The 44,900-nt window shown below is 65.4% G+C and carries 44 protein-coding genes and 1 pseudogene; 20 read left to right on the top strand and 25 right to left on the bottom strand.

The window, feature by feature from the left end:
- The 3 genes from IV113_RS19355 to IV113_RS19345 form a co-directional block, all read left to right on the top strand.
- Positions 1–302 (top strand): 6-carboxytetrahydropterin synthase (locus IV113_RS19355; RefSeq protein WP_291088380.1); only part of this gene is annotated, 302 nt, incomplete at its 5' end.
- Positions 299–1,360: a glycosyltransferase family 4 protein gene (locus tag IV113_RS19350; RefSeq protein ID WP_291088378.1), complete on the top strand. Its 1,062-nt coding sequence runs from the start codon at positions 299–301 to the stop codon at positions 1,358–1,360. The genes IV113_RS19355 and IV113_RS19350, both read left to right, overlap by 4 nt.
- Positions 1,357–2,253 carry a class I SAM-dependent methyltransferase gene (locus IV113_RS19345; protein ID WP_291088376.1) on the top strand — a complete coding sequence of 299 codons (897 nt, stop codon included), beginning with the start codon at positions 1,357–1,359 and terminating at the stop codon, positions 2,251–2,253. The genes IV113_RS19350 and IV113_RS19345 overlap by 4 nt, the downstream gene beginning before the upstream one ends.
- Here IV113_RS19345 and IV113_RS19340 read toward each other — a convergent pair.
- Both IV113_RS19340 and IV113_RS19335 read right to left on the bottom strand, forming a co-directional pair.
- Entirely contained in the window at positions 2,250–3,164 is a 915-nt protein-coding gene (locus IV113_RS19340; RefSeq protein WP_291088374.1) for a RibD family protein, read from the bottom strand. The genes IV113_RS19345 and IV113_RS19340 overlap by 4 nt on opposite strands.
- 93 nt (positions 3,165–3,257) lie before the next feature.
- A complete protein-coding gene (locus tag IV113_RS19335; protein WP_291088373.1) occupies positions 3,258–3,824 on the bottom strand; it encodes a hypothetical protein in 567 nt (188 codons plus the stop codon).
- 107 nt (positions 3,825–3,931) lie between these two features.
- On the opposite strand from IV113_RS19335, the gene IV113_RS19330 reads away from it, so the two are divergent.
- Together IV113_RS19330 and IV113_RS19325 are read left to right on the top strand one after the other, a co-directional pair.
- Positions 3,932–4,558 (top strand): FMN-binding negative transcriptional regulator, encoded by a 627-nt coding sequence (locus IV113_RS19330; protein WP_291088371.1) that lies wholly within the window; start codon positions 3,932–3,934, stop codon positions 4,556–4,558.
- Positions 4,555–5,226, top strand: a complete 672-nt coding sequence (locus IV113_RS19325; RefSeq protein WP_291088369.1) for a GDSL-type esterase/lipase family protein — start codon at positions 4,555–4,557, stop codon at positions 5,224–5,226. Before IV113_RS19330 ends, IV113_RS19325 begins: the two co-directional genes overlap by 4 nt.
- Here IV113_RS19325 and opgC read toward each other — a convergent pair.
- Positions 5,206–6,336: an OpgC domain-containing protein gene (gene opgC / locus IV113_RS19320; protein ID WP_291088367.1), complete on the bottom strand. Its 1,131-nt coding sequence runs from the start codon at positions 6,334–6,336 to the stop codon at positions 5,206–5,208. The two genes, IV113_RS19325 and opgC, sit on opposite strands and share 21 nt — an antisense overlap.
- Positions 6,337–6,361: 25 nt before the next feature.
- Positions 6,362–7,717: a Na+/H+ antiporter NhaA gene (gene nhaA, locus IV113_RS19315; RefSeq protein WP_291088365.1), complete on the bottom strand. Its 1,356-nt coding sequence runs from the start codon at positions 7,715–7,717 to the stop codon at positions 6,362–6,364.
- Between the two features lie 122 nt (positions 7,718–7,839).
- On the opposite strand from nhaA, the gene tadA reads away from it, so the two are divergent.
- Both tadA and IV113_RS19305 read left to right on the top strand, forming a co-directional pair.
- Positions 7,840–9,237, top strand: a complete 1,398-nt coding sequence (gene tadA, locus IV113_RS19310; protein WP_291088363.1) for a tRNA adenosine(34) deaminase TadA — start codon at positions 7,840–7,842, stop codon at positions 9,235–9,237.
- 40 nt (positions 9,238–9,277) lie between these two features.
- Positions 9,278–10,210 (top strand): LD-carboxypeptidase, encoded by a 933-nt coding sequence (locus IV113_RS19305; protein WP_291088361.1) that lies wholly within the window; start codon positions 9,278–9,280, stop codon positions 10,208–10,210.
- 34 nt (positions 10,211–10,244) lie between these two features.
- On the opposite strand, the gene IV113_RS19300 is transcribed toward IV113_RS19305, so the two are convergent.
- Positions 10,245–10,580, bottom strand: a complete 336-nt coding sequence (locus IV113_RS19300; protein ID WP_056274499.1) for a hypothetical protein — start codon at positions 10,578–10,580, stop codon at positions 10,245–10,247.
- Positions 10,581–10,904: 324 nt separating this feature from the next.
- On the opposite strand from IV113_RS19300, the gene IV113_RS19295 reads away from it, so the two are divergent.
- Both IV113_RS19295 and IV113_RS19290 read left to right on the top strand, forming a co-directional pair.
- Positions 10,905–11,849 (top strand): adenylate/guanylate cyclase domain-containing protein, encoded by a 945-nt coding sequence (locus tag IV113_RS19295; protein WP_291088357.1) that lies wholly within the window; start codon positions 10,905–10,907, stop codon positions 11,847–11,849.
- Between the two features lie 74 nt (positions 11,850–11,923).
- Positions 11,924–14,413 (top strand): penicillin acylase family protein, encoded by a 2,490-nt coding sequence (locus tag IV113_RS19290; protein ID WP_291088355.1) that lies wholly within the window; start codon positions 11,924–11,926, stop codon positions 14,411–14,413.
- Positions 14,414–14,424: 11 nt separating this feature from the next.
- Here IV113_RS19290 and IV113_RS19285 read toward each other — a convergent pair whose 3' ends face one another.
- The 5 genes from IV113_RS19285 to IV113_RS19265 are packed head-to-tail and all read right to left on the bottom strand — an operon-like array spanning position 14,425 to position 18,683.
- Positions 14,425–15,225, bottom strand: coding sequence for an ATP-binding cassette domain-containing protein (locus IV113_RS19285; RefSeq protein ID WP_291088353.1), 801 nt, complete (start codon positions 15,223–15,225; stop codon positions 14,425–14,427).
- Positions 15,226–15,251: 26 nt separating this feature from the next.
- Complete coding sequence (locus tag IV113_RS19280; protein WP_291088351.1) at positions 15,252–16,391, bottom strand: succinylglutamate desuccinylase/aspartoacylase family protein; 1,140 nt, start codon at positions 16,389–16,391, stop codon at positions 15,252–15,254.
- A gap of 22 nt (positions 16,392–16,413) precedes the next feature.
- Positions 16,414–17,127, bottom strand: coding sequence for an ABC transporter permease subunit (locus IV113_RS19275; protein WP_291088334.1), 714 nt, complete (start codon positions 17,125–17,127; stop codon positions 16,414–16,416).
- A gap of 9 nt (positions 17,128–17,136) precedes the next feature.
- Positions 17,137–17,826, bottom strand: a complete 690-nt coding sequence (locus tag IV113_RS19270) for an ABC transporter permease (RefSeq protein WP_291088332.1) — start codon at positions 17,824–17,826, stop codon at positions 17,137–17,139.
- An 8-nt stretch (positions 17,827–17,834) separates the two neighbouring features.
- Positions 17,835–18,683, bottom strand: a complete 849-nt coding sequence (locus tag IV113_RS19265; protein ID WP_291088330.1) for an ABC transporter substrate-binding protein — start codon at positions 18,681–18,683, stop codon at positions 17,835–17,837.
- Between the two features lie 268 nt (positions 18,684–18,951).
- Between IV113_RS19265 and IV113_RS19260 the strand changes: the two genes are divergently transcribed.
- Complete coding sequence (locus tag IV113_RS19260) at positions 18,952–19,125, top strand: hypothetical protein (protein ID WP_291088328.1); 174 nt, start codon at positions 18,952–18,954, stop codon at positions 19,123–19,125.
- On the opposite strand, the gene IV113_RS19255 is transcribed toward IV113_RS19260, so the two are convergent.
- From IV113_RS19255 to mltG, 8 genes are all read right to left on the bottom strand, one after another.
- Positions 19,088–20,599, bottom strand: a complete 1,512-nt coding sequence (locus IV113_RS19255) for a tripartite tricarboxylate transporter permease (RefSeq protein ID WP_291088326.1) — start codon at positions 20,597–20,599, stop codon at positions 19,088–19,090. The genes IV113_RS19260 and IV113_RS19255 overlap by 38 nt on opposite strands.
- A gap of 15 nt (positions 20,600–20,614) precedes the next feature.
- Complete coding sequence (locus tag IV113_RS19250; protein ID WP_291088324.1) at positions 20,615–21,103, bottom strand: tripartite tricarboxylate transporter TctB family protein; 489 nt, start codon at positions 21,101–21,103, stop codon at positions 20,615–20,617.
- Between the two features lie 127 nt (positions 21,104–21,230).
- Positions 21,231–21,902 carry an ankyrin repeat domain-containing protein gene (locus IV113_RS19245; protein WP_291088322.1) on the bottom strand — a complete coding sequence of 224 codons (672 nt, stop codon included), beginning with the start codon at positions 21,900–21,902 and terminating at the stop codon, positions 21,231–21,233.
- A gap of 22 nt (positions 21,903–21,924) precedes the next feature.
- A complete protein-coding gene (locus IV113_RS19240; RefSeq protein WP_291088320.1) occupies positions 21,925–22,746 on the bottom strand; it encodes a TatD family hydrolase in 822 nt (273 codons plus the stop codon).
- 76 nt (positions 22,747–22,822) lie between these two features.
- Positions 22,823–23,194 carry a PilZ domain-containing protein gene (locus tag IV113_RS19235; RefSeq protein WP_291088318.1) on the bottom strand — a complete coding sequence of 124 codons (372 nt, stop codon included), beginning with the start codon at positions 23,192–23,194 and terminating at the stop codon, positions 22,823–22,825.
- Positions 23,195–23,279: 85 nt separating this feature from the next.
- Positions 23,280–24,323, bottom strand: a complete 1,044-nt coding sequence (locus IV113_RS19230) for a DNA polymerase III subunit delta' (RefSeq protein ID WP_291088316.1) — start codon at positions 24,321–24,323, stop codon at positions 23,280–23,282.
- On the bottom strand, positions 24,320–24,979 hold the full coding sequence (gene tmk / locus IV113_RS19225) for a dTMP kinase (RefSeq protein ID WP_291088314.1): 660 nt from the start codon (positions 24,977–24,979) through the stop codon (positions 24,320–24,322). Before tmk ends, IV113_RS19230 begins: the two co-directional genes overlap by 4 nt.
- 26 nt (positions 24,980–25,005) lie before the next feature.
- Positions 25,006–26,016 carry an endolytic transglycosylase MltG gene (mltG, locus tag IV113_RS19220; RefSeq protein WP_363318644.1) on the bottom strand — a complete coding sequence of 337 codons (1,011 nt, stop codon included), beginning with the start codon at positions 26,014–26,016 and terminating at the stop codon, positions 25,006–25,008.
- A gap of 111 nt (positions 26,017–26,127) precedes the next feature.
- On the opposite strand from mltG, the gene IV113_RS19215 reads away from it, so the two are divergent.
- Entirely contained in the window at positions 26,128–27,063 is a 936-nt protein-coding gene (locus IV113_RS19215) for a folate-binding protein (RefSeq protein WP_291088312.1), read from the top strand.
- A 12-nt stretch (positions 27,064–27,075) separates the two neighbouring features.
- Positions 27,076–27,903: an NRDE family protein gene (locus IV113_RS19210; RefSeq protein WP_291088310.1), complete on the top strand. Its 828-nt coding sequence runs from the start codon at positions 27,076–27,078 to the stop codon at positions 27,901–27,903.
- A 3-nt stretch (positions 27,904–27,906) separates the two neighbouring features.
- On the opposite strand, the gene IV113_RS19205 is transcribed toward IV113_RS19210, so the two are convergent.
- The gene (locus IV113_RS19205; RefSeq protein ID WP_291088308.1) at positions 27,907–28,770 is read right to left on the bottom strand and encodes a YbgC/FadM family acyl-CoA thioesterase; all 864 of its coding nucleotides are present in this window, start codon (positions 28,768–28,770) and stop codon (positions 27,907–27,909) included.
- A 1-nt stretch (position 28,771) separates the two neighbouring features.
- Positions 28,772–29,755: an alpha/beta hydrolase gene (locus IV113_RS19200; RefSeq protein ID WP_291088306.1), complete on the bottom strand. Its 984-nt coding sequence runs from the start codon at positions 29,753–29,755 to the stop codon at positions 28,772–28,774.
- Positions 29,756–29,896: 141 nt separating this feature from the next.
- On the opposite strand from IV113_RS19200, the gene IV113_RS19195 reads away from it, so the two are divergent.
- From IV113_RS19195 to IV113_RS19160, 8 genes and pseudogenes are all read left to right on the top strand, one after another.
- A complete protein-coding gene (locus tag IV113_RS19195) occupies positions 29,897–31,033 on the top strand; it encodes an iron-containing alcohol dehydrogenase (RefSeq protein ID WP_291088304.1) in 1,137 nt (378 codons plus the stop codon).
- 385 nt (positions 31,034–31,418) lie between these two features.
- Positions 31,419–31,637 (top strand): annotated as a pseudogene (locus tag IV113_RS19190) (helix-turn-helix transcriptional regulator); the annotation flags it as partial.
- 40 nt (positions 31,638–31,677) lie between these two features.
- Positions 31,678–33,156 carry a hypothetical protein gene (locus IV113_RS19185; RefSeq protein WP_291088302.1) on the top strand — a complete coding sequence of 493 codons (1,479 nt, stop codon included), beginning with the start codon at positions 31,678–31,680 and terminating at the stop codon, positions 33,154–33,156.
- Positions 33,157–33,218: 62 nt separating this feature from the next.
- Entirely contained in the window at positions 33,219–34,688 is a 1,470-nt protein-coding gene (locus IV113_RS19180; RefSeq protein ID WP_291088300.1) for a hypothetical protein, read from the top strand.
- An 11-nt stretch (positions 34,689–34,699) separates the two neighbouring features.
- Positions 34,700–35,347 (top strand): glycoside hydrolase family 19 protein, encoded by a 648-nt coding sequence (locus IV113_RS19175; protein WP_291088298.1) that lies wholly within the window; start codon positions 34,700–34,702, stop codon positions 35,345–35,347.
- Positions 35,348–35,370: 23 nt separating this feature from the next.
- Positions 35,371–36,501 (top strand): hypothetical protein, encoded by a 1,131-nt coding sequence (locus IV113_RS19170; protein WP_291088296.1) that lies wholly within the window; start codon positions 35,371–35,373, stop codon positions 36,499–36,501.
- Positions 36,502–38,997, top strand: a complete 2,496-nt coding sequence (locus IV113_RS19165; protein ID WP_291088294.1) for a winged helix-turn-helix domain-containing protein — start codon at positions 36,502–36,504, stop codon at positions 38,995–38,997. It begins immediately after the preceding gene.
- Entirely contained in the window at positions 38,997–39,563 is a 567-nt protein-coding gene (locus IV113_RS19160; RefSeq protein ID WP_291088382.1) for a GNAT family protein, read from the top strand. Before IV113_RS19165 ends, IV113_RS19160 begins: the two co-directional genes overlap by 1 nt.
- Here the strand turns inward: IV113_RS19160 and IV113_RS19155 are convergent.
- The 5 genes from IV113_RS19155 to IV113_RS19135 form a co-directional block, all read right to left on the bottom strand.
- Positions 39,495–40,466 (bottom strand): rhodanese-related sulfurtransferase, encoded by a 972-nt coding sequence (locus IV113_RS19155; protein WP_291088292.1) that lies wholly within the window; start codon positions 40,464–40,466, stop codon positions 39,495–39,497. The two genes, IV113_RS19160 and IV113_RS19155, sit on opposite strands and share 69 nt — an antisense overlap.
- A 29-nt stretch (positions 40,467–40,495) precedes the next feature.
- Complete coding sequence (locus IV113_RS19150) at positions 40,496–41,569, bottom strand: patatin-like phospholipase family protein (RefSeq protein WP_291088290.1); 1,074 nt, start codon at positions 41,567–41,569, stop codon at positions 40,496–40,498.
- A gap of 27 nt (positions 41,570–41,596) precedes the next feature.
- The gene (locus tag IV113_RS19145) at positions 41,597–42,448 is read right to left on the bottom strand and encodes an HDOD domain-containing protein (RefSeq protein WP_291088288.1); all 852 of its coding nucleotides are present in this window, start codon (positions 42,446–42,448) and stop codon (positions 41,597–41,599) included.
- An 84-nt stretch (positions 42,449–42,532) separates the two neighbouring features.
- Complete coding sequence (locus IV113_RS19140) at positions 42,533–43,360, bottom strand: HDOD domain-containing protein (protein ID WP_291088287.1); 828 nt, start codon at positions 43,358–43,360, stop codon at positions 42,533–42,535.
- 152 nt (positions 43,361–43,512) lie between these two features.
- Positions 43,513–44,900: helix-hairpin-helix domain-containing protein (locus tag IV113_RS19135; protein WP_291088285.1), on the bottom strand; the 1,388-nt coding region annotated here is incomplete at its 5' end.

Genomic DNA, 44,900 nt, shown 5'->3' with positions numbered 1-44,900 from the left:
CCGACGGCATCGTGGTCGACATCGGCCTGGCCACGCAGGTGCTGCGCGAGGAACTGGCCGCACTCAATTTCCGCAACCTGGACGAAGTGCCCGAGTTCAAGGGCCGCAACACCACCACCGAATTTCTCGCGCGCCTGATTTTCGACCGCGTGGCCGCGCGCATCGCCGCCGGGGCATTGGGTGTACACGCCTTGCCGTCCGCGCAATCGGCCGGCGTGCAGCAGATGCGGGTGACGCTCAACGAATCTCATGTGGCCTGGGCTTCCTACGAGGGCGCTCTGCCGGTGCGCGCACCCGCGTGAGTGCCGCGCCCGTCCCGCGCGCCTGCTGCTTCCTGATCCCGGGCGACTGGACCATTCCCACCGGGGGCTACACCTACGACCGCCGGATCGTGCTGGCGCTGCGCGAGGCCGGCTGGACGGTGGACGTGCGCTCTGTGGAGGGCGCTTGGCCCCACCCCGGCGCTGCGGATCTCGCCGCCGCTGAAGAGGTCATCGCCTCGCTGGCCGATGGCACCCTGGTGGTGGCCGACGGCCTGGCCTTCGGCGCATTGGACGATGCGGTGGCGCTGCACGCCGCGCGCCTGCGCTGGGTGGCCCTCGTGCACCACCCGCTGCATCTGGAAACCGGCTTGTCCGATGCCGCGCGCCAACAACTCCTGACCAGCGAAACGCGCGCGCTGCGGCATGCACACCGGGTGATGGTGCCCAGTCCGAGCACCGCGGCCGACGTGGCGGCGATGGGCGCTCCGGCTGCGCACATCGCCGTGGTCGAGCCCGGCACCGACCCGGTGCCGATGTCTGTCAGGCCACCGCGCAAGGGCCCGCTGCGCCTGCTCTGCGTGGCCACGCTCACGGCACGCAAGGGACACAGCCTGCTGCTGGAGGCGCTGGCTGGTTTGATGCACCTGGACTGGGAGCTGCACAACGTGGGCAGCGCCACGCGCGACCCCGGCACCGCCGCTCGGCTGCAAACCCTGGCCGCGCCCATGGCTGATCGCGTGTTCTGGCACGGCGAGGTGAACGCTCAGGCCCTTCACATGCACTACGCGGCGGCCGACGTGTTTGTGCTGGCCTCGCTGCACGAAGGCTATGGCATGGTGATCACCGAAGCCCTGGCGCGTGGCCTGCCGGTGGTTGCCAGCGACGCCGGTGCCCTGGCGCAAACGCTGCCGGCCGATGCCGGGCTCCAGGTGCCCGCCGGCGACGTGGCGCCATTGCAGGCCGCGCTGGCGCGGGTGCTGTCCGATGCTGGCCTGCGAGAGCGCCTTTGTGAGGGAGCACGTGCAGCGGCCGGGCGACTACCCACCTGGCCTGTGCAGGCCGCTCGCTTCGCGGCGGAGCTGGATGGTGTTGAATGAGCACGGCCACCTTCAGCGCCGACTGGCTGCAACAGCGCGAACCTTTCGACGCGGCAGCGCGCGGCGCGGCGGCGGAACACCTCCAGCTGCAGTCCCGGCTTGCAGCGTTGCACCCCTCCGAAACGACACCCTGGCGGGTGATCGACCTGGCCTGCGGCACCGGCGCCAACCTGCGCTGGCTCGCGCCCCGGCTGGGCGGGGCGCAGCAGTGGCTGGTGGTGGACCACGATGCCGCCTTGCTGCATTGCTGGCCCGAACGCCTGGCCGCGGCGGGCGGTGCTCCGGTCGGTTCCCACTCGGCTCTCGAACAGCCCCTGTGCTTCACTGGCCCGGGGTTTGACGCGAGCATCGCGCGACAACAACTGGACCTGATGACCGGGCTCGAAACACTGCCCTGGCACGCGGCAGACCTCGTCACCGCCTCGGCGCTGCTCGACCTCGTGGGCACCGAGTGGCTGCACCGCCTGGTGGCAGCGTGCGCGGCGTCTCGCGTGGCCCTGCTCATGAGCTTGAACGTCGATGGTCGCCACGTCTGGACGCCCGAAGACCCGATGGATGCCACCGTGGGCCGGCTGTTCGGCGAGCACCAGAGGCGCGACAAAGGTCTTGGTCCCGCTCTCGGATCGGGTGCGGTGGCTGCGCTGCAGGGTGCGCTCGAATCAGCGGGCTACCGCGTGTTCAGCGCTGCCAGCGACTGGTGGGTGGACGGCGCCGAAAGCCCGCAGGCGAGGTCGCTGCAACGCACCTTGATCGATGGCATGGCAGTGGCCGCGAGCGAACAGTCGCGTGCGTCAGCGCCGTCGGTGCGAGCGTGGCGTCGGCGGCGGCGCGCCATGGCGTCAGAAGCTCATCTGCGCGTGGGCCACCTGGACCTGCTGGCGCTGCCTTCCTAGCGCGAGGACGAACGCAGGTCCAGATCCCAGAGCATGTCCGGCCCCAGCGCCAGCGTGCGCGCTTTGGGGCGCGGGCAGTCGGCCATCACCGCGTGGGCGGGCGCCTGCAGGCCTCGGCGGCCGTTGCCAATGAGCACCGGCGCCACCACCAGGTGCAGGCGGTCCAACGCGCCTGCGGTGAAAAAACGTGAAACGGTGATGCCACCACCCTCGACGAACAGGAATTTCAAGCCGCGCTCGGCCAGCGCATCCACGGCTCGCTGCGGGTGGTAACACGCCTGCGCGTCCTTGGTGAGCAGGTCGTCGACCGGCAGCACCTCGGTGGGCACTGCCTGCCGACCCAGGCGCGAGCGAGCTTGCGCCGCATGGCGGGTGTCGCACACCCAGAGCGTGGGCGCCTGCCCGTCGCGAAACACGCGAGACTGGCCATCGAGGCGCGCGGCCGGGTCCATCACCACGCGCACCGGCTGCGGCCCAGGCACGCGGCGGGTGGTGAGCTGCGGGTTGTCGATGGACACCGTGCCCGCGCCCACCACCACCGCGTCGCACAGCGCGCGCAGTCGATGCAGGTGCAACAGGCAGTGAGCACCGTTGACGTAGTAAGAGTCGCCGGTGGCGGTGGCGACAAAGCCGTCCAGACTCTGGCCGAGTTGTGCCATCACCCACGGTGACTGACCGCGTGGCCTTCGCTGGCGCGCCCGCGCGTCAAGCAGGGGTTTGTACAGACCGAACAGGGCAGCGGAGCGCGCGCTGACCTGACCATCCAGCGCCCAGCCGGTCTCGGGGTTGTGGCGCAGTTGGGGCGAGGGCTCGCCGTCACGTGCGCGCAGCATTTCCAGCCAGAATCCGGGCCAGTCGTGCGGAACGTCCGTCACCGCTTCGGCGGCCGCGGGCGGGGAGGTGAGCTGCACGGTCGAGGGCATCTGGTCATCATCGCATCGCCACCCCGCCATCGCGTCAAAACCCGGAATAGCCCTCGACTTGACGACCGGGCTGGACATCGCCTATTTCCACTGAGGGGCGTAGTAAGGGTCATCGCCCTTGTTCTCACCCGTGCCTTCGGAGCCACCGGGTGGCAGCCAGGCCACGCACAGCGCGATGCCGATGCCGGTGACCAGCAACGGAAGCAGCGAAGCCGGCGAGACCGAAGCGGCACGCCAGGCCCACAGCACCGCCACGCCGGTGACCGCACCCAGCATCAAGGCGAGCTGGGCCAGCAACATCGAGCCACCCAAAGCCGGCCAGGCAACGAGCGCCAGGGCGGCGAGCGTGAGCAACACGGTGGCGACCAGGCCATTGCGCCGCCCCATGGCCTTCGTGCCCGGCGCCTTCAGCGCGATCGCCAGTGCGGCCAAGAGCGTGCTGCCGAGTGCGGCCCAAGGCAGCGTCTGCGTGCGTGAACTGGCCGGCCAATCGAAGCCTGGCCACACGGCCATGGCCAGCACCAGCCCGAGCGACGCACCCAGCGCTGCCCAGCGCAGGCCCGCCATCCGCAGCAACAAGCAGGCCGCCAACGCGAGCACGAACGGCAGCACGAGGCTCTGGAAAGCGGGGTGGTGGAGGAAGGTCATGGCGGTGGCAGAGTGACGTGGCGCCATCATCCCACTCGCGCCTGACTTTGTGCTGCGGGAATACACTGCGGCTCGCTCGCTTGAACCAACGCTCGAAAGAGGTCTCCATGTATTTGCCGCCACAGTTTGTTGCCAAAGACCCCGCCATCGCCCGCGAACTCATCCGGGCGCACCCGTTCGCCAGCCTCATCTCCACCGACGACGAGGGCCTGCCGTTCGTCACGCACCTGCCGCTGCACCTGCTGGAAGAAGAATCGGGGCTCGTGCTGCTGGGTCACGTGGCAAGACCCAACCCGCACGCGAAACTCCTGCGCGAGCGCCCAAAGGCCGTGGTCACGTTCATGGGACCCCATGCCTACATGACACCGCGCGTCTACCCGGATCTGGCGCGCGTGCCCACCTGGAACTACCTCGCCGTGCACTGCACCGTGCAGGTCTCGACACTGGACGGTTTTGACGACAAGGACCGTCTGCTCAAACACCTGATCCACGACCACGACCCGGCCTACGCCGACCAGTGGCGCGGCCTGGGCGAGGACTACCAGCACAAGATGATGCAGGGCATCGTGGCGTTCGAGCTGCGCGTCACCGACCTGCAGTGCAAGGTCAAGCTCAACCAGCACCGCCCCGAGTCGCACGCGGCCATGCTGAGTGCCTACGCGCAGGGCAACGGCGACGAGCAGGCCCTGGCTGGCTGGATGCGCCGTCTGGGGCTGACAGGGCAGGGGGCATGAACCGACGCGCCTGGTTGCTGGTCGCGTTGGCCTGGCTGACACCGGCGGTCTGGGCGCAGGCCGGTGCCACGGCAGAGCAGCGATGGAAGAGCGAGCTGGACGCCTTCGCCGCGGCCGATCGCAAGCAGATGCCGCCCGCCGGCGGCGTGTTGTTCGTGGGCAGTTCGTCGATCCGCATGTGGAGCGGCCTGGAAACGGCTTTTGCCGATCAGCCTCTGGTGATCCGGCGCGGATTTGGCGGCTCACGCCTGTCCGACAGCGCTGACCTGGTGCACCGTCTCGTGATGCCTTATCAGCCGCGCCTGGTGGTCCTCTATGCGGGTGAAAACGATCTCGTTGAAGGTGCCAGCCCGCAGGATCTGCTGGGCCATTTCGCGCGGTTCGTGCAGCAGGTGCAAAGCGCACTGCCGGCCACGCGGGTGGCCTACATGTCGATCAAGCCCAGCCCCTCGCGGCTGGCACACATGGCCGCCATGCGCGAAGCCAACCTCTTGATCCAGACCTTTGTGCTCAACGACGACCGTCTCGACTACATCGACGTGCACACCGCCATGCTGGACAACGACGGTCGGGCGCGACCGGAGCTGTTCGTGCGCGACCAGCTGCACCTGAGCGCCGAAGGCTATGGCCTGTGGCGCCAGATTGTCTCAGCGCACCTGAGGCCCTGAGCGCCACACCGGGGCGGGACGCCAGCTGCTGCGTTCGCGCGCCTGCGCCGTCAGGGCCACCGCAAACAGGCCTGCGAATGCTCCTGCCAGCAAGGCCACATCGGTGCTCCAGGGGCGCACGACCTGGGTCGAGCCGAAGAAGGCCAGGGTGAACAAGGCGATCACGATGTGGGCGCAGAACACCGACAGCGAATGGCGACCCAGCAACTCCAGTGGAAGCGGGCGCGGGAGCACCTGCTTCAACCAGGGGCCGAAGGACACGAGCAGCACGAACACGCTGGCGAAGTTCAGCACACGCAAGGGCCCCAGGGACCATTTGTCCAGCAGCATGCCCACAGCCGGCACGCCGGGCATCGGGTCCTGGCCCACCATGTGGCGCCACAAGAACATGCCCGCGGCGTACACCGCAGCCGGAACGACACACCAGAGTGGAATGCGGGGCAGCGGCAGCTGACGCGCACCCAGGCACAGGCCAACCACCCACAGCGCCTGCCAGGCGAACCAGTGGAAAGCGCCCATGTCCTTGTAGGGAATGGCCAGGCCGGCCAGTTCGTGCAACGCCAGGCCCAGGCCCCACTGCGCGGCCAGCCAGAGCAGGGCGCTCACCGAGAGCACGCCAGCCCACCCGTGGCGCAAGGCATGACGCAGCAGCCAGGGGCTCGCCAGCATCAGCACGATGTACAGCGGCAGGATGTCCAGCAGGGGCGGGTTGTGCAGCAACAGGGCGGCCCCCACCACGGCGGCCTGCGGGTCGATGAAGAAGAACTCGAGCAGGCCGGTGGCGCCACCTTGCCGGTTGTGCACGCCCAGCCAGGCGATCACCGTGAACGCCAGCAGCAACAAGCCGAGCTGGCACAAGTAGAGCTTGAATGCGCGCTGGTGAAAGGCGTTCTGCATGACCGCCACGCCGTCGCGCCGGGCTCGGTTGCCGTAGACGCGGCCCGCCATGAACGCCGAGAGGAACACGAAGCCTTCAGCGGCAGACACAAAGCCGAACGGCTGACCGGTGGGCAACGAGTACATCGTCGGCATGTGGGTCAGCGTCATCAGGACGAGCATGAGGCCCCGCAGGGCATCCAGCTCCCAGCGGCGTTGCGGGGCGTGTGGCATCAGGGTACACCAGAAGAATGCGCGATCATGCCAGAGGGGCGCTGCGGCGCGCGCGCCTGGTCTGCCAAAACCCCCAGGCCAGACCGAGCACCGCCGCCACCAGAGAGGCCAGCAGCACCCCCACTTTGGCGGCGTTGAGCAGATTGGCATCCACGAAGGCGAGCGTGGCGATGAAGATCGACATGGTGAAACCAATGCCGGCGAGCAGCCCTACGAGCAAGACGCCCGACCAGCTCACGCCCGGTGGAAGGCGGCACCAGCCCAGGCGCACGGCCAGCCAGCTGGCCGCGAACACGCCCAGGGGTTTGCCGAGCACCAGGGCCAGCAACACGCCCACGGTGACGGCCTGCGCACTGGCCAGGCTCAGGTCAACGCCGTCGAGCGTGACGCCCGCGTTGGCCAGTGCGAACAGCGGCATCACACCGTAAGCGACCCAGGGGTGCAGCGCCATCTGCACCCGGATCACTGGCGGCAGAACCTCGCGCTGCGCCTGCCGCAGTTCTTTCAGCGGTCCCGCGAGTTCGTGCGGGGTGAGGTCGGTACCTGCGTTCAGGTCATGAAGCGCGCGGCTGGCCAGGTCCAGCGGCTGCTCGCGCATGCGCCCCGACACCACCGGCGTCATCAGTCCCAGCGCGACACCAGCCAGGGTGGGGTGCACACCGGTCAACAACAGGCCCACCCAGAGCACCGCACCCGGCACCACGTAGGCCCAGGCCGATCCCACGCCGATCTTCTGCAGGCCCAACACCATCAACACGCCAGTGCCCGCCACCAGCAGGCCGCTGTAGTCCAGCCCGCCGGAGTAGAAGGCCGCGATGATCAACACCGCGACGATGTCGTCGATGATGGCCAGGGCCAGCAACAACACCCGCACGTTGCCGGGAATGGACCGGCCGAGCAGCGCCAGAATGCCCACGGCGAACGCGATGTCGGTGGCGGTCGGAACAGCCCAGCCGCGCAGCTGTGTGGGTTCGGTGTTCAGCGCAACGTAGATCAACGCTGGCACCAGCACGCCGCCCAGGGCGGCGGCCAGGGGCAGGGCCGCGAGCTGCAGGCTGGCCAGCGCACCTTCGTGGATCTCGCGCCGGATTTCCATGCCCACGACCAGGAAGAACACCGCCATCAAGGCGTCGTTGATCCAGAAGTGCAGGGACTGGGAAAACACATGGCTGCCCAGGCCGATCGACACCGGTGCATGCCACAGCGCGTGGTAGCTCGCGGCGGCGGGCGAATTGGCCCAGATCAACGCGATGGCGGCAGCCAGCAGCAACACGATGCCGCTGACGGCTTCAATGTGGAGGAAACGATCGAGGGTGGAGAAGGCGCGCTCGGCCAGAACTTGGGCGCGAGGCAGGGTCTGCGGAGGGGTATGTCGGTTCATGGACGTGTTGATCCCGCGTGGCGGCCCGACCAGCGCAAGAACCTGTTTCACTGCGACATGCAGCGCCAACACCCACGTGCAGTTTACAGGCTGGGGTATCGGGGCTCGCCTACACTCGCCGAATGCCCTCTGTGCCCGACCACGACGACGCCCGTTTCATGCGCCTGGCACTGGCCGAAGCCAGCGCCGCCGCCGAGATCGGTGAGGTGCCGGTGGGCGCGGTGGTGGTGAAGGACGGGCGTGTGATCGCCACCGGGCGCAACGCACCCATCGACGGCCACGACCCCACTGCCCATGCCGAGATCGTGGCGCTGCGCGCGGCGGCGCAGGCGTTGGGCAATTACCGGCTTGAGGGCTGCACCCTGTATGTGACGCTGGAGCCGTGTGCGATGTGCAGCGGCGCCATGCTGCATGCGCGCCTGGCGCGCGTGGTGTTCGGTGCGGCCGATCCCAAGACCGGCGCCGCGGGTTCGGTGCTCAACCTGTTCGATCACGCGCAACTCAACCACCAGACGGAGGTGCAACGCGGTGTGCTGGCCGAGGAGGGCGCGCAACTGCTGCGTGGCTTTTTCAAGGAGCGGCGCGTGAACCTGCACCCCCTGCGTGAAGACGCGCTGCGCACACCCGACGAGCGCTTTGAAGGCCTGCCCGGCTACCCCTGGGCGCCGCACTACCTGAGCGACCTGCCCGCGCTCGGTGGCTTGCGCATGCACTGCGTGGACGAAGGCCCCCCCCTTCGACAGGCTCAGGGCGATCGGCATTTGACCTGGCTCTGCCTGCACGGCAACCCCGCCTGGAGCTACCTCTACCGCAAGATGATCCCGGTGTTTCTCGCCAGCGGCGCGCGCGTGGTCGCGCCCGACCTGATCGGCTTCGGCCGCAGCGACAAACCCAAGAAGGACGGCGCGCACACGTTCACCTGGCACCGCCAGGTGCTGCTCGAATTCATTGAGCGGCTCGACCTGCACAACGTGGTGCTCGTGGTGCAGGACTGGGGCGGCCTGCTGGGCCTCACGCTGCCGATGGAGGCGCCCGACCGCTACCGCGGCCTGCTGGTGATGAACACCACACTGGCCAGCGGCGACGTGCCGCTCTCGCCCGGCTTCCTCGCCTGGCGCAACATGTGCGCGCAAAACCCCGAGTTCGATGTCGCGCGCCTGTTCTCGCGCGGCAATCCGCAGATGAGCGCCGACGAATGCGCCGCCTACAACGCGCCGTTTCCCGACCGTGGGCACCGCGCCGCGCTGCGCGCGTTTCCAGCCCTGGTCCCCGAGCAGTTGGACGATGACGGCGCGGCCCTCAGCCGACGGGCAAAGGCCTTCTGGTCCACCCGATGGAAAGGGCAGAGCCTCATGGCCATTGGTCAACAAGACCCTGTGCTGGGCGAACCGGTGATGCGTGCGCTTCACGCTTCGATTCACGGATGTCCCGACCCGATGCTGATCCCGCAGGCCGGTCATTTCGTGCAGGAACATGGCGAAGCCATTGCGCGGGCCGCGGTGCGCCATTTCAGCGTTTGAGCACCTCGATAATGGGGGCCCTTTGCAGCGCCCCGAACCCATGAGCCACATCTACATCTACTCCCCCTCCAGCGCCGTGCGCGACAAAGCCGCGTATCGCCGAGGGGTGGCACGGCTCAAGGCCCTGGGGCATGAAGTGGAGATCGACGAGGCGGCCCTCTCCACCCACATGCGTTTTGCGGGCGACGACGCCACGCGTCTGGCCGCGATTGGCCGTGCGGCGGCCAGTGGTGCCGATGTGGCGCTCATTTCCCGGGGAGGTTACGGCCTCACGCGCATCCTGGGTGAGCTTCCTTTCAAGAAGATCACCAAGGCCATTGAAGGCGGCACCCGGTTTGTAGGCCTGAGCGACTTCACCGCCCTGCAGATGGCCTTGCTCGCCAAGACCGGCGCGGGCACCTGGGCCGGCCCGGCACTGGGCGAAGACTTTGGCGCCGAGGCGCCCGACGACATCATGGAAGCGTGTTTTGACGATCTGCTGATCGGGCAGGGTGAAGGCGCTGGCTGGCGCCTGCCCGCCTCCGACCTGCCATCCATGAAACCCGGCAAGGCCGATGCAGAGCCCGCCCTGCGGATTCGCTCGGCGACCTTGTGGGGCGGCAACCTCAATGTGATCTGCTCTCTGGTGGGTACGCCCTATTTGCCTGCCATCACCGGGGGCATCCTGTTTCTGGAAGACACCAACGAACACCCCTACCGCGTCGAGCGCCAGCTCACGCAGTTGCTCAATGCGGGCATCCTGGGCCGGCAGAAAGCGGTGTTGATGGGATCGTTCAACCGGTTCAAGCTGGTGCCGGGTTACGACCGAGGCTTCAAGCTGCAGACCGTGGTCGACTGGTTGCGGACCCAGACCAGGACCCCTGTGTTCACCGGCCTGCCGTTTGGTCATGTGCCGACCAAGGTGCTGCTGCCCGTGGGGCAGAAAGTTGACCTGATGGTGGAAGGGCGTGATGCCCTGATCTACTGGGGTTGAGGCAGCTGTGGCGGTGTTCGCCGGGGGGTGAATTTCAACGGCTGCGCAAGCGGGAGGAATTGATCAGGCTTTTGGGCACAAGGCCTTGAAACACCGGCGACAGGCTTTGAACCCGGTGCACCGCCAGCGCCTCGCCATACAGCTGGCTCAGGACGGCGACCATTTCAGCCCGAGCAAACCACAAAGCGTGTGGGTCGTGGAGGTACTTGAGGCGTCGGACCAATTGGGGATTGATTTGCGCACCATCTTCGCCCAGCACATCCAGCATCGCTTTTCGCACCGGCTCGAGCGCCTCGCCCGGATCCCGATGGACCTCCGGCCCCAGAAGGGCAGAAATGCTGTTGCGAATACCGGGTTTGAACCAGCGCATGGGGTGTCCTCAACGACTTTTATATGAATCCGTCGCTAGGATACGTTCACTCACACTGATCTTGCAATCCCGTACGTCATTTACTTTTATAAAAACAACATTCAAATCAAGGGTTTACAGCGATATTTTTATCTCCTGCTTTAGGTTTGTAGTACCTTTTGTATCAAATCTGACCAAACTTGTGATTTCGGATTAATACCCTGCCGTTCCAGTGTTTGCCAAGAACGCAACAACGCCCGCGCAAACCCCCGCGCCAGTGTGTTTGTTCGTGACAAGGCGTTGCCTGGAGCCTGTGCTTTAATCCAGCCGATATTCTTTTGCTCTATGGCTGAACTGACAATTGCGTTCGTGGATTTGACGGGGAGCGTCTCGGTGTTTGAAACACTGGGAAACGACCGCGCCACGATGGTGGTGACCAAGCTCACCCAGTGGATCGGCGCCACGGGCATGGAACACGGCGGCGTCGTCGTGAAAATGTTGGGCGACGGTGTCTTGATGTCTTTTTCAAGCAACCGTCTGGCGGTGGAGGCCATGGTTCAGATCCAGCAGGAACACGCCAAACGCGTGGTTCAGTGGCCGAACCGTCTCAAACTCATGATGCAGATCGGCATGGCGCGAGGCCAGGTCGTGGTGGTCGATGGCGATTGCTTCGGGGACGCCGTCAACCTTGCTTCGCGCCTTAGCGATCTGGCTGGTGGAGAACAGATTCTGGCGACGGACAACGTGGTGCGCGAACTGGGCGCCCGCACCCCGGTGCGCAGTCGCAGCCTGGGCCCCATCCGTATCAAGGGCCGCACCGAACCCTGTGAGGTGTTTCGCATCGAATGGCAGCAAGAAATGCTCTCCGAGTTCCTGACCTTGCCCGCCGACCTGCATGCCCTCATACCGCCCAAGGACGTGGGCATGGGCGGGATCGAGCTGGCCTGGCTGGACACCAACCGCAGCTTCGGCGTGACCGAGTTGCCCTTGAAGATCGGGCGTGTGCCCGAGGCCGACTTCGTGGTCAGTGATCCACGCGTTTCCCGCATGCACACCAGCATCGACATCCGCTCCGGCAACTACGTGCTCGAGGACATCAGCAGCTACGGCACCTGGGTGCGCTTTGCGGGTGGTGACAACGTGATTGCGCTGCGCCGGCAAGAATGCATGCTGCACAGCGACGGCGAGATCGCGCTGGGTGCACCGTTCACCGATTTCAGTGCACCCATGGTGAGCTTCAAGCTGGTCAACGGCAACATGGTGCTTGGGCGCACGCCCCTTCGAAACTGACTGCCTCCCGGGCCGGGTCGCGGCAACCTCGCCGCTCGCGGTGGACAGCCTTCCAAAAACACGCAGGAGACACCATGCGCTGGATCAAACGTTTCTTCAAGCTCCTGGTGGTGCTGCTGGCCGCAGGCGCAACCCTGGCCGCCATCTATGCGCAGCGCAGCCTGCCGCAGATGAATGGACAACTGCAGTTGAGCGGCCTGAGCGCGCCGGTGAAGGTGCACCGCGATGCCAGCGATGTGACACACATCCTGGCCACCCGGCCAACGGATGCCTGGAAAGCCATGGGCTATGTGCACGCCCAGGAGCGTGGCTGGCAGTTGGAGTTCAACCGGCGCGTGATGCGCGGTGCGCTTTCTGAAGTGCTCGGCCCCGCCACCCTGGAAACCGACAAGCTCATGCGCACACTGGGCATTCGTGAGGCTGCGAAGCGCCAATGGGATGGCTTGCCCCCTGATGCACGCCTGGCCCTGGAGGCCTACAGCGAAGGGGTCAATGCGTTCTTCGCCAACAGTTCGCAGGCACGGTCGCCCGAATTCATTCTGCTGGGTGTGGATCCGGGTCCCGAAGCCCGGGCCGGGCGCTATTGGGACCCGCTGGACAGCGTGGGCTGGTCGCTCATGATGGCGCTGGACCTCGGCGGCAACTGGGGCAACGAATTCGCGCGACTCACCGCCCTGCAAAGCATCGACACGCCGGCGTTGTGGCAACTGTTTCCCCCTTATCCGGGTGAGCAGCCGGCGGCCACGGCCGACCTGGCCACCCTGTACCGTGGTCTCGGGCTGTACCGAAGCGCGCCGACCACCACCTCGACGGCCGGGCCCGAGCAGTCGCAGAGCATGGCCGCACTCATTGGCCGCGACATGCAGCGCTGGGCGAACGAGCTGGGCAACATCGAAGGCAAGGGCTCCAACAACTGGGTGGTGTCGGGCGCGCGCAGCAAGACCGGCATGCCCTTGCTGGCCAACGATCCGCACCTGGGGTTGAGCGCGCCAGCCATCTGGTATTTCGCGCGTTTGCAGGCGCCCGATGCGGACGGCATCAAGGGCATGGACGTGATCGGCGCCACTTTGCCCGGCACGCCGTTCGTGGTGCTGGGGCGGACCGAGCAGGTGGCCTGGGGGTTCACCAACACCGGTCCCGACGTGCAAGACCTCTACATCGAGCAGATCAATCCGGCCAACCCGGCGCAATACCGGGTGCCGGGCAGCACCGCCGAGCCGGTCTGGGCCGACTTCATCCTGCGCATGGAAACCATCCGTGTGAAGGGTCAACCCGACGTGAGCCACATGGTGCGCAGCACACGCCACGGCCCGGTGCTCAGCGACGCACAGGCGCGCCACGGCGAAGTGATCGACACCAGCCGCTTCGTGCTCGCCCTGCGCTGGAGCGCACTCGATGCCGACAACCGCAACGTGGTGGCCACGATCGAGTCGAACCGCGCACAGTCGGTGGCCGAGCTGACGAAAGCGTTCGCCGATTTCCATTCGCCGATGCAGAACGCGTTGATGGCCGATCGAACCGGCGTGATCGCCTACAAGGCGGTGGGCAAGATCCCCGTCAGGGCGGCGGACAACGACATTCGCGGCGTGGCCCCGGCGCCGGGCTGGGAGGCTCGGTACGACTGGGTCGGCTGGCTGCCCTTTGAAGACACGCCGCAGGACGCGGGTGAGCGCGGCTGGATCGCCACCGCCAACCAGCGCATCCACGCCGCCGATTACCCTCACTTCCTCACGCAGGACTGGGCGCCGTCGTACCGGCAGGAACGCATCGAAGCGTTGTTGCAGGCCACGCCGCAGCACACGGTGGCGTCTTTCCAGACCATGCACGGCGATCTTCAATCGGCCGCCACGGTGCGCCTGCTGCCGTTCCTGCAGAAGACCCCATCAAGCCACCCGCTGGCCGCTGCAGCACAGGCGCAACTCAAGGAATTCAACGGAGAGATGCGAGCGGACCTGGCGGCACCCTTGATCTACACGGCGTGGGTGGATGCCTTCACGCGCCAGGTGGTGGGAGAGCGGCTCGGACAGGCACGCTTTGAGACCATGTATGGCAAGCGCCTGTTTCGCCATGCGGTCGAGGGCATCCTGGAGCGCAACGACACCGCGTGGTGCGGCGCGGCAGGTTGCGAGGCGGCCAGCACACGGGCGCTGGATCGCGCGCTCGATCAGTTGCGCGTGAAGCAGGGCGACAACGTGGCCAACTGGCGTTGGGCCGACGCCCACCCGGCCATCTCCATGCACCGGCCGATGAGCAACGTCAAGCCGCTGGCACCGTTCTTCGAGGTGCGCTCCCCCACGGGCGGCGACCCGTTCACGATCAATGTGGGGCAGTACCACCTGGACAAGGCCGATGCACCGTTTGCCAACCGGCACGCGGCCAGCCTGCGCGCCATCTACGACCTGGCCGACATGGACAACTCGCGATTCATCTACCAGACCGGGCAGAGCGGCAACGTGTTTTCAGGCCGCTACCGCGACATGAGCAAGACCTGGTCGGCGGTGGAGTACCGGACGCTCACCATGAAACCCGGCGAGTGGACTTCCACGCTCGAGCTCACACCCTGAAGAAGGGTGCCTTACTTCAAGTTGCCTGAGAGGAACTGAGCGAGGCGCTCGCTCTTGGGTCGGGCCAGCACCTCGGCGGGCACGCCCTGTTCTTCAATGCAGCCCTTGTGCAGGAAGATGAGGTGCGAGGACACCTCGCGCGCGAAGCCCATCTCGTGCGTCACCACCACCATGGTGCGGCCTTCTTCGGCCAGCAGCTTCATCACGCGCAGCACCTCGCCCACCAGTTCGGGGTCGAGCGCACTGGTGGGCTCGTCGAAGAGCATCACGTCAGGCTCCACGGCCAGCGCGCGCGCAATCGCCACGCGCTGCTGCTGGCCGCCACTCATGTGCGAGGGATAGCGATCTTCCACACCGCGCAGGCCCACACGCTCCAGATACCGGCGCGCCGTCTCCACCGCCTTGTCTTTGGGGATGCCCAACACGTTCACTGGCGCCTCGATGATGTTCTGCAGCACCGTCATGTGCGCCCAGAGGTTGAAATGCTGGAACACCATGGCCAGCTTGGTGCGCAAGCGCTGCAACTGCGCCGCATTGACCGCGCGCAACTCGCCGCGTTTGTCCGCCTTGAGCTGCAGCTCTTCGCCGGCGAGGATGATGCGACCGGTGTTGGGGTTCTCCAGCAGGTTGATGCAACGCAGCAGCGTGCTCTTGCCCGAACCGGAACTGCCGATCAGGCTGATCACATCGCCAGCGCGGGCCTGCAGCGACACGCCTTTGAGCACTTCGTTGGCACCAAAACGCTTGTGGATGTCGTGGACCTCCAGCAAGGGGCGGCCGGGCGTTCGGGTGGCGGTGGATTCTGCAGTCATGTTCGATGCCCGATGGAGATGGAAACTCAGGCGCCCAGCAGATCGCCTGAGCGGAACGGGGTGGCGCCGGCGATCTTGCCGACTTCACCGCCTGAAACGATGTAGCGTTCGCGCACGCTGGCATACAGCACACCCGAGACCTCGGAGCGCACTTCATGCACCCGTGCAAGTCCGGGGGCCGTGGGATCGATCACTTCGGCCACCACGTCGCCCACGTCCAGGTGCGTACCGGGTTTGGCCAGAAACACCAGCACACCCGGAACCGGTGAACGCAGTGTCTGCGAGCCCGCCAGCGGGGTCGGCTTGCAAACCATGGGAGGCAGCGTGCGCGGCGCGACGGCAGCCAGGGCGCCTGTGTGCTCCAGGAAAGCAAAGATCGCCTGCGCGTCTTGCCGTGCGAGGTCGTGCGACACGTCACCCTCGCCACGCAACTCCACCGTGGTGCTGGCACATGCCTGGGGCAGGGGGGCCTTCACGCCTTGGGCGCGCAGTGCAGCGGCCAACTGCCACCACAGTCCCGACAGGCGCTCGTCGAACGGTCCACCGCCAGACTCGCGCGCCAGCAGCACGGCCTGACAACCGAGCAGGCGCGCAAGCGGTTCGAACGGTGGCCAGCAGGCCTCCTCGCTGTAGAGGTGCATCACCGCGTCGTTGTCACAGTGGAGGTCAAGCACCAGATCGGCGTCGTGGGAGAGCAGCAGCAACCGTCGGCGCATGCTGTCGAGTTCGCTGGCGGGCTGCCACTGGATGAGCCACTCGCTCACCAGTTTGCGCACCGTGGCCACATTGGCATGTGCGTCGGGGCCCATGCGGGAACTGGCGTCGGTCAGCACGGCGGCAGCCATGTCCGGGTAGTGACGGTTGAAGTTCTGTGCCGTGTCGAACTCGAAACGGCCCATGGCGCGGTGGTCCAGGCGCTGGCTGAGGCCAATCGGGTTGGCCGCCGGCACCACGATGACCTCGCCCAGCAGGAGCCCCGCCTTTTCGGCCTCTTCCAGCCGCTCGCGCAAATGGTGCGCGACCAGCATGCCGGGCAGTTCTTCCGCGTGCAGGCTGGCCTGTATGTAGACCTTGGGGCGGGCGCCGGGCGTGCCAAAGTGAAAACCCACCAAGGTCTTCTGGCTGCCCAGGCTTGGGCTCAACAGGGGATATTCGGTGCGTTGCATGGTTCGACTGAGGCCGCGAACCTCAATGTCCGCGGGGTGCCAGGTGGGCCAGGAAGCGACGCTCGGCGAGCTTGAAAGCCCCCACCAGGCTGAACGTGATGGTGAGGTAGATCGCGGCCGCAAAAATATAGGCCTCGAAGGGCAGGTAGAAATCGGAATATATGCGGCTGGCGGCGGCGGTCACATCCAGCATGGCGGGCACGGTGCTGGCCAGGCTGGTGGCGTGCAGCATCATCACCACCTCGTTGCTGTAAGCCGGCAGGGTGCGGCGAATGGCGCTGGGCAGCACGATGCGACGCATCGCGGTGGCGGAGCTCATGCCCATGGCCTGCGCGGCCTCGATTTCACCGGCGGCGGTTTCCCGGATCGCCCCTGCCAGCATCTCGGCGGTGTAGCCAGCGGTGTTCAGGCTGAAGGCGAGCAACGCGCAGAAAAAAGGCTCCTTGAAGTGCGTCCAGGGCCAGACGTCGTTCCAGCGCTCCTGGATCCAGTCCAGTTGCGCCAGACCGTAGTAAATCATGTAGAGCTGAATCAGCAGCGGCGTGCCACGGATGACGTAGGTGTAGGCACCGACGAGCCATCGCAGCGGCGCCACCGAACTCGTCAATGCCAGAGCGAACAACACGGCGAGCACCGTGCCCACGCCCAGGGACGAGAGCAGCAACCACAAAGTGGTGATGAGGCCCTCGCCATACATGGCCAGGGTGCTGGGCTGAAAGATGATTTCCCATTTCATGGCTGTTGCTCAGGTGTTGGCGCGCTTCACGCCCAAGCTGAAGCGTCGATCCAGCCAACGCAGAGCCCACAACGACACGGAGGTGTAGACCAGGAACAGCGCAGCGGCAAACAGGAAGAAGGTGAAGGGTTCGCGGGTGGCCGCGCTGGCCTGTTTGGCCAGGTAGGTCATCTCCTGCAAACCGATCAGGCTGATGAGGGCTGTGGCCTTGATCAGCACCAACCAGTTGTTGGTGAAGCCGGGCAAGGCGTAGCGCACCATTTGGGGGGCAGTGATGCGCAAGAAAGTGCGGACAGGTCCCATGCCGAACGCCCACGCAGCTTCCATCTGCCCCTTCGGGATCGAGAGGATGGCGCCGCGGAAAGTCTCCGTCATGTAGGCGCCATAAATGAAGCCGATGGTGAGCATGCCCGCCAGGAACGGGTTGATGTCCACCGAGGACTTGTTGCCCATTGCTTCGAGCAGGTGATTGAGGCCGATGGTGCCGCCATAGAAGATGAGCAACATGAGCACCAGCTCGGGAATGCCACGCACCAGCGTGGTGTAGACGGTGGCCAGCCCCACAAGAATGGGGCGGCCCGAGAGTTTGGCCACGGCACCGAGCAGACCCAGCAGGATGGCCACCACCAGGGCGGCCAGTGAAACGCCCACCGTGAGGAGGGCGCCCTGCAGGATCGAGGCGAAGTAGCCGGAGAGCACGCTACAGCTTAGTTGCCGTACACGTCGAAGTCGAAGTACTTCTTGCTGACCGTCTCGTAGACGCCGTTGGAGCGAATGGCCTTGATGCCGGCGTTCAACTCATCCTTGAGAGCGGTCTCGCCTTTGCGCAGGGCCACGCCCACGCCGGTGCCGAAGTACTTCGCATCTGCGAGCACAGGGCCCACAAAGCCGTAGCCGGCGCCTTCAGGCTTGCTCAGGAAGCCGCCATTGACTTCAACCTGGTCAGCCACGGTGCCGTCGAGGCGGCCGGATTTGATGTCCAGGTAGACCTGATCCTGGGCTTCATAGGGAACGACGCTTACACCTGCTGCCTTGAGTTCACCCATGGCGTACTTCTCTTGGGTGCTGCCCTTGAGAACGCCGATTTTTTTGCCCTTGAGGGAAGCGACGTCGGTGAAGGCCGTGCCGGTCTTGACGACGATGCGGCTGGGCGTGAAGTAGTACTTGTCGGTGAAGTCGACGACCTGTTGGCGCTCTTCGGTGATCGACATCGAACTGATGATGGCGTCGTATTTTTTGGCTTGCAGGCCGGGGATCATGCTGTCCCAGACTTGCTCGACGTACACGCATTTGCGCTTGATTTCTTTGCACAGCGCTTCGGCGATGTCCACGTCAAAGCCGGTGGGTTTGCCGTCCGCGGTTTTGAAGGTGAAGGGCTCGTAGGTCGGGTCGATCGCCACCTTGAGTTCCGGCAGCTCGGCGGGTGCAGGTGCCGCAGCCGGGGCGGCAACGGGTGCAGCGGCCGGCGCGGCTTCAGGTGCTGGCGTTTCGGTTTTGCCGCAACCCACCAGGGCGGCGGCGCTAATCAGGCTCAGGGACAAAAGGAGGTTTTTCATGAACATCTTTCAATGGCGTCGAAGTTGATCGCCAAATGGGTTGAGACAAGCGTTGCGATTGTAGGTTGACGCTTCAGGGTGCACCGCCATCGGGCTGCTGGTGTTTCCCCGCATAGTAGGGATGTACGGGCTGGATAAGGCACGGGAATACTAAGCAAGCTTCAAGCCCGAAAACAGAAAACGCTCTCGCATCGTTAACTATACATAATATACATCGTGGAAGATAAAGCCACCGCCGAGGAAACGGTCCTGCAGCCCTGAAACCCGCATGGAACAAGCCCGCCGCTTCAAAGCCATGTATGCCCGCCTGGGCTTTTCTGTGGCCGACGGCGTGAAAAAGAAAACCCGACTCAAGGTCGGGCTCTTCTTCACATTGATCTGCTTGCTTCAGCAGATGCGCGCGGTCATTCTTCGACGAATGCTTCTTCGCGCTTCTTCTTGATGGAAGGCAGCAACACGATCACCAGCAACAAGGTGGCCGCCGCCAACAAGGACGCTGAGATGGGTCGTGTGACGAACACCGACCAGTCGCCCCGTGAGATCAGCAAGGCGCGGCGCAGGTATTCCTCCATCATCGGACCCAGGATGAGGCCCAGCAGCAGTGGTGCCGGCTCACAGCCCAGCTTGATGAAGCTGTACCCGATGAGACCGAAAACGGCCACCATCCAGATATCGAAGCTGTTGTTGTTGGTCGAGTAGACGCCGATCGCGCAGAACATCAGGATGGCTGGAAACAGCCAGCGGTAAGGCACGGACAACAGTTTGACCCACACGCCGATGAGTGGCAGGTTCAGCACCACCAACATCAGGTTGCCGATCCACATCGATGCGATCAGTCCCCAGAAGAGCTCGGGGTTCGAGGTCATCACCTGAGGTCCGGGCTGGATGTTGTGAATGGTCATCGCGCCCACCATCAACGCCATCACGGCGTTGGGCGGAATGCCCAGGGTCAGCAGCGGGATGAAGGAGGTTTGCGAGCCGGCATTGTTGGCTGCCTCGGGAGCGGCCACGCCGCGAATGTTGCCCTGTCCAAAAGGCACTTCGCCCGGTTTGAGCTTGGTTTTCTTCTCGATGGTGTACGCCGCAAAGGACGACAGAAGCGCGCCACCACCGGGCAGGATGCCCAGCACCGAACCCAGCGCCGTGCCGCGCATGACGGCGGGCGCCATGCGCTTGAAATCTTCCTTCGTGGGCATGAGGCCATGGACCTTGCCGGTGAACACTTGGCGCGTGCTCTCGTCGTGCGACAAGTTGCTGATGATTTCGCCGTAGCCAAAGATGCCCATGGCGATCACGACGAAGCTGATGCCGTCGGTCAACTCGGGAATGTCGAAGCTGAATCGGGCCACGCCGGAGTTGACGTCGGTACCGATAAGGCCAACCAGCAGGCCCAGCACGATCATGGACAGAGCCTTGAGCAGCGAGCCGGAGGCGAGCACCACGGCACCGATGAGACCCAGCACCATGAGCGCGAAGTACTCGGAGGGGCCAAAGCTCAGCGCCACCTCGGTCAACGGAGGGGCAAACGCCGCCAACACCAGGGTGCCGACACAACCGGCGAAGAAAGAACCAAGACCTGCAGCGGCGAGTGCGGGCCCCGCCCTGCCCTTGCGCGCCATCTGGTAGCCGTCGATGACAGTGACCACCGAGGAAGATTCTCCCGGGAGGTTCACCAGAATCGCGGTGGTGGATCCGCCGTACTGCGCGCCGTAGTAGATGCCGGCCAGCATGATGAGCGCTGCCACGGGCTCCAGGCCGTAGGTCACGGGCAGCAACATCGCGATGGTGGCGAGGGGGCCGATGCCGGGCAGCACACCGATGAGCGTACCCAGCAGGCAGCCTACAAAAGCGTAAAGCAGGTTCTGCAGGGTGAAAGCAACACTGAAGCCCAGTGCGAGGTTGTCAAAGAGTTCCATGGGGGGTGTCTCCGGTCAGGCGGTCAGGAAAGCAGGCCACACCGGGAACTGCAGGTTGAGCATGTAGACGAAGGCGCCGTAGCTGCCGATCGCCAGGAGCGTTGCGAGAATCAGGGACTCCTTGATGCTGGAGTTCGGACGCGCAAAGCCAGCGATGATCACCAGCCCGTAGATGGCCACGATCAGACCCATGGCGGGGATCCCGATGGAGGGAAGCCCCACCAGCAACACACCAAAGGCCAGATTGGCACCGAGCACGAAGCACAGGGGACGCCAGGCGATGCGCCCGATGGGGTCTCCGTCGGGGGCCTTGCTGCGAAAGGACTGGGCTGTGATGACCAGCCCCAGGACCGTCAGCAAGATGCCCAACAGCAGGGGGAAGTAGCCGGGCCCCATGCGGGCCGCGTTGCCTACGTCGAAGTTCGTTGCACCCACGGCGAACGAGGCGCCGACGATGGTGAACATCAATCCAGAGAAAAAGTCTTTTTGACTTGCCAGCTTCACGGTGTCTCCTCCAATTTATGGGTGTCGCGATTTTGATATGGTCAAGGCAATTGCCCCATGTGGGTTACACCTACATACGCCGTGGTGTGAAGTCCCTCGTCTTCACTTTGCAAACTGCCGCGGGGGACTACCAGCGGCCTTTGGGCTGTTTCGCCCGGACGAATGCTGCAATGAGATTGGCCGATTCGGCTCTCTGGGCGCGGTTGGCGAAGTCGATGGCCGTGAGTCCCTGCTGATTCTTCAGCAGGGGATCGGCGCCCTCTTCCAGCAGCAGCTTCACCACTGCAGGGTGGCCGTAGTGCGCCGCCATCATCAACGGCGTCGTGCCGTTGGGGGACTCAGCATCGATATAGGCGTGGTGCTCCAGCAAGAGACGCGCCACGGGCAGACTCGTTTCGTCTGCGTTGGTGGCGGCGTAGTGCAAGGGGGTCCAGCCGGGCTTGTTCACTTCCGCGTTGCGCGCGATCAGGCGCCGGGCCGCCTCCAGCTTTCCTTTCAGCGCCGCCATCATCAGCGGGCTCTCGTCCTTGGGGCTGCGACTTTCCACCTGCACCTTGGCCTGTCCCAGAAGGAAGGCCGTGACCTCTGGCGCGTTTTCGCGCAAGGCCATGAACAGCGCATGTTCGCCCTCCTCACTTCGCGTGTTCAAGTCGAACCCGCGCTGAGCCAGCTGCCGCACCGCGCCAACATCATCACGCTTGACCGCCGAAAAAAAGTCGCTGAACGAGTCGGCCCACAGCGTGCTGGAAATCAAGAGCAATGGCACGCACAACCATTTAAAAACTTGGATCTTTTTCATAGTCTTCATGTGAAATATCAACTCAAAATGCCGCTTGAGGTGACGTTACCCGGTCAAAGAGGCGATCGAAATTCACACTGGTGGCCTGTGCCACGTCGGTCACGGTCAGGCCCCTGATCTGGGCAATCTGCTCCGCGACCCTCGGCACGAAGGCCGGCGAGTTGGTCTTTCCCCGATGGGGCACCGGTGCCAGGTAGGGGCTGTCGGTCTCGATCAACATGCGATCCAGCGGCACGAAGGCGGCGACTTCGCGCAGGTCGCCCGCACTGCGAAACGTGAGGATGCCGGAGAACGAGATGTAGAAACCGAGGTCCAGGGCGGCGCGCGCCACCTCGGCGGTTTCGGTGAAGCAGTGAAACACGCCCCGGGCCGCGTCCATCGATCCTGCATCGCCCTGAAACCCGCCCTCCTCGCGCAGGATGGTCAGGGTGTCTTCAGAAGCACTGCGGGTATGGATCACGAGTGGGAGGCTGGTGCGCCGCGCCGCACGGATGTGGGTGCGAAAACGTTCGCGCTGCCAGGCCATGTCGGCCGTGGTGCGCTCGCCCAGACGGTAGTAGTCCAGCCCGGTTTCGCCGATCCCCACCACGCGCGGACGTGCAGCCCGTTCAATCAGATCGTCCAGCGTGGGCTCCTGCACCCCCTCGTTGTCGGGGTGCACGCCCACCGTGGACCAGAGGTTGTCGTGCTCGCGCGCGAGCGTGTGGACATCCTCGAACTCTTCCAGCGTGGTGCAGATGCACAGCGCCCGGTCCACCTGCGCTTGTGCCATGGCGCTCAATATCTCGGGTAGCTGGCTTTTGAGCTCCGGGAAATTCAAATGGCAGTGGGAATCGGTGAACATGCGGGCCTTGGGAATTCGGCAACGGGAAGCGGGCCTTTCAAGGCCCGATCAGCGTCACAACGGGAGAAGAGCCGCCTCAGAGCGTCTGGGTGGCGCGGTCGGAGCCGAGGCTGGAGCCGAGGATCTCCTCGATCTTCAGCTTCAACATGCGCGACTTTTCGTCGGACGGGAAGCGGATGCCAACACCTTGCGTGCGCCCCCCCGAAGCCTTGGCCGGGGTGACCCAGGCCACCTTGCCTGCTACCGGATAGCGCTGTGGATCGTCAGGCAGACTGAGCAACACATACACGTCGTCGCCCAGTCGGTATTCGCGGGAAGACGGGATGAAGATGCCGCCGTCTGTGAACAAGGGAATGTAGGCTGCATAGAGCGCTGCCTTCTCCTTGATGGAGAGCTGGATCACGCTCGGGCGTGCCGCTGCTGCCGAGGGAGAAGGGTTTGTGCTCATCGCTGCGAGTTTAGCGGCAATCCCGCGCGGGGTGCGCCCTGTTGCAGCGCTGCAAAACCATGCCCGGGTGGGTCATTTTGTGGAGTCAGTGCGCCTTGGCCGCCAGCACCTGACGCGTGCGTGCAGCCCAGGCTTCTTGCATGAGGCCCGGGTTGTAGGGGTGCTCCACGGAGCGTGCGGCCTGCATCAGTTCGCGCGACCAGGCGGCCAATGCCGTCATGCGCGGGGCCGCAGGCAGTCCCGCGGTCGGAAAAAACCGGGCCGGGGCACCCGAGCCATGGGCCATCAGGTCGTGACACAGCTTCTGCAACACGGCGAGCTGCTGGGCTGCGGGCCAGTCGGCCAGCACCGACCAGTCGCCTCGTGCCAGTGCTTGAGGCAAACCGGCCCAGGCTTTGGCATCCAGCCCGCTGGAAGCCCAGGCCAGCGCGTCATCGGGTCGGCCACCCGCCGCCTGCAGCCACGCCGCAGCCTGTTCGGGCGTGGGCGGTGAAGCGGGGGATTTGCCACCCGCTTGCGCAGCGCTCACCTGCCCGATCAACCAGCCGAGCGCCTCGGGCTGCGTTGGCCAGACCATCGCATGGGTCTGACAGCGGCTGCGGATGGTGGGCAACAGTTGGTGAGCAGACTCTGTGGCCAGGATGAAGCGCACCTCGCCGACCGGCTCTTCCAGCGTCTTGAGCAAGGTGTTGGCCGACTCCATGTTCATGCGCTCGGCCGGGTAGACCAGGATCACCTTGGTGTTGCCGCGCGAGCGGGTGGTCTGGGTGAAGGCAACCGCCTCGCGCGCGGCTTCCACCCGAATCAGCTTGCTGGGTTTGCGCTTCTTGTCGTCGATCTCTTTTTGCGCGCTTTCGTCCAGGGGCCAGCCCAATTCGAGGCTGAGCACCTCGGGCATGAGCGCGCACAGGTCGGCATGGGTGCGCACGTCGATGGCGTGGCAGCTGCCACATTCGCCGCAAGCGCCCTGCGGTGTGGGCTGTTCGCATAGCCAGGCGCGCGCCAGCGCCAGGGCCAGGTCGTATTGTCCGAGACCCGAGGGGCCCGAGAGCAGCAAGGCATGGCCCCGTTGGGCCATCAGGCTGACGAGTTGGGCCTGCAACCAGGGCGCAAGATTTGAACCGCTCATGGGTGTACCTCGGCCCGCAGCCAGCCGCGTTGCTCGAAGGCCTGCCGCACCTGGCGCCACACCGCATCTTTGGGTTGGTCCGAGGCCACGCGGGCGAAACGCGCGGGATCCTGGCGCAGCCGATCACCGTAACCTGCGGCCACCCGTTCGAAGAACGCCAGGGGTTGGGATTCGAAGCGGTCGGGCAGGCGCGCGCCGGCCAGACGCTCGGCGGCCACGGCAGGTGGCAGATCGAACCACACCGTCAGGTCGGGTTGGCGCAAGCGCTCGTCCTGGGCCGGCAGCGCCTGTACCCAGCGCTCCAGCTGGCGCAGCACGTCCAGGTCGAAGCCGCGACCAGCGCCCTGGTAGGCAAACGTCGCATCGGTGAAGCGGTCACAGAGCACCACATCGCCGCGGGCCAGCGCGGGCTCGATCACCTGTTGCAGGTGGTCGCGCCGCGCGGCAAACATCAGCAGGGCTTCGCTCAGTGGATCCATCGGGTCGTTCAGCACCAGCTCGCGCAGCTTTTCGGCCAGCGGTGTGCCACCGGGTTCGCGGGTGAGCGTGACGGCCCGCCCCTGGGCCCGAAAAGCCTGGGCCAGGCCGGCAATGTGGGTGGATTTGCCCGCACCGTCGATGCCCTCAAACGTGATGAAAAGTCCAGCGGTCTGCATTGAAATGGGTGAGGTTCGGGCGGGAATCAGCGGCGCAGGATGTAGCGCTGCACCGCGGCATTGTGCTCTTCGAGCGTGGCGCTGAACTGGCTTGAACCGTCGCCCCGCGCCACGAAATAGATGGCGTTGGTGTCTCCTGGCTGCACGGCCGCCCGCAGCGACGCGGCACCCGGCATGGCGATCGGCGTGGGTGGCAGCCCGGCGCGGGTGTAGGTGTTGTAGGGCGAGTCGGTCAGCAGGTCGTCGCGGCGCAGATTGCCGTCGAAACGCTCACCCAGGCCGTAAATGACGGCAGGGTCGGTTTGCAGACGCATGCCGATGCGCAGCCGGTTGGAAAACACACCGCCGATGCGGCGGCGGTCGCTTTCCAGACCGGTTTCCTTTTCGATGATGCTGGCCAGGATGAGCGCCTCTTCCGGGGTGCGCAGCGGCACGGTGCTGTCTCGCTGGGCCCACGCGTCGGCCAGGCGCTTGTCCATGGCCTGAGCGGCCTGGCGCAACACGCTGGAGGCGTTGGCGCGTTTGGCCACGCGATAGGTGTCGGGGAAAAACCGCCCTTCGGGGTGGCGACCGGGGTACCCGATGAGGGCCATGATGTCGGCCGAACTCAGGTTGTTGAGGTCCTGGGTGAGGTCGGGCGAGGCGCGCACCAGATCGAACACCTGGCGGTAGTTCCAGCCCTCCAGCAGGGTGATGGTGCGAAAGGCCTGCTCGCCCCGCACCAGCTTGGAGAGCAGGCCGCGCGGCGTGGTGCCCGGGGCAATTTCGTAGCTGCCGGCTTTGATGTCACGCGACTGGCCCGACACCCGGAACCAGCCGTACAACAGCACCCAGGGTGTCTGAACACCCGACGAAGCGAGTTTTTCAGCAACGCCACGGGCCGACTGACCGGGCTCGATCTCCACGTCCAGGGGCTTCTGCTCGGTCACGCCGGAGGCCAGCCGCAACGGTTCATCGATCCACCACACACCGAAGGCACCCGCGATCAGCAGGGCCACCAGGGGCAGCACGAACATGAGTTTGAGTAGGCGTAACAAGGGTGTGAGCTCAGCAGGGGGATGGGTCTGGCGCGAAGCGCCTGAAGCGGGCACACGATGATAATCGGGCACTTCCACAGCGAGGCGTTCCTCTTGCGCCGCCCCTCCCCCATGACGCCACCCTTGAATCTCGATAGCACCCAAGCTCTTCACGGCGTCGCCAGGTTGACCGGGCTGGGGGTGATCCAGGTCGATGGAGAAGACGCCGCGACATTTCTCCATGGCCAGCTCACCCACGATTTCGCACTGCTGGGCCTGTCCGAAGCGCGCCTTGCGGCCTTCTGCTCGGCCAAGGGCCGCATGCAGGCCAGCTTCGTGGGTTTCAAGCGCAGCCACGACCAGATTCTGCTGATCTGCAGCCGGGACCTGCTGCCCGCCACGCTCAAGCGGCTGTCGATGTTTGTCTTGCGCGCCAAAGCCAAGCTGAGTGATGCCAGCGAGGCCTTCACCATCTGGGGCCTGGCCGGCAGCACCGTGCCCACCACCCTGCCGGATGCGCCGTGGACGCAGTGGCGCAACGAAGACGCCAGCGTGGTGCGCCTGTACGCCGCCGACGGAACCGCGCGCGCCCTGTGGGTGGCTCCCGCCTCCGCCGCAGCGCCCGCCGGTGACACCTTGAGTGAAGACCTGTGGAACTGGCTGGACGTGAAAAGCGCGGTGGCCACACTCAGCCAGCCGGTGTTTGAGGCCTTCGTGCCGCAGATGCTCAACTACGAGTCGGTCGGCGGCGTGAACTTCAAGAAAGGCTGCTACCCCGGCCAGGAGGTGGTGGCGCGCAGCCAGTTTCGCGGCACGCTCAAGCGCCGGGCTTATCTGGTGCACGGCCCTGAGGCCCTGGCCGCCGGGCAGGAGGTGTTCCACAGCCGCGACGCCGAGCAACCCTGCGGCACGGTGGTCCAGGCGGCGCCCCACCCGGGCGGCGGCTTCGATGCCATCGTCTCCATGCAGACCAGCGCGGCCGCCGATGGCAGCTTGCACGCCGGCAGCGCCAGTGGGCCGGCGCTGAGCTTGCTGCCCCTGCCCTACCCGCTGCTCGACGACATTTGAACCAGGCTCGGCATGTGCTTGATTGCCTTTGCGCTGAACGCTGACCCGGTCTGCCCCTTGCTCATCGCCGCCAACCGCGACGAATTCCTGGATCGGCCCACCGCGCCGCTGCACCGCTGGCGGCTGGACGATGGCACCGAGGTGGTGGGCGGTCGCGATCTGCGTGACCGCGGCACATGGCTGGGCCTGACCACCCATGGGCGCGTGGCCATGCTGACCAACGTGCGCCAGCCGGTGCAGGAACCCGCCCGGCGCAGCCGTGGCGAGCTCGTCACACGATGGCTGCAGAGCGATGGTGATGTCGGGCGGTTTGCGGCCGGCATCGCCCCGGCCGAGTACGGCGCCTTCAATCTGGTGGTGGGCGACTTCCATGCCCGCGCCTGGCACTGGCTGGGCAACCGCGACCCCGACGCGCCGCACGGTGCTCAGGCGAGCGTGCTGCACCAGCGTGCGCTGGGTGCCGGCATCTTCGGTCTGTCCAACGCGAGCCTGGACACACCGTGGCCCAAGACCCTGCGACTGAAAGCCGCGATCGGCGAATCGCTGACCACGGCATCCGACTGGTTGTCTCCCTTGTCAGTGGCCCTGACCCACGACCAGCCGGTGCTGGACCCGGAACTGCCGCACACCGGCGTGCCCGACGACCTGGAGCGAGCACTCTCCAGCCCGTTCGTGCGCATGGCCGATCGCGCGTATGGCACGCGCACCAGCCAGGTGGTCAGCGTGCGAGCGCAGCCGCAGGGCTTCGCCGTGACCGTCCATGAATGGACCCACGATCCCGCTCTGCCTGTGGCCCGCCTGGTGCCCGAACAAGCCCACCTCGAAACGCTGGTGTGGTGAGCCTCAGAGCCGCTTGAACATGGTCACGTGCGGGATGCCGGCCTCTTCGAACGGCGCGCCCAACACCGTGTAACCCAGCCGGGCATAGAAGCCCTCTGCGCTGCGTTGCGCGTGCAACACCACCTCGGCATCGCCGCGCTCACGCGCCGCTTCCATCAAGGCCTCCAAGACATCACGCCCCAGGCGCCCGCCGCGCAGCGTTCGGTCCACCGCCATGCGGCCGATCTTGGACGTGCCCGGCTCGTGGGCCAGCAGGCGGCCAGTGGCCAGCGGGCGGCCCAGCCGGTTGTAGGCCACGGCGTGCACGGCTGTGGTGTCGGCCTCGTCCCACTCCAGCTCTTTCGGAATGCGCTGCTCTTCGACGAACACCGCGGTGCGCAGGCGCTGGGCGTCCGGGCCGAGTTCGCTCCACGCGCCCACGCGCACCTCGGTCACAGCCTCGCCCGCCTCATATCCCGTCAGGATGTCGCGCAGCAACGCGGGCACCGGTCGTGAAGTCTGCGTGGCCGGGTCGGCAAAGACGTAGATGATCTCGCCGGTGATCAGGTGTTCGTCGCCACGGAAGATGGCGCCGGTGAAGGTGAGCGAGGAGTTGCCGATGCGGCTGCACCTCATGGCCACCTCAAGCTGGTCGTCCACCCGCGCCGAGGCGTGGAACTCCACCGTGGCCTTCACCACGTACAGGTCGCCGTCGAGGTGCTCCATGCTTTCCTGGTAGGGCAGACCCAACGCGCGCCAGTAGTCGGTGATGGCGGTGTCGAAATACATCAGGTAGTGCGCGTTGAAGACGATCTTCTGCATGTCCACCTCGGCCCAGCGCACGCGCAGGCGGTGGAAGAAGCGGAAGTCGGCGCGGTGTAGTGGCATGTCAGTTCTCTTTGAAAGCTTGGCGCAGCGCTCGGGCTGCGTCGTTGTGGGCGGTCAGTGCCTGGGGAATGGCACGGCCGAAGTTGATGAAACCGTGCACCACGCCGGCGTAGATCTCGATGTCCACCGCAACGCCCGCATGCCGCAGCCGGTCGGCGTACATCACGCCTTCGTCGGTGAGTGGATCGCACTCGGCCAGGCCGATCCAGGCCGACGCCACGTCGTCGAGCTCGCGCACGTGGCCATGCTCGTCCACGCCGTCGAGGGGGGCAAAGCGCCAGTCGTCGCGGTCGGCCGCGCTGCGCAGGTAGTGGCCGAAAAAGTAGCTGATGTGCCGCTCCTCCAGCAGAAAGCCCTCGGCAAAGGTCTTGTGCGAGGCGGTGTCCTGGTGACCCACGCAGCCGGGGTAGAAGAGCATCTGCAGCGCCAGCGGCACACCGGCATCGCGCGCCGCAATCGCCGTCACAGCGGCCAGTGTGCCCCCGGCGCTGTCGCCGCCCACCGCGATGCGGTTCGCATCCAGACCCAGCACGCTGCATTGCTCGCGCAGGCCCATCAGGCTGTCCCAGGCGTCATGCACGGCGGTCGGAAACTTCCACTCAGGCGCCAGCCGGTAGTCCACCGACACCACGGCGCAGTGCGCCAGATGGGCGAGGTGGCGGCACAGCGCTGCGTGCGTGGCCACGCTGCCCACGGTGAATCCACCGCCATGGAAGTACAGCAACACCGGCAGGGCGACTTCGGAATCCGGTGCAAACAACTGCGCGCGCAGCTCCACACCATCGCGCGCGGCGAAGCGCAGGTCTTCCACCCTGGGCAGTTTGTGCGAAGGGATCTCCAGCACGCCTGCGCCCGCCTCGTAGGCCAGCTTGGCCTGCGCCGGCGTGAGCGCGTGTAGTGGCAGATGCCCCGCTCGTGCAATGCGCTCCAGCACATGGCGCATGGCCGGCGTCAGGAGCGAACGGGGGTCGGGATGGTGGGGCATGGGTCAACATTGTGGCGGGCACGCGAAGGCGTGGTCACAAGCCCTGTCTTTTGGGTGACGGACTGCGGGTTGGCGGCATAGGCGGATCGCGGCGCGAGCCCTATAGTTTTCCATCAACAAAAATCCACACCGGAGACCGCCTTGGCCCAGATCCTCTACATCACCAACATCCTGATCGACTTCGGCGTGCTCTCGCAGTTGCAGGCCGAGTGCGAACGCGTGGGCATCCGCCGCCCGCTCATCGTGACCGACGCCGGCGTGAAAGCCGCGGGTCTGCTGGACAAGACCACCACCGCCCTGCCCGGCCTGAGTCCCGCGGTGTTCGACCAGACCCCGTCGAACCCGACCGAGGCCGCCGTGCGCGCCGCCGTGGCGGTGTACCAGGCGCAGGGTTGCGACGGGCTCATTGCCCTGGGCGGCGGCAGCGCCATCGACTGCGCCAAGGGCGTGGCCATCGCCTGCACCCACCCGGGTCCGCTCAAGACCTACGCCACCATCGAAGGTGGCTCACCGAAGATCACCGACCGCGTGCCACCGCTCATTGCCGTGCCCACCACGGCGGGCACCGGCAGCGAGGTGGCGCGTGGCGCCATCGTGATCGTGGACGACGGCCGCAAGCTCGGCTTTCACAGCTGGCACCTGGTGCCCAAGACCGCCCTGCTCGACCCCGAACTCACGCTCGGTCTGCCGCCCATGCTCACCGCCGCCACCGGCATGGACGCCATCGCCCACTGCATGGAAACCTTCATGGCACCGCCCTTCAATCCACCGGCCGACGGCATCGGACTCGATGGCCTGACGCGGGGCTGGGCCAACATCGAGCGCGCAACGAAAAACGGGCAGGACCGCGACGCGCGCCTGAACATGATGAGCGCGAGCATGCAGGGCGCGATGGCCTTTCAGAAGGGCTTGGGCTGCGTGCATTCGCTCAGCCACAGCCTGGGCGGCGTCAATCCGCGCCTGCACCACGGCACGCTCAACGCCGTCTTCCTGCCGGCCGTGATCCGCTTCAACGCCGAGGCCGAATCGATGAAGAAGGACAACCGCCTGCAGCGCATGGCGCACGCCATGGGGCTGGCCAGCGGTGGTGATGTGGCCGAGGCCATCACCGACATGAACGCCCGCCTGGGCCTGCCCACAGGCTTGGCCGCCATGGGGGTCACACCCGACCTGTTCGACAAGGTCATTGAAGGCGCGATGGCCGATCACTGCCACAAGACCAATCCTCGCCTGGCGACAGTTGAGGACTACCGGGCGATGCTGCAAGCCGCCATGTGACCCCGGGGCCGCGGCCCCGACACACCCCCGCATCCGCACGCCCGCACACCGGGCCTGCCGCCGAATTTCCGGGCGCGACACCCTGCTGTCGCGCCCTTTTTTCGTGCCTTGCACATGCCCGGCGCAAGCCGCTGCATGCCTCGCCGCACCCCGTTGCGGTGCGTTTTTCGAGTCATCGATTCATGAGCGTTTCATAACCTGTTCGTCAATCCTCAAACGGGTGATTGCCGCAGACTGCCCTCACTGAATTCGATGCCTCCACGGATGACGACAGCCCTGTGTTGAACAGGGCTCCCGGGTGGGTGCATCTGAATTGAGCTCAGACAACTTCCAACCAGGGTCGACCATGACATTCGCATCTCTCTTGAATTCCTCCGACACCACCTTGACCGCACGGGAAACCGAAATCCTCGATTTCATCGCACGCGGCCTGACTTCCAAACAGATCGCACGGGAACTGAACATCAGTCCCTACACGGTGAACACGCACCGCGACAACCTGCGCCGCAAGCTGGGTGCGCACAACGGCGCGCAGCTGGCGTCCTGCCGAGCGCACCTCTCGTTCAGCCAATCGGGCGAGGCGGCAATGGTCCGCAAATTCTGATCGCGTTGCCCGCCCCTCCCCCACTTTTCAGGAACCCCTCATGTCGACCACCATTCCCTATTCGCCCTCGCTCGTGCTGGGCAGCATCATCGACCCCGCTGCCATCGCCACGTTGCTGGCGGTGTCGGCGGCTCAGACGCCCATCGACGCCGCGCAGGAAACCCTGAACTCCTTCATTGCCATGAAACGCAGCCTGGAAATGACGGTTCAGGAGCTCATCAACATGAAGATCGATCCCAAGGATCTGGTGAAGAAGGTGCAGGAAGTGGGTACCGATGTGGACAAGGCCGCCACCGCCTACGCCACGACCCGCCTGGAGCAGGAGCTCAAGCTGCAGCCGTTGCGCGCGAAGATGCAGATGGTCAATGCCAGCGTGGAGAGTCCGATCGACTACAACCGCACGCAGATCAAGACGTTGCCCCTGGCGGCCGACTCGCTGAAGATGGACGCGCAGTTCTTCACGTTCGACGACAACCAGGAAAACGACAGCAACACCCTGGGCAACATCAAGTCCTATGTCAGCGCGGCCACCTCCTTCCTGGGTATCGACGCGTCCTTCGACATGGCCAAGACCGCTGTGGACCAGGTGGACAAGCAGCGCCAGCTGCACAAGATTTCGGGCACCCTGGTGCTCACCGCCAGCTGCACCCACAAGGAAGCTCAAGTGCTCTCGCCGCTGTGCCTCGATGTGGACAAGGCCATCCGCGTGTGGAACCAGCTGTTCCCGGGTGAGAAGCTGCGCACGGACGAAGACGGCATGCGCGAGGTCGTCGAGCACGAAGGCTCGCCGCAGGAGAAGGCCTTCAACATCATTTCGGGCGCCACGCTGGGTTCGAGTTTTGTGGGCATGGTGCACGTGCTCGATGTCGACAAGACCTCCAGCAGCCAGGACGACGACTCGACCGAGCGCGACGCCAAGGCGACGCTGGCGCTGGGCGCCGCGGTGGCCTCGATCAAGGGGGGCTTCGGCGTCAACAAAAGTTTCGCCAGCGACGTCAAGAAGCTGCTCAGCACCCAGAACATCAACTCCCACGTCACGCTCATCACCGCGGGCTTCATCCCCACCATCAAAGCGAACGATGTCGCCATCGGCGTCAAGCAATTCGCCAGTTTCGACCCTTCGGACATGATGACCAGCCTGGCCAAGCTCTCCGATTTCACCTCGGCCGATCGCAACTCGGCCCAGCAGGCTGCCACCGCGGCGCGCACCAAGGGCGAGTTCGTGGCCCTGAAGACCGCCAACATCGAGAGCGTGATGCAGAGCCTGTCCCAACTCGACGACCAGAAGAACAGCATGCTCGACATCTCGTCGATGGTGGTGGCGTTCGAGGATTACGTGAACACTGCCACGGCGGTCACGCTCGAGACCCCGATCGGTGTGCCGATCAACTACTACCTCAAGCCGATCACGCGCACTCAGCTCGCGCAGATGTGGGTCTCAAAGTACTACCCCAACAAGTACATCGACATCCAGGGCGATGACACGCCGCGTCCGAAGAAGGAAGCGCCCGCCAGCTGAGCGCACCGATGCGCTGACCCCCCCGCCCTGTTTGCAATCCCCTCTTCCCCCGGAGCCTTTCCATGCCCTCCTCCATTCCATATTCACCCTCCCTCGTGCTGGGCAGCGTCGTGCATCCCGCTGCCATGGCCACCCTGCTGGAGATGTCAGCCCTGCAGACGCCTGTCGATGCGGCGCAGGACACGCTCAATTCGTTCATCTCGCTCAAGCGCGGCCTGGAGATGACCTCCAGCGAGCTGGTGAACATGAACATCGATCCCAAGGACCTGCTGGCCAAGATGCCCGACGTGGACACCCAGCTGGAAAAAGCTGCCGTGACTTACGCCACCACGCGCGTTCAGCAGGAGCTGCAGATGCAGCCGCTGCGGGCCAAGGTGCAACTGGTCAACGCCGGTGTGGAAAGCCCGATCGACTACCAGCGCACCGTGATCAAGCCCATGCCGCTGGCGGCCGACACGCTGAAGATGGACGCGCAGTACTTCTCGTTCGACCAGAACGAGCAGAAGGCCCAGAACACCATCTCCAACATCCAGAAGTTCATCACCCTGGCCGGCAGCTACGGCGATGCCGAGGGCGGTTTCGAGATGGCCAAGACAGCGGTCAAACAGATCAACCACCAGCGCCAGATGCACAAGGTCGCCGGCACGCTGGTGCTCACCGCCAACTGCACGCACCGCCAGGCTTCGGTGCTGGCGCCGCTGGTGCTCGACGTGGACAAGGCGGTGCGGGTGTGGAACCAGCTGTTCCCCGATGCCAAGGACAAGCTGCGGCCCGATGCCAACAGCATGGCCAAGATCGCCACCCAGGTGGGCTCTCCCGGCGACAAGTCGTTCAACATCATCTCGGGCGCCACCTATGGCTCCAGTTTTGTGGGCATGGTGCACATCCTGCGCAAGGAAACCACAGCCACGAGCCAGGAAATGGAGTCCGACGTGGTCGATTTCCAGGTACGGGCCGCCAAGAAGGACTGGATCAGTTCGGCCAGTGGTGCGCTGGGCGTGGAGGACACCGATGCCGATGACGAAAAGTCGCTGTCCAGCCGCCAGGAGATCACCTCGCACGTGACCGTGATCACCTCCGGCGTGATCCTGGGCATTGCCAGTGCCGACATACAGATGGCCGTGAAGACGTTTTCCGTGGAAGAAGGCAAAAGCACCATGGACGCCCTGGCGGCCCTGGCCAACAAAGCCAACACCGAAGTCCAGTCCACGCAGGCCCTGGCCGCCACCGCCCGTTCGGGCCAGGCGTTCACCGACCTGCAGGCCAACACGGTGCAGAGTGTGTTGACCAAGCTCGGCGAGATGCAGGGCATGAAGGTCAAGGTGCTCGATGTGAACTCCCTGATGACGGCCTTCGACAACTACGTGACGGCCGCGCGCAAGGGTGGCATCGGCGTGCCGATCAACTACTACCTCAAGCCGATCACGCGCACGCAGCTCGCTCAGCTGTGGATGAACAAGTACTACCCCGACAGGCTGCTCGCCATCCAGGGCGACGACACTGCCGCGGCTGATGCTGCCGCAAGCCAGTAAGGAGGCGAGCGATGACCGCAGACGATCTGGCCACCCTCACCGGGCGGCCCAGCAATGAAGTGGCATCCTGGCTGGGGCCGATCGAAGCCGCCATGGCCGAGTTCCAGATCAACACCCCAGCCCGCGAGGCGGCGTTTCTGGCGCAGATCGTCCACGAGTCGGACGGCCTGCGCGGGGCAGCGGAGAACCTCAGTTACAGCGCCGCGCGCTTGCCCGTGGTGTGGCCCCGGCATTTCTACCTGGCTCCCGACGAACCCGATGGCCGCCTGGATGCCAGCCTGTTTGAACACCACCCCGAGGCGCTGGCCAATGTCGTCTATGCCAACCGCATGGGCAATGGACCCGAGAGCAGTGGGGACGGCTGGCGCTACCGGGGGCGAGGCCTCATCCAGCTGACCGGGCGAACCCTCTATACCGAAGCGGGGACGGCCCTGCAGCTCGATCTGGTCAACCAGCCCGACGCCCTCCTGCAGCCCGCCGCAGCCGCTCGCGTGGCTGGGTGGTACTGGCAGCACATCAACGGCAACGCGCTGGCCGACCCCGCCACACCGCAGTCCTTCGAGCAGCTGACCGTGGCCATCAACGGTGCATTGCTGGGCCAGGCCCACCGCGAGCAGTTGTGGAAACAAGCACAGACACTGCTCAGCACCGAGGCCTGAACACCCACCCAACGAGGTCTCCCATGAACCGTCTTCTTGTCCGTTTGGTGGCCTGGCTGTGGGTGTGTCTGGCACCTTCGGTCTGGGCCCAGTCGAGCGCCGTCCCCACAGTGGCTCCTGCGCCCCTCGTGAGCGCACTCATCGGTGAACTGGAGATCGACCACATCATCGAAGTTCACGTGGATCGCCTGGCGGACTGGAATCTGGCCATCGGTGGACCCACCGCGAACCGCGCGGGTCCCGCGTCGGCGCACCCAGCCTGGCAGCTGGTGCCCTACCTCAACGGGCGCGCCCTCACCGGCGTGACTCCACTGGCGGTAGACCTGGGCCAGGGCCGCTTGCAGTTTCACCTGCGCATCACCGAGCAGAACCGGGACACATGGACGCACCTGCTCAGTCCGCTGACGTTCCAGCGGGCGGTGGGATTCAGCGTGGGTCTTGAACAGGTGGATCCGTTCGCCACCGACCTCACACCGACCAGCCGGCGCGCACTCCTCACGGTGATCAACTGGCGCTGGTTGCTGGCCGCCGTCCTGACCGTGGCGACTTTCAGCATGGCGTTCTGCGCACTGGCGATGCACACCACCCTGTTGATGGAGCGCTACAAATCCCCGGATGGCAGGCTGTCGCACCGTTTCAGCCTCGCCAAGGTTCAGCTCGCTTTGTGGTTCTTCGTGATCTTCGGAGCCTTCCTCGTGATCTGGCTGGCCACGGGCAACTTCGACACCTTGAACAGCTCCATCCTGTCCACGCTGAGCATCAGCGCCGGCACTGCGCTGGGCGACACGTTCGTGAAGGCCGCAGGCCCCAGCACTGCGACGTCTGCCCCGCAGGCCGCCCAGACAGACATCTTCCTGGCGCCTCGCTGGACGGCGCAGCGCTTCATGCGCGAACTCGTCTCCGACGACGAAGGCTGCTCGATCGCCCGCTTTCAAATGCTGGCGTGGACCGTCGCGCTGGTGATCGTGTTCCTGGCCGATGTTTTCGACGACCTTCAAATGCCCGTCTTTGGCCCCGAGCTGCTGTACCTGCTGGGTTTGAGCACGGGCACCTACGTGGCGCACCGGTTGCCCGAAATGCAGCGCGATCGTCAGCGAAGTGGCGCAGCAAGCCTGGCTCCCGCGCCTGCGTCACTGCCCACCCGGTCCGGATGAATGCGTCACGAATGGTCGTTGCTTAGGTCGACAAACCTATGGTGCATGTCGTTACAACGTTCTATAAAGTCGCATCTTTTCGAATTAATTAATACTTACATCGTATTCATGGTGTTCGGCAAGGTCGTCCCAGGCCGGATGTCCAGGCCGGCGCAACCCCAGCCCAGAGGGCAGGCGGCGGGGACCGCTGGACTGATTGGCTCGAAAACTCGAAGAAGTGGAGACATGGCATGGCGAATCGCCCACAAGGAATTCAAGATGACGGAAAAAAGCATAGCCTGGCGGGAGGAATACCACTTCGCGAACTGCGTCATTCGCAGCGACACGCGAGAACTGCTGCGCGACGGGGTGGCCCAGAAGATCGAGCGCCGGTCATTCGACCTGATCTTGTACCTCCTGAAGCTTGAAGGGCGGGTTGCCAGCAAGGACGAACTGCTGGAACACGTGTGGGGCAACCACTTCGTTTCCGAATCGGTCATCGCGCAAAGCATCATGAAGGTTCGCAAGGCGCTGGGGATCACCGGCAAGGAGCCCGGCCCGATCAAGACCGTTCACCGGGTGGGTTATCGGTTTGCCAGCGAAGTGAGAAAGGGCATCCCCTCGTCGTCGCCCACCGCACCCCCGCTGCGCCCACCGGGCCCGACCCGCATCCTGTGGCTACCCACCGATTGCGCTCTTCCTAGGGCGGACCTGTCCTGGGTCCGCTACGGCCTGATCTCGGTCGCGACTCACGTGTTGCACGGGCATGGCGTGCCCACGGTTCCGGCCAGCGAAGCGATCCGGCTGCACGAATCGCTGGAAGAAGATGGCACCCACTGGGCTGAGGATCAGAGACCCGGCATCCGCGAGATCGGCATACCGATGGTGCGAAGCCGAATGACGGCGCTGGGCGATCAGTTCCGACTTGAATGGTGGATGCAGATCAACGGCATCGGTCATGGCAATCAAATCGAAGGCCCTGCCCCAGCCGAACTGGCCCTGCGGGCGGCCCGGGAAGTTGCGCTCATTGCGCGCATGCGATCGGGGGTGCAGCTCACTCCGGGGCATGAAGCGAAGTTCTGGGAGGAAGCGAGCCAGCTGGTCGCGCTGTCCGTGTCTCTTGATCAGACCGACAAAGCCCTGCCGCTGATGGCGATCTGTGTCGACATGCCGCAGTGTCCTCTGCACATCTGGGCCGAGTATGTGCTGGTGATGGCTCAGCGAGCAGACGAGACCACTCCCGCACTCGCCCAGCGCATGGCGCAACTGGCCCGCCTGACACAGGACTGCGCGTACGAAGGGTGGGCGCTGCTGTGCAGTGCCGAGTACCAGGTGCTCCAGCACCGCACAGCTGAGGCCATCGAGCAGGCCATGAGCGGTGTGGCCATGGTGCGCCACGCGGCGCCACATGCATGCCATGCCAGAGCACTGCTGCTGGCATCTCACGTGCTGGCGACAGCGGGCAAGTCCAGCGAGGCCTCCGTGCTGTGGCGGGAAGCCGCCACCCTGGTGAGCCAGGTGCCCTCCCCTGACATGGTGTGTCGTGTGCATCTGCTGCGATGCGAACTGGACCACATGGGCATGGGACAAACCGGTGGTACGGAAAGCCCCACCGACGGGTTGGCTCCAGCGCGTTGGTTGGGCCTGACACCCATGACCGCCCGGATACAGGTCTTGCATGGGCTTCAATCCTGTGCGCGTGGAGAGTGGGCGAGCTGCCGTCGGCAACTTGAAGCCGGCCTGCATGCGAGCGAGAACGGAAAATCTGCACTCGCGCGATTGTTCGCGCATCTTCAACTGGGGAGTTTTCACGCGCGTTGCGACGACCAGGCCGGCCTGGTCGCCTGCATGAACGCGGTCGACCAACCTGCATTGCGCTTGGCGCCCATGGGCAACGCGGTGGGCCGCTGGTTACAAGCCCGTCGGTGCTATCTGGCGGGTGATGCGGTCCAGGCGCTGTCGCTGGCCGAGGCGGCCATGGAAGAGATGGCCGATTTTGGTGTCTGGTGCGCAGAGGACCACTGGCTCTTCGTGGCTCAGCTGGCCCTGGTGGCAGGCAACCGGCGTACGGCTCGTGCCCTGCTCCAGCGGCTGCAGGCCAGACATGAGCGCCGCCCGCTTCAGACGCGGCAGGCCACGGCGCTCGCCGTGGAGGGCATGGTGGAGTACGCCGAGGGCAACGCGAGCAAGGCCCTGTTGTTGTTCGAACAGGCCTGCCTGCTGGCGCGCGGCTCCCTGATGGCCAACATCCTGCTGTTTGGACACACGTGGCTGGCCTTGATCGATGGTCGCAACCCGTCACCCGCGCAGTTGGCGCCTGCCGGGCAGTGGGTGGACGCCACGCGCGAAGGCCGGCACCTGCGCGCCATGCTGCTGAACAAGCCTTACTGGGCAATCGCGCAACGGCATCATCCTGTCTTGCTGGGAACGGCTGCCGGCTTGATGCCGCACAGGGTGTCCGATGTGGGTGAAGGCGGTCATTCGAGTTACGCGCACTACCTTCCGCTGCCTGTGTGATGTCCCGGTTTTGCACCAGAGCACTGGCGCTGACGGACCGCGCCTCGTTTGTCGAGTTCGAGCGGAACAACCGTGAACCGTTTGAGCACTTCAATGAGCCGCACCCGCCTCGCTACTACAGCGATGTCGGTCTTGAGCAGGCTTTCGACAAGCTCCTGGCGCGCCAGGACGACATGCGGTTTCTGACCCGCGTGACCACCCGAGGTGATGCCGCGCAGTGGGTAGGCAAAGGCAGCCTGACCGTGCACAACACCGACGAGGGCGACTTCGCCATGCTGGTGTACCAGACGGATCGTCACCACTGGAAACAGGGTGCCGCCAGCGTTCTCCTGGCAGACCTCATACACGAGGCCCAGGCGCTGAGCATGTCCAGGGTGGACGCACTGATCGCCAGCGACAACGTCGTGTCATTGCATCTGTTGCGCCGCGCGGGTTTCAAGGTTGTGGGCTGGAGCACACCAGCGGCCCTGCTCCGTGGCCATGCCCACTGCCTGCAGCTAAGCCGGCCCTTGAGGGGTGTCGTCGGGCCGTCCCTGGCGCGCGCCCACATGCACCAACCCGCGTGACTCCGCCAGCTCGACCTGGCGCTGTCGCTCGGCCAGTTGTGCCTTTTCCTGCGGGCTGCGTTGGTCGTGGCAATGGGGACAGCTCACGCCCTTGATGTAGTGCGGCGAGGCCTTCTCGGCCGAGCTCAGAGGCCAGCGGCACGAGCGGCAGAGCTCGTGCGGGCCGGGCTGCAAGCCGTGGCCCACGCTCACGCGCTCGTCGAACACAAAACACTCGCCTTCCCAGGAGCTCTCGGCGGCCGGGATTTCCTCCAGGTATTTGAGGATGCCGCCCTCGAGGTGGTAGACCTCGTCGAAGCCACGCATCTTCATGAGCGCGGTGGATTTTTCGCAGCGGATGCCGCCGGTGCAGAACATCGCCACCCTGGGCTTCTTCCCGTCTTGCAACGCCGGTTGGGCGTCGAGCCAGGCCGGCAGTTCGGTGAAGGTCTTGATGTTGGGGTTGACCGCGCCCGAGAAGGTGCCGATGGCCACCTCGTAGTCGTTGCGGGTGTCGATCACCAGCACGTCCGGGTCGGCCAGCAGGGCGTTCCAGTCCTGCGGCTTGACGTATTGACCCACGGTCTTGTTCGGATCCAGACCCGGCACGCGCAAGGTCACGATCTCATTCTTCAGCCGTACCTTCATGCGGTGAAACGGCGGGTGATCGCTCCACGATTCCTTGTGGGGCAGCCGGGCCAGGCGAGCGTCGGATCGCAGGTGCGCCAACACGGCGCGCACACCTGCCTCGGGCCCGGCGATGGTGCCGTTGATGCCCTCGCGTGCGATCAGCAAGGTGCCCTTGACGCCGTGCGCCTCGCAGCAGCTTTGCAGTGGCTCGCGCAGATCGGCATGGTCGGGCAGGTCGACAAACTGGTACAGCGCGGCGGTGAGGTACTTGGGGGCGGAAGGCTCGGCGGTCATGGCCGCAATTATCCCCCTGCCCCGCTGCTTCAAAGCGGCAGCACCCGAGCCGGGTCGGGTCGCTCGAGCCATTGTGCGAACTCGTCGGCCAGCTGCTGGCTGGCGGCAGTGGCGGCGCTCCAGGCCTTCCTGCGCGCGGCGGGGTCTGGCCCGTAGCGGTTGAAGTCCTGGCGATCCGGCAGCTTGGCGTTGGGCAGCGTCTTCACCCAGTCCGGATCGGGCGCGAGCACCAGCATGTTGTCCAGCGCCGCGCTGCTGCGGTGCCGGCCCTTCCAGGCCTTGTCCAGCCAACCCGGCACCACCGCCTGCTGGAAGTGGGGGTACAGCACGATCGGTGCCGTGGCGGACACTTGGTAGTGCAGGTGGAGGTGGTAGTCGGTGATGCCGCCGTCCCAGTAGGCGCCGGGCGGCGCACCCTCAATGCCGTGCACCGGGCGCAGCACGAAGGGAATGGAACAGCTGGCCTGCAGCGCATCCATGAAGTTGGCTTCACTCAGCGGCACCTGGCGGGTGCGGAAGTCCTGTGTGGCAAACGGCAACTCGGGAGCGGTGGAAAACACCACCCGCTCCAGCCAGGCACCCAGCGCCTTGCGGTGCAACGCATTGGCGGCGAATGCGCCCAGATAACCCAGCGGTGTGCGCACGCGGCCCTCGCGGCCCAGCAGGTGGCGCCCGCGCGAGGTGACGATGTGCAGGTGGTAGCGCGGGTGGTTCAGCACCTCTTGGATGCGCCCGCCGTAAAAGAGCTTCAAGCTCCCACCAAACTGCTCGCTGACCTGGCCGGGCGTGGGTCGTTCCTGACCCGGCGGCAAGGCGTAGTGCTGGGCAATGTAGTCGCGCTCCAGCCGCTCGAAAGCCGCCACCGAGGCACCGAGGCAGGCCGTGGCCATGCGCCAGGCGCCGATGGAGGCACCCACGAGATGCACCGGCTGGCTGCTTTGCGGCAGCCACTGGCCAAACAGGAATCGGTCGAGCGGACCGAGGATCAGGCCCTTGGGCCCACCGGCGGCGGCGGGGATCACACCCACGTGTTGCGGGTGCAGACCGTGTTGCTGGATGTGCTGGCGCGCGCGCGGGCCGGCGTAGAGGCGAAGGGCTTGCATGGGCTGCGATTGTGTCGCAGCCCGCTCTCACGACGTGACTTGGTCGCCCGGGGTTTCTTCGGCCTCGGTGATTTCGGTGTGGCGCGAGATGGAAGGGATCTCTTCGGCCACCACAGTGTCGGGGTCGATGCCCAGCACCAGACCCACCGGGTCGGGGTAGGTGTTGATCAGCAGTTCGGAGCGCATGGACTGCTCCTCGGCGCGGGCGCGCCAGGAACCGATGTGGATCACGCCGGCAATCGGCTCGTACACCTCGTTCTCGAAGGGCGCCGTCTGGTGTTCGATGGCGTTGATCATGCGCTTGGGGAAGTTCCACTCACGTGCCAGCGCGGCCCCCACCTCGGCGTAGCTGTACCCAAAGAGGCCCCGCTCCGCAGCGGAGCGCTTGAGGTCGAGCATGGGTACGCTGCGGTCCAGATCGATCATGGCCTCGGGCATGCCCACGTGCATCACGAGCTCGCCAATGCCGTGGATCAAGCCGGCGGTGAAGGCGGTGTTTTCGTCGATTCGGATCGGCAGTGCGATGTAGCGCGAGAGGTTCGCGGTGTTGAGGCTGTAGCGCCAGAACTGGTTGAGGTTGACGCCACCCACGGCGTGGAAACCTTCGCCGAGCGAGGCGGCAATGACCAACGCACGCACCTTGATCAGGCCCAGCACCTGGATCGCTTCGCGAGCGCTGGACACCGAGCGGTGCAGGCCGAAAAAGGCCGAATTCGCCGTCTTGAGCAACCTGGCGGTGAGCACCGGGTCGTCTTCGATGTAGGCCGCAGCCTGCATCGCGTCGACATTTTCCCGGTCGAAGGTCTCGATCAGTTTTCGCACCACCTTGGGGGCCGAGGGCAAGGCATCGGGCCGTTTCAGAAGCTTGTCGAGTTGCATGTCTTTTCCCCGCCTAAGGTGCCCACCCGAATGGGGTTTGCTGTACTTTTTATCGCCTTAAAGCCTTCGCACTTGAGGTCTTTTTCAGTCAATGAACGCGCCCAGCGCCTGGCTGAACGACCACTCCGACGGGTCCTTGCCCAGCACGCTGTCCAGATCGAGCCCGAGCGAGAGGCCCACCAGGTCCGGGAAGGTGGCGACCAGCCCGTTTTCGTCGAGCTGTATTTCCTCGGCGCGTGCGCGCCATGAGGCCAGGTGCAGCACACCACCCAGCGGGTCGTAGGCCTCGCCTTCGAAGGGGCTGATCTGGTTGTTCAGGGCCGAGACGATGGTGGTGGGGAACTGCCACTTTTCGGCCATGCCCGCACCCACCTGGGCATAGGTGTAGCCAAACACCGACATCTCGGCCTGGGCGCGCTGCAGGTCCAGCGGTGGCGTGCCCATGTCGAGTGGAGAGATCAGATCGGGCATGGCGATGTGCATGATCAGGTCGCCGATGGCGTGGATCAGGCCGGCGGTGAAGGCGTTGCTCTCGTTCTGACGCAGCACGCCCGCCAGGGATTTGGAGATGTCGGCCACGCGCAGGCTGTAGCGCCAGAACTGCGGCAGGTTCACACCGGGCACGTTCTTGAAGCTGGACCCCAGAGCCGCGGCCATCACCAGCGAACGCACGTGCGTCATGCCCAGCATCGCCACGGCTTCCTCGGCGCTGCCGATCTTGCGGCTGACCCGGAAGAAGGCCGAGTTGGACAGACGCAGCACCCGGGTGGTGAGCGACGGGTCCTGGGAGATCAGGTCGGACACCCGTCTGGGGTTCGGGTCGTCCTTGTTCATCTCCGCCAGCAGGTCGGACACGGTGCGCGACATGGCGGGCAACGCGCGGGGAAAGTTCAGCAGGGCTTCGAGTTGCATGGGAAGAAGTCCGGTAGAGACTTTGGGTCTTTGGGCGTGGTGAAGGCCGGTGAAGGCTTGTCCTCCCCTGTATCGGCCCCAACGCCCCCAACTTGAGCCCTGGCCCAAGCCCTCACTTGCCGGTATTCAACCCGCCCTTGCACCGGCCTTTGTCAGCGCTTCGGATCTTTGCCCGTGCCCTGCAGCCGGGCAAAAGCCGAGGCCATGGCCGAGGGCGCAGCAGCGGCCGACGCGCCGGGGGCATGTCGCCCCTCCGGACGGCCCGCCCGCACCGGCTCGAAGCGGTTGTCACGCGGCCCCGCGCCCTGCCCTGCGCCGCGTCCTGGCGCTTCGCCCAGTTTCATCGACAGGCCGATGCGCTTGCGCGCCACGTCGACCTCCATCACCTTGACCTTGACGATGTCGCCCGTCTTGACGATCTCGCGCGCGTCGTTGACGAACTTGTGCGCCAGTTGGCTCACATGCACCAGCCCGTCCTGGTGCACGCCCAGGTCGATGAAGGCACCGAACTGGGCCACGTTGCTCACGGTGCCCTCCAGGATCATGCCCTCGCGCAGGTCGCTGATGTCGTCCACGCCGTCGTTGAAGCGTGCCACCTGGAAATCGGGGCGCGGGTCTCGACCTGGTTTTTCGAGTTCGCCCAGGATGTCCTTGACGGTGATCACGCCAAAACGCTCGTTGGCGAACAGCTCTGGCCGCAGGGTCTTGAGCATGTCGGCGCGGCCCATGAGCTCGGCCACCGGCTTGCCGGTGCTCTTCATGATCTGCTCGACCACCGGGTAGGTCTCGGGGTGCACACCCGTCATGTCCAGAGGGTTGTCGCCACCACGGATGCGCAGGAAGCCCGCGCTTTGTTCGAAGGTCTTGGCGCCCAGGCCGGCCACGTCCATGAGCTGCTGGCGGTTCTTGAAAGCCCCGTGCGCCTCGCGCCAGCGCACCACGGCCTTGGCCACGCTGCCCGACAGACCCGACACCTTGGAGAGCAGAGGCACGCTGGCGGTGTTGAGATCCACACCCACGCCGTTCACGCAGTCCTCCACCACCGCGTCCAGCGTGCGGGCCAGCTCGCTCTGGTTCACGTCGTGCTGGTACTGCCCCACGCCGATGCTTTTGGGATCGATCTTCACCAGCTCTGCCAAGGGGTCCTGCAAACGGCGCGCGATGCTGGCCGCGCCGCGCAGGCTCACGTCCACGTCGGGCATTTCCTGAGAAGCGAACTCACTGGCCGAATACACCGACGCGCCAGCCTCGCTCACCACCACCTTCTGGACGGCACCCGTTCGCCCTGAGCCTGTCGAAGGGTCCGTTTTTTCCAGCTGCTTCATCAGGTCGGCCGCCAGCTTGTCGGTCTCGCGGCTGGCGGTGCCGTTGCCGATGGCAATCAGGTTCACGCCGTGCTTTTCACCCAGCAGGCGCAGGGTGTGCAACGCACCATCCCAGTCGCGCCGGGGCTCGTGCGGGTACACCGTGGCGGTGTCGACGAGTTTGCCGGTGGCATCGACCACCGCCACCTTCACGCCGGTGCGGATGCCCGGGTCCA

This window comes from Hydrogenophaga sp., from assembly GCF_018780385.1.
Taxonomy (GTDB): Bacteria; Pseudomonadota; Gammaproteobacteria; order Burkholderiales; family Burkholderiaceae_C; genus Hydrogenophaga.
This window is presented reverse-complemented; position numbering and strand designations above follow the sequence as displayed.

Coding starts and splice junctions, on each gene's coding strand:
- IV113_RS19215 (WP_291088312.1), top strand. CDS start 26,128: ATGACGCCACCCTTGAATCTCGATAGCACCCAAGCTCTTCACGGCGTC.
- IV113_RS19290 (WP_291088355.1), top strand. CDS start 11,924: ATGCGCTGGATCAAACGTTTCTTCAAGCTCCTGGTGGTGCTGCTGGCC.
- IV113_RS19275 (WP_291088334.1), bottom strand. CDS start 17,127: ATGAAATGGGAAATCATCTTTCAGCCCAGCACCCTGGCCATGTATGGC.
- IV113_RS19305 (WP_291088361.1), top strand. CDS start 9,278: ATGAGCCACATCTACATCTACTCCCCCTCCAGCGCCGTGCGCGACAAA.
- IV113_RS19260 (WP_291088328.1), top strand. CDS start 18,952: ATGGAACAAGCCCGCCGCTTCAAAGCCATGTATGCCCGCCTGGGCTTT.
- IV113_RS19335 (WP_291088373.1), bottom strand. CDS start 3,824: ATGACCTTCCTCCACCACCCCGCTTTCCAGAGCCTCGTGCTGCCGTTC.
- IV113_RS19345 (WP_291088376.1), top strand. CDS start 1,357: ATGAGCACGGCCACCTTCAGCGCCGACTGGCTGCAACAGCGCGAACCT.
- IV113_RS19155 (WP_291088292.1), bottom strand. CDS start 40,466: ATGACCGCCGAGCCTTCCGCCCCCAAGTACCTCACCGCCGCGCTGTAC.
- IV113_RS19280 (WP_291088351.1), bottom strand. CDS start 16,391: ATGCAACGCACCGAATATCCCCTGTTGAGCCCAAGCCTGGGCAGCCAG.
- tadA (WP_291088363.1), top strand. CDS start 7,840: ATGCCCTCTGTGCCCGACCACGACGACGCCCGTTTCATGCGCCTGGCA.
- IV113_RS19240 (WP_291088320.1), bottom strand. CDS start 22,746: ATGTTCACCGATTCCCACTGCCATTTGAATTTCCCGGAGCTCAAAAGC.
- IV113_RS19200 (WP_291088306.1), bottom strand. CDS start 29,755: ATGCCCCACCATCCCGACCCCCGTTCGCTCCTGACGCCGGCCATGCGC.
- IV113_RS19175 (WP_291088298.1), top strand. CDS start 34,700: ATGACCGCAGACGATCTGGCCACCCTCACCGGGCGGCCCAGCAATGAA.
- IV113_RS19325 (WP_291088369.1), top strand. CDS start 4,555: ATGAACCGACGCGCCTGGTTGCTGGTCGCGTTGGCCTGGCTGACACCG.
- IV113_RS19180 (WP_291088300.1), top strand. CDS start 33,219: ATGCCCTCCTCCATTCCATATTCACCCTCCCTCGTGCTGGGCAGCGTC.
- IV113_RS19235 (WP_291088318.1), bottom strand. CDS start 23,194: ATGAGCACAAACCCTTCTCCCTCGGCAGCAGCGGCACGCCCGAGCGTG.
- IV113_RS19210 (WP_291088310.1), top strand. CDS start 27,076: ATGTGCTTGATTGCCTTTGCGCTGAACGCTGACCCGGTCTGCCCCTTG.
- opgC (WP_291088367.1), bottom strand. CDS start 6,336: ATGCCACACGCCCCGCAACGCCGCTGGGAGCTGGATGCCCTGCGGGGC.
- IV113_RS19255 (WP_291088326.1), bottom strand. CDS start 20,599: ATGGAACTCTTTGACAACCTCGCACTGGGCTTCAGTGTTGCTTTCACC.
- IV113_RS19285 (WP_291088353.1), bottom strand. CDS start 15,225: ATGACTGCAGAATCCACCGCCACCCGAACGCCCGGCCGCCCCTTGCTG.
- IV113_RS19245 (WP_291088322.1), bottom strand. CDS start 21,902: ATGAAAAAGATCCAAGTTTTTAAATGGTTGTGCGTGCCATTGCTCTTG.
- IV113_RS19145 (WP_291088288.1), bottom strand. CDS start 42,448: ATGCAACTCGACAAGCTTCTGAAACGGCCCGATGCCTTGCCCTCGGCC.
- IV113_RS19230 (WP_291088316.1), bottom strand. CDS start 24,323: ATGAGCGGTTCAAATCTTGCGCCCTGGTTGCAGGCCCAACTCGTCAGC.
- IV113_RS19170 (WP_291088296.1), top strand. CDS start 35,371: ATGAACCGTCTTCTTGTCCGTTTGGTGGCCTGGCTGTGGGTGTGTCTG.
- IV113_RS19160 (WP_291088382.1), top strand. CDS start 38,997: ATGTCCCGGTTTTGCACCAGAGCACTGGCGCTGACGGACCGCGCCTCG.
- IV113_RS19150 (WP_291088290.1), bottom strand. CDS start 41,569: ATGCAAGCCCTTCGCCTCTACGCCGGCCCGCGCGCGCGCCAGCACATC.
- IV113_RS19205 (WP_291088308.1), bottom strand. CDS start 28,770: ATGCCACTACACCGCGCCGACTTCCGCTTCTTCCACCGCCTGCGCGTG.
- IV113_RS19165 (WP_291088294.1), top strand. CDS start 36,502: ATGCGTCACGAATGGTCGTTGCTTAGGTCGACAAACCTATGGTGCATG.
- IV113_RS19330 (WP_291088371.1), top strand. CDS start 3,932: ATGTATTTGCCGCCACAGTTTGTTGCCAAAGACCCCGCCATCGCCCGC.
- IV113_RS19185 (WP_291088302.1), top strand. CDS start 31,678: ATGTCGACCACCATTCCCTATTCGCCCTCGCTCGTGCTGGGCAGCATC.
- tmk (WP_291088314.1), bottom strand. CDS start 24,979: ATGCAGACCGCTGGACTTTTCATCACGTTTGAGGGCATCGACGGTGCG.
- nhaA (WP_291088365.1), bottom strand. CDS start 7,717: ATGAACCGACATACCCCTCCGCAGACCCTGCCTCGCGCCCAAGTTCTG.
- IV113_RS19265 (WP_291088330.1), bottom strand. CDS start 18,683: ATGAAAAACCTCCTTTTGTCCCTGAGCCTGATTAGCGCCGCCGCCCTG.
- IV113_RS19300 (WP_056274499.1), bottom strand. CDS start 10,580: ATGCGCTGGTTCAAACCCGGTATTCGCAACAGCATTTCTGCCCTTCTG.
- IV113_RS19140 (WP_291088287.1), bottom strand. CDS start 43,360: ATGCAACTCGAAGCCCTGCTGAACTTTCCCCGCGCGTTGCCCGCCATG.
- IV113_RS19295 (WP_291088357.1), top strand. CDS start 10,905: ATGGCTGAACTGACAATTGCGTTCGTGGATTTGACGGGGAGCGTCTCG.